We start from the raw sequence: 57,671 nt of genomic DNA, 5'->3' as shown, positions 1-57,671 counted from the left end.
CCGAAGGACGGTGGCGGCGGCGAGCCGCTGGCCGCGGACGGTGTCGGTGACCTCGCGGACGCGATCACCGAGTCCTTCGGCTCCTTCGCCAAGTTCAAGGCCCAGCTGACCAAGGCCGCGGCGACCACGCAGGGTTCGGGCTGGGGCGTGCTCGCCTACGAGCCGCTCAGCAACCGCCTCATCGTCGAGCAGGTCTACGACCACCAGGGCAACGTCGGCCAGGGCTCGACGCCGATCCTGGTCTTCGACGCCTGGGAGCACGCCTTCTACCTGCAGTACAAGAACCAGAAGGTGGACTTCATCGACGCGATGTGGGCCGTCGTCAACTGGCAGGACGTCGCCAAGCGTTACGACGCCGCGAAGCAGCGCGTGAACAGCCTGCTGCTGGCCCCCTGAGATCGTCCTGCCTCGTGATCGTCTTCTCAACCTTCGCTGAGGCAGGCGGATGGACGAAAGGCCCCCGTGAGGACATGACTCACGGGGGTCTTTCGGTGTGCGGGGTCCCGGAGGACGCTGGGGCCATGTCAGATCCCTGGAGGCGCTGCCTGAACTGCGGCGACACCCACCAGAACTTCCAGAAGCCCACGGGAGACGCACTGGACATCGTCGTCGCCCGGGTGGGCCCGGCCGACGCGGGCAAATACTGGCGGTGCGGTCGCCAGGGCTGCCTGCGGGTACAGAACTACTTCGCCCACCGGGACGGCTTCGACCTGCCGCCGTCGTTCGGCTAGCTCAGTCGAAGACCGGCCCCTGCGTACGCGTCCGCTTGATCTCGTAGAAGCCCGGCGTGGACGCGACCAGGAGCGTGCCGTCCCAGAGCCTTGCCGCCGCCTCGCCCTTGGGGGCGGGCGTCACGACGGGGCCGAAGAAGGCGACCTGCTCGCCGTCCGCGCCGGGAACGGCGATGACGGGCGTGCCGACGTCCTGGCCGACCTTGTCGATGCCCTCCTGGTGGGAGGCGCGCAGCTGGGTGTCGTACACGTCCGAGTCCGCGTAGTCCGCGAGGTCCTCGGGCAGGCCGACGTCCTTGAGCGCGGCGACGACCGCCTCGCGGGTCGGACCCTCGCCCTGGTTGTGGAAGCGGGTGCCAAGGGCGGTGTAGAGCTTGCCGGTGTACTCGTCACCGTGCTTCTGCTGGGCGGCGATGACGACGCGGACCGGGCCCCAGGCCTGCGTCGCGAGCATCTCGCGGTACTCCTCGGGCAGCTCGTCGAGCCTGTCCTCGTTCAGCACGGCGAGGCTCATGACATGCCAGCGGACCTCGACATCGCGCACCTTCTCCACCTCGAGCATCCAGCGCGAGGTCATCCAGGCCCACGGGCACAGAGGGTCGAACCAGAAGTCGACGGGGATCTTGCCAGGCTTGCCGTTCTCGGACATGTCTCTCCCTAGGGAATACGTGCGCGCTTGGCCAGGGGAACGTCAGTGATCTACCCGGGCATTCCCCGATACCGCCCGCTGAGGGCACATGCGAGGATCGTAGACATTCGTACAGGTCGTGCGATCCACGACTTCCACATGCGAGTACAAGGGAGTACCGCCCGTGCCCGGTGAGAATCTTTCCCGCGACGAGGCCCAGGAAAGGGCCGCACTGTTGTCCGTCGACGGGTACGAGGTCTTTCTCGACCTGCGCTCCGCGCTCGGCGAGAGCGACCAGGAGCCGCGCACGTTCCGCTCCGTCACCACCCTGCGCTTCCGCTGCGCCGACCCCGGCGCCACGAGCTTCGCCGACCTGATCGCCCCGAGCGTCACGGCGGTGTCCCTCAACGGCAGGGACCTGGACCCGGCCGAGGTTTTCGACGGCACGCGGATCACGCTGGACGACCTGGCCGCGGAGAACGAACTGGTGGTGGACGCCCAGTGCGCCTTCAGCCGCACCGGCGAGGGCATGCACCGCTTCGTCGACCCGGAGGACGGCGAGGTCTATCTGTACACGCAGTACGAGCCCGCGGACTCGCGCCGCGTCTTCGCCAACTTCGAGCAGCCCGACCTGAAGGCCCCCTTCCGTTTCGAGGTGCGGGCGCCCGAGGGATGGACCGCCTGGTCGAACGGCGCCGGTGAACTGGTCGACGGCGTATGGAAGTTCGCCGAGACGAAGCCGATCTCGACGTACATCACCGCGGTCGTCGCGGGTCCCTATCACTACGTGACGGACTCCTACAGCCGCACCTTCGAGGACGGCACGACGCTGGACATCCCGCTCGGCGCGCTGTGCAGGAAGGGGCTGGCGAAGCACTTCGACGCGGACGACGTCTTCCTGGTGACCAAGCAGGGGCTCGACTTCTTCCACGACAACTTCGACTACCCGTACCCCTTCGGGAAGTACGACCAGGCCTTCGTCCCCGAGTACAACCTGGGCGCGATGGAGAACCCCGGCTGTGTGACCTTCCGCGAGGAGTTCATCTTCCGCGGCAAGGTGACCCAGGCGTCGTACGAGCGCCGGGCCAACGTCATCCTGCACGAGATGGCGCACATGTGGTTCGGCGACCTCGTCACCATGCGCTGGTGGGACGACCTGTGGCTCAAGGAGTCCTTCGCCGACTTCATGGGCGCCTTCTCGATGGTCGAGGCGACCCGTTTCACCAACGGCTGGATCACCTTCGCCAACAACCGCAAGGCGTGGGCCTACCGCGCCGACCAGCTGCCCTCCACGCACCCGGTCACGGCCGACATCCGCGACCTGGAGGACGCCAAACTCAACTTCGACGGGATCACGTACGCGAAGGGCGCGAGCGTCCTGAAGCAGCTCGTCGCCTATGCCGGGCGCGACGCGTTCCTCGAAGGCGCCCGGCGCTACTTCAAGCGCCACGCGTACGGGAACACCCGGCTCGGCGACCTGCTGTCGGTCCTTGAGGAAACCTCAGGGCGCGACATGGCGTCCTGGTCGCGGTCGTGGCTGCAGACGGCGGGCGTCAACTCCCTCACGCCCCAGGTGATTTTGAACGCGGAGGGCCGGATCACCGAGCTCTCCGTGCTCCAGGAAGCCTCCGGCTCTGCTCATCAGCCGGCTCCGCCGACGGGCACCCCCGAACTGCGTCCGCACCGCGTGGCGGTGGGTCTGTACCGCCGCACGCCCGAGGGTGAGCTCACCCGGTACGCACGCGCGGAGCTGGACGTCGAAGGGCCGCGGGCGGTGGTGTCCGAGCTGGCCGGCGAGGAAGCCCCCGATCTCGTCCTGGTCAACGACGACGACCTGACGTACTGCAAGATCCGCTTCGACGAGAACTCCCTCGACACGCTGCGGGCGCACCTCGGCGACCTCACCGATCCGCTCGCCCGCGCGCTGTGCTGGTCCGCGCTGTGGAATCTCACCCGGGACGCGCTCATGCCCGCACGGGACTTCATCGGGCTCGTGCTGCGGTTCGCGGGGCGCGAGAGCGACATCGGCGTCCTTCAGATGCTGCACACCTGGGCGGAGTCCGCCCTCACCTTCTACGCGGCCCCCGAGTGGCGCGAGGAGGGCGGGCGGGCGCTCGCCGAGGGCGCGCTGCGGGAGCTGCGGATCGCGGAGCCCGGCAGCCAGAACCAGCTGACGTGGGCGAGGTTCTTCGCCGCTGTGGCCTCGTCCGCGGCCGATCTCCAGCTCTTGCAGGGCCTCCTCGAAGGGACGGCGAAGATCGACGGCCTGGACGTCGACCAGGAGCTGCGCTGGTCCTTCCTCGGTCCGCTGGCCGCTCACGGCGTCGCCGATGAGCGGGTGCTCGCCGCCGAGCTGGTCCGGGACGACACGGCTTCGGGCAAGCGACATCAGGTGCGGTGCCTGGCGGCGCGGCCCTCCGCGGCGGTGAAGGCGCAGGCGTGGGCCTCCGTGGTGGAGTCCGACTCCCTGTCGAACGCGCTGGCGGGGGCGACGATCTCGGGCTTCGCGCAGTCGTCCCAGCGGGAGCTGACCGCTCCGTACGCCCCGCTGTACTTCGCCGCCATCGAGCGGGTGTGGGCGGAGCGCTCCATCCAGATCGGCATGGACGTGGTGAGGGGGCTGTTCCCGCACCTCCAGGACGATCAGGGGACGCTGGACGCGGCGGACCTGTGGCTCGCCTCGCACGAGTCGGCCGCGCCCGCACTGCGGCGGCTCGTGCTCGAGGCCCGGGACGACCTCGCGCGCTCGCTCCAGGCACAGGCGTGCGACGCCGCGGCCTCCTAGGGCACCCGGGGTGGGCGCCGCGTCGACCGCTGCTCGGCGGCTTCGGCGTGGCGCCCACGACGGGGAGGAGGACCGTCGGCACGTACCGCGCGCAAACGGACCTTTTCGGCAGTCGAACGTCTGCACTTTAGTGCGGGGTTGTCCGGTTATGTCGACGAGCGTGTAACAGCGGTTAGGGGGCGGTTCAGCGGCGGGAATGGCCCGGTCATGAACCACAACACCCCGCTCTCCCCCCGCCCCCTCCGTCACCTCGCCGACGTCCAGCGCCGCGTGATGAGCACCGCCCAGCTCCGCGCCCACGGCGTCTGTGCCGCCGACCTCGCCGCCCACTGCCGCCCGGAAGGCCCCTGGCAGCAGCTGCTCCCGGGGGTCTGTCTGCTGCACCCGGGCCCGCCGACCAGCGAAGAGCGCCTGCACGGCGCCCTGTTGTTCGCCGGACGGCCGCCGGCCAAGGCCGCCAAGTCGGTGCCCGCACAGCCCGGCGCGGGCGATCCGCACGCCCCGTACGCCGACGCCCTGATCACCGGACTCGCGGCGCTCACTCTGCACCGCTTCTCGTCGGCTCCCCCGCTGCTCTCCCTGGACCGCATCGACGTCCTGGTCCCGCGCACCCGGCGGCTGCGCTCCACCGGCTTCGCACGCCTCGTGCGGACCCCGGCCCTGCCGACCGCCGTACAGATCGGCGGAGTTCCGGTGGCCCCGGTGCCGCGCGCGCTCGCCGACGCCGTGGCGGGCCTGGGCGAGGCGGCCGCCGTGCGCAGGCTGCTCACCGAGGCGGTGCGCGACGGTCACTGCGAACCGGCGGCCGCTGTCCGGGAGTTGAGCCAGGCGAAGCTGCTCACCCGTCCGCATGTCGTGGACGCGGTGGACTCCCTGCTCGCCGAGGGGCGGGCCCTCGCCGAGGACCGGCTCTACCGGATGGTCACCGAGCACGACCTGCCCGATCCGCTGTGGAACGTCGACCTGCGATTGCCCGGCGGACCGCATCTGGGGGGCGTGGACGCCTACTGGCCCGATCTGGCCGTCGCGCTCGAGCTGGACACACGGGTGACCCGGCAGGGGTTCCGGCAGGACGACGACGCGCTGTGGTCCGAATACGCCCGTAAGCGCGAACAGTTGGAGCGGCTCGGCATCACCGTCGTGCACCTGACGCCCAAGAAGCTGCGCGAGTCGCTGGAGCAGCAGGCGACCGTCGTGCGGACGGCCCTGATGGCGTCGAGCGACCGTGATCCCGCCGCGTATGTGGTGGTGCTGCCCAGGTAGCGAAAGGGGGCGGAGCCCGTGTCTGCGGGCCCGCCCCCTACTTTCGCGCGCGGCCGAGGGGGTTTCAGCCCTTCTTGAGGACGAGCTCCGTGTTCCGGTCGCCCGGCTCGCCGCCCAGCGCGGGCTTGGCACCCGGGGCGTTGAAGGACAGTTCGCGGTAGAGCGCGGCGAGGCCGGTCTGGGAGAGATCGGCGTAATCCGTGCGGTGCGGGGCCGACGACTCGATGAGGGTGGTGAAGAGGGAGATCGTGCCGTCGTGGTTGTCGCTCACCTCCACGACGCGGGCCAGCTGCGGGAAGTCGATGTGCGAGGCCGTGGAGACCTCCCAGAAGGAGCCGCGCGGGGTCTGGTGCGCGGTGATCCGGTTCTTGTGGCTGTGTCCGTTGACCCAGGCGAGGACGGAACTGTGGCGGGCGAGGAGGGCGACGATCTCGTCACCTCCGTGCCTGCCCTCGCGCGGGCGGTCCGGGTCAGCGCGCAGGTTCCGCATCGTCCGGCTGGTGTGGTGGCTGAAGACGATGACGTACGACCCGCCGCCGTCCTTCTCCTCGTTCGCCTTCAGCTCCCGCTCCAGCCACTCCGTCTGGGCCGTGCCGAGCGAACCTTCGTAGTGGCCGCCGGGGTCCGTCGAGTCCAGGCTGATGCCGAGTACGTCGTCGCTGATGCGGAACGAGTAGTACTGGGTGCCCGCGTCGAGGTTCTCCCGCGTGTAGCCGTGTCCGGCGGGGCCGTGGCCCTTGTACGCCGGATCGAGATGGGCCGCGACGTATTCGGCGGGGGTGAAGGGCGCGCGGCTCTCGTCCGGGGTGACCGAGCGCATCCGCCGCGCCTCGCTCTTCAGGAGCTCCTTGAACTGCGCGCCCTTGGGGTCGCGGCCCTTCTTCACGGCCTTCCACAGCGCGGCGCCGCGCGGCTCGTCGAGCGACATCAGCTTGCGTCCGCCGACGGCGAATTCGGAGAAGTACGAGTCGCCGGGCCCCCAGCAGCCGCCGGGCAGCGCGTCGTGGTTGCCGACGGTCGAGTACCAGGGAAGTCCGAGACCGGGGCTGTTGACCTCGCGGAGCGCGGCCTCCAGGAAGCCGTCGACCCGCGGGAAGCCGAGGGCCTTGTCGGAGTCGCGGAGGTCGTCGTCGGGGTGCCAGTACAGCTTCAGGCCGCTGTCCTGCACGCCTTCGTAGCGGCGCGGGTCACCGGTGTTGGGGTTGATGCGCCCGCCGCTCATGGTCTTGAGGAACCAGTCGAGCTCGGAACGTGAGTTGTTGTCGGTGTTGTCGCCCGTCGTCACCACGCAGTGCAGCGGCGATCCGGTGGCGGGCGCGCCGCGCAGCGCGTTGACCCGCTCGACGAGCGCGACCGCGCCTGCCACGGAGAGGGCCTCCTGCGGGCGCCAGGCGCTCGCGGTCTGGGCCCGCAGATACTCGTACCGCAGCGGATGCTGCACGTCGACCAGGTGCAGGTCGGTGAATTGGACGAACGCGGCGAGCGGGGTGCGCCGCCCCTCGCGGCCACCCTTGGCGGCGGCCAGATCACCGCGGACCACGCGGTCCCAGGCGGGGCCGTCGCCGAGCCGCCGGTAGCCGGAGGTGCCGCGCGGGGTGGCGACCGCACCCAGCGTGGTGCCGCCCCGGTACGGCGCCAGGGGTGCGGCGGGCGCCTGCCGGGAGAGCGCGACGGGGGCGGGTCTGCTGGGGGCGGCATGGCTGGTGCCGGGCCGCAGGGCATAGCCGATGCCCGCGGAGAGGGAGACGGCTCCGGTGGTCGCCAGGAAGGCCCGGCGGTCCACGGCGGACAGGGCGGAGTGGGCGGTGGACTGGGCGGCGGTGGCGACGATGCGTATGCGCGACATGGCGCGGTCTCCCCGATTGCGAACGCGTCGGCAGTGGTCGCGGGCAGCTCCGCACCAGGCGAAATTCCCGCTCTACTGGATCGTTGGCATCCGGGATGGCCTGCACGTTAACGAGACCGCAACGGGCAACGCCGATCACCGTACGTGGATCATCGGGCACCCTGCGCTGTCACGCACCCCTCCCCGGGGCGAGAGGAGGCGGTCACTCCATGTTCACCTTCCGGGGAAGGGAGGACGCTGCGGGCCCTCAGGAAGGCGCCGCCAGATGCCCGTCGGCGGGCCGTGACCGCCACAGGTCGAGCCCGATGTCGACGAGTCCGACCCGGTCGAGTCCGGCTACGGCGTCCAGCGCGTGCCAGGCCGCGAGATCGGTCGAACCGTCCCGCTCGTGACGCAGTTCGCCGCCGGTGATGTGCGCCTCGTAGACGATCCGCACGCCGTGGAAGTCGGCGACGGCACCGAGCTTGCGCGGATAGCGGCGGCGCAGCGAGTCGATGCCGAGCAGCGCGCGGGGCTCGATGGTGTACCCCGTCTCCTCGTCGGCCTCGCGGATCACCGTGTCGTACGGATCCTCCCCGTGGTCCATCCCGCCGCCGGGCAGCGTCCAGCGCTTGCTGCCGTCGCCCGCCACCCAGCGAGCGAGCAGCAACTGCCCGTCCTGCACGCATACGGCGTAGGCCGCCACCCGGAGCTCTTTGTGCACGGAGTGACGCTAGTCCCCCTGGGGTGGATTGGCAGGGGAGTACTCCGGAGCGGTCCAGCTCCAGGGGCTCGCGCCGAGGGTCTGAACCGCCTCGGTGAGGGTGAAGCGGAGCGTGCGGGAGCCGTCGTCACCGTGGGTGGTGCGGGCCGTGCCCGTGAGCTGGAGCGTGGTGCCGGTCGTCCAGTCGAGGAAGAGGAGGCCGGCGCGGGGATCGGTGGCGAGGTTGCCGAGGGACAGGAACATGGAGTTGCCGGGGTAGTCCCGCCAGGTGAGTTCATAGGGGGAAGGAACCTGGACGAAGCCGGGACGGCCGCCCCGGTGGCTGGCGTCGGCACCCTTTGCGTGGACGGTGGCGAGGAAGAAGGTGTCCGCCTCGGCTATGAACGCGCGCTGATCGCCGGTGAGTTTCACTCCGTGGCGGGGCGCGGACGGGCGGCCCGGCATGGTGCCCACCGGAAGCTGCCGCTTCTGGATGTACTTCGGGCAGTTCGAGAAGACCTGGTCGGCTTCGATCGCCAGGCCGCGCGGCGTCGGGCGGGCCCTGCCGTTGAGGCGCATGCGGCGGCGGGTTCGGGGGTCCAGGGCGATCGTGCCCACGGGGGTGCCCTCCCGGGCGAGGGCGCTTGCCAGGGGGTCGGCCCGGCGAAGGCCGCCCGCGACCGCTATCTGGTGCGGTCCCGTGGCCCGCACGAACCCGGGAGCGCCGGTGAGCAGCGAGGCCCAGACGGCGCCCGCCGGGTCCGCGCCGCCGATCACCAGCATGGGCTGGATCTCCAGGAAGGCGGCGGCGACGGGGCGGATGCCGTCACCTACGGACCGGCCCACGTGATCGGCCAGTTCCCGCACGCCGACGAGATCCTGAACGGCGCGGGAGCCGTGGTGGTACGGGGCATTCGGCGCGTTCGGGGACATGTCACTCCTACCGGGAGAGCGCCCGAAGGGACGCGAGGGACTGGCCCCCGAAGGGGCGCGGGGAACTGCGCGACCAGCCACGGACGACCCGCGGACGACGAACAACACTCTGCCGCGAAGCGGGCAGGCCGAGCAGCTGCGCAACCTGCCCAGCCGGGCAGCGGCTAGAAGAACCCGCAGGTCGGCGCATCCGCCACCGGAGCCCGGCCCAAGGCGCCCCCGCCGGACCCCGCGTAGATCTCAAGGCGTGTGCCATCCGGGTCGTGGAAGAAGATCCCGCCGGACGCGGCGCCTTCGCCGTGCGGGACGACCCCCTCGTAGGCGAATTCCACCCCGTGGGCGCGCAGGGCGCTCTCGTACGCGTGGACCTGCTCGATGGTGTCCACCTCGACCGCCAGGTGGTGCAGTCCCGCGTTCCCCGCGGCGTACGCGGCGTCCGCCTGCTGCCAGAGCGTGAGGGCGAGGGTCCCGTCCTGCCCCAGGAAGGCGAACCTGCGTCCCTCTTCCTTGCCTTCGCCGAGCACGCCGTAGCCGATGACGTCGCGGTAGAAGGCGAGCGAGCGCTCGATGTCCGTGACGTTCAGACCGACGTGGCCGGTGCGCAGTGTGCTGGTCGCGGTCATGACTCTCCCCTTGTCGACGGCGGCCCACCCCATGCGGGCTAACCATTGAAAGTGACGTTAGTGGTTAGCCATGGGACCGTCAACCGGTCACGTACCCTTTGATGGTTAGCCTCGAAGGGAGCCCCCCATGACCGCCCCGCCCCGCGACCCCCGTCCACTTGTCGGCGAGCCGCTCTCCCTCGACCTCCTCAACACCCGGTGGATGGCGGACGGCACACGCCAGGACCTGCTGACCGACACCGAGGGACTGACCGTCTGGCTCGCCGCCAACGGGCTCGACGACCGGTTCGGCGCGGACGAGGCGACGCTGGAGCACGTGCGGCGGGCGCGCGACGCGATCTCCACCGTCGTGGACGGCCCGGACACCGCCGCCGGAATCGCGCGCGTCAACCAGATCCTCGGACACGGACGGATCAGGGCCACCCTCTCCCCCGAAGGGCCGGGCGAAGAGCCCGAGTTCAAGGACGCGACATGGGGCGCCGCCTGGCTGGCGGCACGGGACTACCTGACGCTGCTCGCCACCGCGCCGGACCGGATCAGACCCTGCGCCCACGACGCGTGCATCCTGCACTTCTTCGACACGTCGCGGAACGGCACGCGGCGATGGTGCTCCATGGCCGCCTGCGGAAACCGGGCGAAGGCCTCGCGCCATTACGCCCGCGCCCGCGAGGCCTAGGGTCCTGAGCTCCGGGGAAAATGACCTGCTATGTCGCCGATGGCGCATGGCGGGATTGCGTCACGCCTCGATCGTAACCCGACAACTCTCCCCAAACAGCGGTCCCTTACGTAAAGCTGAGCGGTCATCCGGTTCCGGATTCCGGACCTTTTCGACCTTTACGTACAGGGATGCTGATGCACAGATCCAGTGCTAGACGCACGACCCGTCTCGCGATAGCCGTCGGCCTGACCGCCGCGCTCTCCGCCGCCGGGCCCATACCCATGGCCCTCGCGGCCGACGGGAGCCCCGGAGACCCTGGGGGCCGGACCACCCCCAAGTCCGCCGCGAAGAAGCTGGGTTCGGCCGACGCCGATCTCCTCGCCGACGCGAAGGCGGACGGCGAGAAGACCGTCACGATGATGGTCGCCACCGCGCCGGGCGCCACCGAGCAGGTCGCCGACCAGCTCGACGCCGTCAAGGGCGGTTCCGTCGGCCGGACGTACGACAAGCTCGGCTACGTACGCGCCACCGTGCCCACCGGCAAGGCCGAGGCCGCCATCGAGGCCGCCGGGAAGCTGTCGTCCGTGCACGGCATCGACCTGCGGCACGAGATCGAGCTCGACGACCCGACGCCCGCCGCCGACCGCGCCAAGGGTGCGAAGAAGGCAGCGGAGGGGACGTACGCCGGACCCGGCAAGAACACTCCGGCGAAGAACCCGTACAACCCGTCCTTCGAGACGGGCGCCGTCGACTTCGTGAAGAAGCACCCGAAGGCGGACGGCCGCGGCACCACCATCGGCATCCTGGACTCCGGCGTCGACCTGGGGCACCCGGCGCTCCAGAAGACCACCACGGGCGAGCGGAAGATCACCGACTGGGTGACCGCGACCGACCCGATCGTGGACGCCGACGGCACCTGGCGGCGGATGACCAACCCCGTCACCGGCCCCGTCTTCACCTGGGACAGCGAGACGTGGAAGGCTCCCGCGGGCACCTTCCAGGTCAACCGCTTCCGCGAGTCGGCCACCACCGGCGGCGACGCCAAGGGCGACATCAACCGTGACGGCGACACCACCGACAGCTGGGGCGTCCTGTACGACCCGGCCGCCGGCACCGTCCGGGTCGACCTGAACGACAACAACGACTTCACCGACGACGAGACGATGAAGCCGTACAAGGACGACCACCAGGTCGCCTACTTCGGCAAGGACGACCCGGCGACCGACGTCGTCGAGCGCGTCCCGTTCGTCGTCGAGATCCGCAAGGACGTGCCGACCGACCCGTACGGCGGCGACTGGGTCGGCAAGAAGGCCGACTTCGTCAACATCGGCGTCATCGAGTCCGAGCACGGCACGCACGTCGCGGGCATCACCGCGGCCAACGGCCTGTTCGGCGGCAAGATGAACGGCGCCGCCCCCGGCGCCAAGCTGGTATCCTCGCGCGCCTGCACCTGGAGCGGCGGCTGCACCAACGTCGCGCTCACCGAGGGCATGATCGACCTCGTGACGAAGCGCGGCGTCGACATCGTCAACATGTCGATCGGTGGCCTCCCGGCGCTGAACGACGGCAACAACGCGCGCGCCGCGCTCTACACGCGCCTCATCGACACCTACGGCGTGCAGCTGGTGATCTCCGCGGGCAACTCGGGCCCCGGCGCGAACACCATCGGCGACCCCAGCCTCGCGGACAAGGTCATCTCCGTCGGCGCCTCCATCTCCAAGGAGACCTGGGCCGCCAACTACGGCTCCGCCGTGGAGAAGAAGTACGCGATGATGAACTTCTCCTCGCGCGGTCCGCGTGAGGACGGCGGCTTCGCGCCGGTCATCTCGGCGCCCGGCGCGGCCATCAACACCACGCAGACCTGGCTGCCGGGCTCCCCGGTCGCCGAGGCCGGCTACCAACTGCCCGCCGGCTACTCGATGCTGCAGGGCACGTCGATGGCGTCCCCGCAGGCCGCGGGCGCCTCGGCGCTGCTGCTCTCCGCCGCGAAGCGGGAGAAGGTCGACCTCACCCCGGCGAAGCTGCGCACCGCGCTGACCTCCACCGCGGACCGCATCCGCGGCGAGCAGGCGTACGCGCAGGGCACCGGCCTGATCAACGTGGTCGACGCGTGGAACGCCATCGAGGACGACGCGAAGGCGCACACGTACACGGTGAAGGCCCCGGTCGACACCGCCCTGGAGCAGGAGCTGAAGAAGCCCGGCACCGGCATCTACGACCGTGAGGGCGGCCTGAAGACCGGCCAGAAGCGGACGTACGACGTCACGATCACCCGCACATCGGGCCCGGACCGCGGCATCCGCCACGAACTGGACCTGGTCAACAACCACGAGCGCACCTTCGAGCTGCTCGGCAAGGGCGCGGTGACGCTGCCGCTGAACAAGCCGGTCACGGTCAAGGTGCAGGCGAAGGCCAAGTCGGCCGGTCTGCACAGCGCGATCCTGACGGTCGACGACGAGCGCAGCGAGGGCATCGACCAGCAGATCATGTCGACGGTCGTCGTCTCGGCGCCGCTCGCCAAGCCCGCGTACACGTTCTCGGCGTCCGACGCGGTGCAGCGCAACAGCACCAAGTCGTACTTCGTGACGGTCCCCAAGGGCGCCAAGTCCCTCGAGGTGGCGCTCGGTGGCCTGAAGGGCAAGAGCCAGACGCGGTTCATCGCGGTGCACCCGTACGGCGTCCCGGTCGACTCGACGTCCTCGCTCGTCTGCTACGCGAACTACGACAACCCGGCCAACACCTGCCGCCCCGACCTGCGTTCGTACCCCGAGCCGCAGCCGGGCGTCTGGGAGATCGAGGTCGAGTCGCGCAGGACGTCGCCGCTCCTGGACAACCCCTACAAGCTGGACGTCTCCGCGCTGGGTGTCGCCTTCGACCCCGCCGTGCAGACGGTCCCGGAGGCGAAGGTCGGCACCCCGGCCCCCGTCTCCTGGAAGGTCACCAACAACTTCGCAGCGGTGGACGGCAAGTTGAAGGGCGGCCCGCTCGGCTCCGCGAAGGCGGCGAAGCCGTCGATCAAGCAGGGTGAGACCCAGACGACGACCGTGGTCGTGCCCGAGGGCGCGGAGCGGCTCGACGTCGCCATCGGGTCGACGGCGGACGCCGCGGCCGACCTCGACCTGTCGGTCTCGAAGGACGGTGTGGTCGTGGGTTCCGCGGCGGACGGCGACTCCGAGGAGTCCGTCAGCCTCAAGAAGCCCGCGGCGGGTACGTACGAGATCGAGGTGGCCGGCTACTCGATTCCGTCCGGCACCACCGCGTACGACTACCGGGACGTCTTCTTCTCGGGCGCGCTCGGCTCGGTGAAGGTCGACGAGTCGGCGCCGGTGCAGCTGGCGAACGGCGCGTCGGCCCAGGTGTCCGCCGAGGTCGCGGCGGACGCGCCCGCGGCCGAGGGGCGCCAGCTGTTCGGTGAGGTGTCCCTCCTGAACGGGCGGGGCACGGTCGCCGGTACCGGCAGCGTGCTCATCGAGAAGGTCACCCCGTAGCGGTCCTTCTCTCGCTGAGACGTCGGCCGGGCCGGAGACCTCCGGCCCGGCCGACGTGCGAGCCTCACCCTCCTCTCAGCACGTCATCTTCTTGCCCTTCCCCTGGCGCAGCTCGCGCTCGATCCATGCCCGGTCCCTGGCGAGGTCCTTCTTGCCCTTGGACCAGACGTCCGGTGACGCCTCCCCCTTCCGGATGCCGATCAGGGTCCGGTCGCCCGGCCGCAGGCGCGGGTCCACGTCCACGTCCATCACGAACGTGACCTGCTCGGCCCCCCGGCTCGGCTTGTGGTAGCGGGTCACGTCCAGGACGATCCGCTCCTGTACGCCGCCGGGGACCGGCTCGACGCGGTTCACCGTGCCCTCCACGATGAGCCGGGCGCAGGCCGCGTACGCGCCGGGCTTCTGGTCCATGTCGTCCGAACCGCCCGCGTCCCGTTCGTTCGGACCGCCCGCGTCCTCCTTGTGGTCCCCGCCCGACGCCGCCCCCTTCGCCGCGTCCTTGTCGGCATTTGCGCTGATCCCGCCCCCGCTCTCGATCGCGAGCCAGACGGCCCCGCCCACCAGCGACACGGCCGCCGTGGCCGCGGCGAGGCCGAGCGCCACCGTCACGCGCCGCCGCCGGACACCCGCCGGGCGTACGGCGACCACAGGGGCCGGTTCCGGCTCCGGAGCCGCCAGCGCTCGCCCGACCACCCCGATGTGTTCCCGAAGCAGCGCGACATCCGCCACAGCCGCGGCATGCTCCGCCGCGAGCTCCGGGTCCTGTCCGCGGGCCTCGGGCACGGGCTCGCCCGTGAGGGCGAGCATCAGCGCGTCGCACGTGTCGCGCTCCTCGTACTCGTCCCTGGCCACCCTCACACCACCTCGCCCTCGTGCAGCCGCGTCCGCAGGAGCCGTACCGCCGTATGCAGCCTGCTCTTGACCGTGCCCTCCGGTATGCCCAGTTCGTCCGCTATCGCCCGCACCGGCAGATCGGCGTAGAAACGCAGCACGACGACCTGCCGCTGGCTGTCGGGCAGCGCGTCGAGGCCTTGGGTCACGGCCATCGAGAGGGCCCGCGACTCCGCCCCGTCCTCGTCCGTCGCCTCCCGCCACAGCACGGCGAGCCGCTCCCCGAGGCGCTCCTGCCTCCGGCGCGCCCGGTGCCAGTCCATGGCGAGGTTGGAGGCGACGACCGCCGCCCACGCGGACACGTCACGAGGCGCCTCGCGCCCGTCCGCCGCCCGCTCCAGGAGCTTGAGCCTGACCTGCTGGACGCCGTCGGGCAGGTCCGCGTGCGGCACTCCGCCGAGCGCGAGCACCGCCCGCACCCGGTCCTCCTGGGCCGCGTCGAGCGGATCGGACCGTTCTTCATGGTCCCGCCGGTCCCGTCGCGTTTTTCCGCGCAGCAAGACACCCCTCCCGTCCCCACGTTTCCCCTAGGACGCCAGCAGCGCCCGAAACGTTCGACGCGGGCCCGCGGGAATGTGACATCCCGAACTTCGGACAATGGATTGGACAAGGCGGCCGTGGACAGACGCATGATGGAACGCACAGGCCAATGCCTATGCCCATGCACATACGGAGGAAGTCCCTGTGAAGGTCGGAATCGTCGGAGCCACCGGTCAGGTCGGCACGGTCATGCGCAAGATCCTCGTCGAGCGGGATTTCCCCGTCGACGAGCTGCGCCTGTTCGCATCGGCCCGCTCGGCCGGCTCGAAGCTCGACGGTGTCACGGTTGAGGACGCCTCCACGGCCGACTACAGCGGCCTCGACATCGTCCTGTTCTCGGCGGGCGGCGCCACCTCGAAGGCGCTGGCCGAGAAGGTCGCCTCGCAGGGGCCCGTCGTGATCGACAACTCCTCGGCCTGGCGGATGGACCCCGAGGTGCCCCTCGTCGTCTCCGAGGTCAACCCGCACGCGATCGCGAACCGCCCCAAGGGCATCATCGCCAACCCGAACTGCACGACGATGGCCGCGATGCCGGTCCTGAAGCCGCTGCACCAGGAGGCCGGCCTCACCGCGCTCGTCGTGGCGACCTACCAGGCCGTGTCGGGCTCGGGTCTCGCCGGTGTCGACGAGCTGTTCGACCAGGTCAAGAAGGTCGGCGACGACGCCCCGAAGCTCACGCACGACGGCTCGGCCACGGAGTTCCCGGCGCCGAACAAGTACGTCGCGCCGATCGCGTACAACGTCCTGCCGCTGGCCGGCTCCATCGTCGACGACGGCCTGAACGAGACCGACGAAGAGCAGAAGCTCCGCAACGAATCCCGCAAGATCCTGGAGATCCCGGCACTCAAGGTCTCCGGCACCTGCGTGCGCGTGCCGGTCTTCACCGGCCACTCCCTCCAGGTCAACGCCCGCTTCGAGCGTCCCCTGAGCGCCGAGCGCGCCACGGAGATCCTCGCGAAGGCGGAGGGCGTCGTCCTCACCGACGTCCCGACCCCGCTGGTCGCGGCGGGCAAGGACGACTCCTACGTGGGCCGAATCCGTGGCGACGAGACGGTGGAGAACGGCCTGGCCTTCTTCATCTCCGACGACAACCTCCGCAAGGGCGCCGCGCTGAACGCGGTGCAGATCGCGGAGCTGGTGGCGGCCGAGCTCAAGGGCTGACGCACTCCTCGTACGTACGCCGTAGGGGGCGGGCACCGATTTCAGTCGGTGCCCGCCCCTTTCGCGCGGGCCACGACGAGCAGCGCGAGCGCCGCGAGACCGCCCCCGAGCCACAGCACGTCCGTGGTCCCGAGGCCGTCCGCCACCAGGCCGCCGGTCAGCGCGCCCAGGGCGATCGCCGCGTTGAACACCCCGGCGAAGAGTGCCGACGCCGCCTCCCGGGCGTGGGGCGCGGCGGCCAGGACCCACTGCTGCGCGGAGACGGAGACCCCGCCGTAGGCCAGGCCCCACGCGACGAGGAGCGCCACCGAAACGGGGAGCGAGCCGCCCGCGGGTCCGAGCAGCAGGACCACGGCGGCAAGACCCGCGGAGATGGCGAGCAGCGCCCGGCGCGGGTCGCGGGCCGCGAGCGCGCCGCCCGCGAAGTTGCCGACGATGCCCGCGATCCCGTAGACGAGGAGCAGTCCGCTGATCAGCCCGGCGCCCAGGTCGGGCACCCGCTCCAGTACGGGTCGTACGTAGGTGTAAGCGGCGAAGTGCCCGGTCACCAGGGACAGCACCACGAGGAGTCCCGCCCGCAGCCGCGCGCCGCGCAGCAGCCCGGGGAACGTGCCGAGCCGTACCGCCGCCGTCGCGGGCAGTCGCGGAAGCACCGCGGCGAGCAGCCCGGCGACCGCGAGCGCGAACACCCCCATCACCGCGAACGCCCAGCGCCAGCCCGCGAGTTCGCCGAGAAACGTTCCGGCGGGCACGCCGAGCACGGACGCCACCGCGATCCCGCTGAAGATCACCGTGGTGGCCCGCCCCGCTGACTCCTCGCGCACCAGCCGTACGCCCAGCCCGGCCGCGATGGCCCACACGCCCCCGATGCAGACCCCCACGAGCAGCCGGGCGGCGAGCAGCATGCCGAAGGCGGGCGCGAGCGCGGACAGGAGGTTGGCTGCGGCGAGCAGGACCATCAGCGCGCACAGCACCGTCCGCCGGTCGGCGCGCCGCACGGCGACGGGCAGCAGCAGGGCGGCGAGCGCGGCGACCACGCCCGGCAGCGTGACGGTCAGGCCCGCGGTCCCGTCGGAAACGCCGAGCCCCGAGGAGAGCGAGGTGAGGAGGCCGACCGGCAGCATCTCCGTGGTGACGATGGAGAAGGTGGCGGCGCCGACGGTGAGGACGGAGAGCGGCAGTGAGCGTCGCGAATCGGTGCGTTCCAACGGTGTGCCCTGGGTGGTGTGCATGAGGACAAGCCTTCGTCGGGCGGCCGCGGGGAACAACGGCGAAGATCTCATCCTTCAATGAGCGAGGCTCATGGATGAGGGTCATGGACGAGGGGGCGCCGGTGCTTGAGATACGGGAGCTGGAGTGCTTCATCGCGCTCGCCGACGAGTTGCACTTCGGCCGCGCGGGCGAGCGGCTCTATGTGTCGCAGAGCCGGGTCAGTCAGCTGCTCCGGGACCTGGAGCGGCGGATCGGCACACGGCTCGTGGAGCGGTCGAGCCGACGGGTGCGGCTGACTCCGGCGGGCGAGCGGTTCCTCGCCGAACTACGCCCCGCCTACGAGAGGTTGAGCGCCACGGTGGACGCGGCGCGGGAGTCGGCGCGGGGGGTCACGGGGCGGCTGCGGATCGGCTTCCAGGGGACGGCGGACGCGCGGCTGATGCGGGCGATCGCCGACTTCCAGGAGCGGCATCCGGGTTGCGTGACGGAGATCGTGGAGGTGCCGTTCGCGGATCCGTTCGGGGCGGTGCGGCACGGGGACGTCGACGCGGCGATCGTGCTGCTGCCCGTCGAGGAGCCGGATCTGGTGCTCGGCCCGCTCTTCTCCCGCCAGCAGCAGACGGTCGCGGTGTCGGTACGCCATCCTTTCGCGGGCCGCGCGTCGCTGCGAGCCGCCGAGCTGACCGAGACCCCGCTGATCTCGGCGACGGCTCCGGCACCCGCCTACTGGCGTGCGGCGCAGGCCCCGTCGGCCGTGCCCGGGCCGGAGGTGCGCACCCTCCAGGAGGGGCTGACGCTGGTGGCGGCCGAGCGCGGGGCGATGCTGCTGTGCCGTCCCACCGCGGAGTATCACGGGCGGCGTGACGTCACGTTCGTGCCGGTGGAGGGGGTGCCGGATTCGGTGCTCGGGATGGTGTGGCGCCGGGACGCGGAGACGGAGCGGGTGCGGGCGTTCGCGCGGGCGGTGGGCGGTCCCTGGGGCCCTAGGGGCGGCGGACCTCGAAGTGGAAGCAGCCGTACTCGACGGCCCTGACGTGCACGAGGGCGACCTCCGGGTCGGCGAAGGCCTCCGCGAGGGCGGTGTCGAAACCCTGCGTCGCGGGGTCCGGGATCTCCATCAGGCGGCCACCGACGATGTGGCCCTCGGCGTTGTAGCGGCGCAGGGTACGCAGGGCTCCCGGCCGGGCGAAAGGGTACGCGTCACCGCCGGCCGCCGGTCCCTCGCAGTCCTGCGCGTGGATGAACACGGGGCCCTGCTCGTCGTAGGCACCGGGGGCGGCGCCGGTCTGCTCGGCCCAGCGGCGCAGGGGTGCGTACGAGACGAGGGCGACGCGTTCGCCGGGGGTGACGGGGCGCAGGCAGCAGCGGAGGGGGCTGCCGCCTTCCGTGTCCACGTAGGGGTGGGTGGGGCGGCCTGCGTCGTCGGTGATGCGGAGTTGTTTGAGGGCGGTGGGGGATATGGGGCGAGGGTCGTAGGTCATGGGGTAAGGGTCACGCGTGCGGGTGGGTGGGGCTGGCGGATTTCAGACGTCACATTCCCCAACCCCGCCCCTTCCCGAAACTCGCTGCGCGAGGGCGTCCTCAGACGCCGGACGGCTGAAAGATTTCCCCGGACCGGCGGGAATTCCAGCCCGTCCGGCGTTTGAGGACGAACTCGGCGGAGCCGGTGATGACGGCACCCAAGGCCAAGGGCCCCCACGCCGAGTGGGTTTTCGGGAAGGGGCGGGGTTGGGGAAAAGGAAGCCCTACCAACAGCCCCGCATCCTGCGATACCCCTCCCCCAACTCCGCCAGCTCCTCCCCCGTCAGCACATCCTCCACCCGCGAGAACCCCTCCGGCGCCCGCTCGGCCACAGCCCGCAGCACCTCGTCCACCGGCATCGCCCGATTGGCCAGGGCCACGGCATTGGCGGGGCCCCACCGCTCCGCCTCGTAGGCACGCAACCCGCTCACCCGGTCCGCCCCGGCGAGGGCCACGCACCGCGCGAGCGCCCGCGCGTCGAGCACCGCCTCCGAGCCGCCGCTCGACCCCACGGGGTACATCGGATGGGCCGCGTCACCCAGCAGGGTCACGGGACCGCGCCCCCACCACGGCAGCGGGTCACGGTCCACCATCGGGTACTCGAGGATGCGCGCCCTCGACCCGGTCGCCGCAAGGAGCGCGGGCACGTCCAGGTCCCCGATCCGCCACCCGGAGAAGTGCGGCAGGACGTCGGAGAGGCGCCCCGAGCGGTTCCAGTCCACCGGGCCGGGCGACCCGTGGTGATGGACCGGAAACCGCACCTCCGCCACCCAGTTGAGCAGCGCGCGCCCCCGCGTCTCCGCCTCCCGCGAGATCGGGTAGACGACGAACTTCGCGGTGGCGTTGCTGCCCGCGAACGCCATCGCACGGCCGCCGAGCACCGGCTCCCACTCGGTGACCCCGCGCCACATCCGGATGCCGTTCCACAGCGGCGGCCCCTCTCCGGGGTGCAGCCGGGCCCGCACCGCCGAGTACAGGCCGTCGGCGCCGACCAGGGCCCGCACCGGCACCGCGAACTCGCGTCCGCCCCGTACGTCCCGCAGGGTCACCCGCAGCGCCCCCGACCCCTCCGGCTCGGCGTACCGCACGAACGCGGTACCGGTCTGGACGGCGTTCTCGCCGAGACGGTCGCGCACCGCGTCGAGGAGGATCAGCTGCAGCGCGCCGCGGTGCAGGGAGTACTGCGGCCAGTGGTGACCGCGCGCCAGGCCCAGCGGTTCGGCCCAGATGTAGTTGCCGTGCCGGTCGAAGTGGACCGTCTCGGCGGTCGGCACGGCCGTGGCCGCCAGCTCGGCGCCGAGCCCGAGCTCCGTCAACTCCCGTACGGCGTGCGGAAGGAGGTTGATGCCGACCCCGACGGGCCGCAGCGCGTCCACCGCGTCGATGACCCGTACCCCGATGCCCGCCGCGTGCAGGCTGAGCGCGGCGGTGAGCCCGCCGATCCCCGCTCCCGCGACGAGTACGTCGATCATGCGGCGCACCCCGCACCGCGTAATCGCGCCGATCGCGATGACCGTCGAATTCCCATGGACGCTCCCCCCGGGGCGTGAGTCGACGCGCGGATGCTAGCGGCACCCCGGCCATCGAACAATGCCGCGTGGCGGTCCATGGACCATGCCCGGACACGTCCGCGGACCCACGTGGAAGGATGGCCGGAAACGCCACAAGTCGTACCTGACGTACCTGAGGAGATGACCGCGTGCCCGGCACCAATCTGACCCGCGAAGAGGCGCAGCAGCGGGCGAAGCTGCTCACCGTTGACTCGTACGAGATCGACCTCGACCTCTCCGGCGCGCAAGAGGGCGGCACCTACCGGTCGGTGACCACGGTGCGCTTCGAGTCCGCGGAGGCGGGCGCCGAGACGTTCATCGACCTGGTCGCTCCGGCGGTCCACGAGGTGGTCCTGAACGGACGCTCGCTGGACGTCGCCGCCGTCTTCCGTGACGCGCGCATCGCGCTGAAGCACCTGGAGGCGGGGCCCAACGAGCTCAAGGTGGTCGCCGACTGCGACTACACCAACACGGGTGAGGGCCTGCACCGGTTCGTCGACCCGGTCGACGAACAGGCCTACCTCTACACGCAGTTCGAGGTGCCTGACGCGCGCCGCGTCTTCGCGTCGTTCGAGCAGCCCGACCTGAAAGCGACGTTCCAGTTCACCGTGAAGGCACCGTCCGGCTGGACGGTCATCTCGAATTCGCCGACCCCGGAGCCCAGCGGTGACGTCTGGGTCTTCGAGCCGACGCCGCGCATGTCGACGTACATCACGGCGCTCATCGTCGGTCCGTATCACTCGGTCCACAGCTCGTACGAGGGTCCTGGCGGCCAGTCGGTTCCGCTCGGCATCTACTGCCGCCCCTCGCTCGCCGAGTTCCTCGACTCGGACGCGATCTTCGAGGTCACCCGGCAGGGCTTCGAGTGGTTCCAGGAGAAGTTCGACTACGCGTACCCCTTCGCCAAGTACGACCAGCTCTTCGTGCCGGAGTTCAACGCGGGCGCGATGGAGAACGCGGGCGCGGTGACCATCCGCGACCAGTACGTGTTCCGTTCGAAGGTGACGGACGCGGCGTACGAGACGCGCGCGGAGACCATCCTCCACGAGCTGGCCCACATGTGGTTCGGCGACCTGGTGACGATGGAATGGTGGAACGACCTCTGGCTGAACGAGTCGTTCGCCACGTACACCTCCATCGCCTGCCAGGCGTACGCGGAGAACTCGCGCTGGCCGCACTCCTGGACGACGTTCGCCAACTCCATGAAGACGTGGGCGTACCGCCAGGACCAGCTTCCCTCGACGCACCCGATCATGGCGGACATCCGCGACCTCGACGACGTCCTGGTCAACTTCGACGGCATCACGTACGCGAAGGGCGCGAGCGTCCTGAAGCAGCTCGTCGCGTATGTCGGGGAGGACGAGTTCTTCCGGGGCGTGCAGGCGTACTTCAAGGCGCACGCGTTCGGCAACACGCGCCTGTCCGATCTGCTCGGCGCCCTTGAGGAGACCAGCGGGCGCGACCTCAAGACCTGGTCGAAGAAGTGGCTGGAGACGGCGGGCATCAACGTCCTGCGTCCGGTGGTGGACGTGGACACGTCCGGCAGGATCACGTCGTTCGCGGTCAAGCAGGAGGCGCCGGCGCTCCCCGCGGGCGCGAAGGGCGAGCCGACCCTGCGCCCGCACCGGATCGCGATCGGCCTGTACGACCTGGACGACGAGAGCGGCAAGCTGCTGCGCACCGACCGCGTGGAGCTGGACGTGGACGGCGAACTGACGGCGGTGGACGAGCTGGTGGGCCGCGAGCGCCCGGCGGTGATCCTCCTCAACGACGACGACCTCTCGTACGCGAAGGTGCGCATGGACGCGGAGTCGCTCGCGTTCGTGACGGAGCACATCGGTGACTTCGAGGCGTCGCTGCCGCGTGCGCTGTCGTGGGCGTCGGCGTGGGACATGACGCGGGACGCGGAGCTGCCGACGCGGGATTACCTCTCGCTGGTCCTGTCCGGGATCGCCAAGGAGTCGGACATCGGGGTCGTCCAGTCCCTGCACCGTCAGGTGAAGATGGCCCTTGAGCTGTACGCGGCTCCGGCGCGGCGCGAGGAGGCGCTCGCCCGCTGGACGGAGGCGACGCTCTCGCACCTGCGCGCGGCGGAGCCGGGCAGCGACCACCAGCTGGCGTGGGCGCGGGCGTTCGCCGCGGCGGCGCGTACGGAGGAGCAGCTGACGCTGCTGGAGGAGCTGGTGTCGGGCAAGCAGGCCATCGAGGGCCTGGCGGTGGACACGGAGCTGCGCTGGGCCTTCGTGCACCGGCTCGCGGCGACGGGGCGGCTCGACGAGGCCGGGATCACGGCGGAGCTGGACCGTGACAAGACGGCCGCGGGCGAGCGGCACGCGGCCTCGGCGCGGGCGGCGCGGCCCACCGCGGAGGCGAAGGCGGAGGCGTGGGCCTCGGTCGTGGAGTCCGACAAGCTCCCGAACGCGATCCAGGAGTCCGTGATCGGCGGCTTCGTCCAGACGGACCAGCGTGAACTCCTCGCGCCGTACACGGAGAAGTTCTTCGCGGCGGTCAAGGGTGCGTGGGACTCCCGTTCGCACGAGATGGCGCAGCAGATCGCGGTGGGCCTGTACCCGTCGCTCCAGGTGTCCCAGGCCACGCTGGACGCGACGGACGCGTGGCTGGCATCGGCGGCCCCGTCGGCGGCGCTGCGCCGCTTGATCACGGAGTCCCGAGCGGGGGTGGAGCGGGCCCTGCGGGCGCAGGCGGCGGACGCGTAGCTCTCTTTGGCGGGTCGGGGGGGCGGGGGCTCCTCCCCCCTCCGGCCGGCGGGGGGGGCTCATCCCCAGCCACCCCAGGACCGTGGTGAACCCCCGGCCGGAGGGGGAGCCCCCTAACCCGCCTCCGCCCCCCGCAGGGAAACCGCCCCCCGAAGCGCCGACAAGACCCTGCTGACGCCCGCCCCGCCCGCCGCCCCGCGGCGAACCGCCGCCACCACATGGCGGCGAGGGCGGTCCGCGGACAGGGCCCGCATCACCACCCCGTCACGCCGGACCGCCGCCATCCGCGGGACGAGGGCGACCCCCATCCCCGCCTCCACCATCGCGAGGATCGACGTCCAGCCGGAGGCGGAATGCGCCTGCTCCGGCGTGAACCCCGCCCCCTCGCACGCCGCCCGCGTGATCTCGGACCAGGGACCGCTGCCCCCGAAGATCCACGGCTCCCCGGCCAGGTCGGAGAGGCGGAGCCCCTCCACCGCCGCCAGCGGATGCTCCACGGGAAGCGCCACGTCCAGCGGGTCCGCGAGCAGCGACTCCCGCGTGAAGCGCGTGTCCGCGTCCCCGGCGGCCGGCGCCGTCACCGCCAGGGAGAGCGCCACGTCCACCTCCCCCGCCGCAAGGAGGTCGTACGCCTCCGCCGCCTCCACCTCACGGACCCGCACCGAGATCCCGGGCGCCGCCGCCCGCAGCTCCCGCACCGCGGGCACGACGAGCGCCGGGACCGCGGTCGAGAACGCCCCGACCCTCACCTCCCCCGCCTCGCCCTGCGTGTACGCCGCCAACTCCGCGTCCGCGAGCTCCAGTTGAGCGAAGACGGCCTCCGCGTGGCGCAGGACGAGGTGTGCCGCGTCCGTGAGGCGGACCCGGCGGCCGTGCGCCTCGAGCAGCGGCACCCCCAGCTGCTTGGCGAGGTTGGAGAGCTGCTGGGACACCGCCGACGGCGTCATCCGCAGCGTCCGCGCCGTCGCGGTGACCGTGCCCCGCTCGCTCAACGTACGCAGGATCTGCAGCTTCTTGATGTCCCACTCGCTCATGGAGTCAACGTACCGACTGGTCACCAGAGGTGGTTCCACCGGACGCACCCCCTACTTCGTGCGCGCCGCGCCGAGCACGACCCCGCCCAGGATCAGCCCCATGCACAGCACCTGCAGCCATCCCATCGCCTCGCCGAGCACCGCGAAGGAGAGCAGGGCGACGCACACCGGCTGGAGATAGTAGATGACCCCGGCGCGGGCGGCGCCGATGATGGAGATCGCCTTGTTCCAGGCGAAGAAGGCGATCGCGGACGAGACGACGCCGACGTACAGGAGCGGGGAGACCGTCCCGACAGTCGGCTGGAAACCGCCCTGCAGCACCAAACTGACCACGAACACCGGAAGCAGCATCAGCGCGCCGAGCACGAACGTCGCGAAGAGGAACGGCAGTCCGCCGATCTCCGCGGGCTTCCGCTTGAGCAGCGCGCTGTACGACCCGAACGACACCGCCCCCGCGATCACCCAGAGGTCACCCGCCGCGAAGTCCATGGAGAGCGATCCCCCGGAGACCAGGACCAGGACGCCCGCGCAGGCGATCAGCATGCCCGTCACCCGGCGCGCCCCGAGCCTCGCGCCACCGAGGCGTTCGTACACCGCCATCAGGACCGGCGACGCCGCCATGATCATGCCCATGTTGCCCGCGGTGGTGGTGACGCCCGCCTGGTTGACCAGCGTGTTGTAGATGGTGACGCCGAGGAGCGAGGCGAGGAGCAGGAAGCGCAGGTGCTTGCGGAGCAGGGCCCGCTGCCGCCACGCCTGGCGCGCGGCGAAGGGCGTCACCGCCGCGATCGCGATGATCCACCGCCAGAACGCGTGCTGGATGGGCGGCACGCTGTCGGCGAGGGCACGCGAGGTGACGAAGCTGCCCGACCAGACGACGGTGGCGAGCGCCGCGAGGGCGAGACCGAGGCCGATGGGGCCCGCGGCCCGCTGCGCCTTGCTCTTCGCCGTCGGGCCCGACGCGGTGTGAGTGGGGGTCGTCCGGGTCGTCCGGTCCAGGACAGTCACTGATATCCCTTGTCTTCCTCCCGGTTCGCCCGGGAACGCACGAACCCCGCCGAGGTGGGCACCACCCGGCGGGGATCTTTTGGCCGATCCTTTTGCTGATCTCTTGGCTGATCGCTTGGCTGGTTGCGGGACTACACTCACACCCCCGCACCCATCAGGTCCATCGAATCTTTTCGAGACCTCTTTACAGTTCTACTGAACGGTCTCAGCGGCAGCCTCCGCACCCGCGGCCACCGCACCCCACTCCACCAGCGCCGCCCGCACCTCCCCCGCCTCCGCCTCGTCCGCCGCCCACGCCACGTACCCGTCGGGGCGGACCAGGACGGTCGTACGTCGGCCACTCGCCCAGTGCGTCACGACCGCGCGCCCCTCCCCCTCGCACCCCGCGCCCTCCGGGGCGATCAGCACGAACCTGCCCTCGCGCAGAGCCTCGTAGAGCCGACCCTCCTTGAGCGCGACGTCCGGCGCGCGGTGTCCGGTCAGGCGGTGGGCACCCTTCGGGGCCCCGTAGCGGTAGCCGATGCCGGTGATCTGGCCGATCGCCTTGTCGCGGACCGGGGGCATGACGTTGATGAAGGAGGCGAGGACGGCGCGGGCCGCGCGCGACCACGGACGCTTGGCCATCGCGAGCCGCACGATCCCGCCGCTGCTGCGCAGGACCGCCTTGCCGATGGGGTGCCGCTCGGACTGGTAGGTGTCCAGCAAACCCTCGGAGGCACGGCCCTCGACCGCCGCCACCAGCTTCCAGCTCAGGTTCACGGCGTCCTGCAGGCCGGTGTTCATGCCCTGCCCGCCCGCCGGGGTGTGGACGTGCGCGGCGTCCCCGGCGAGGAAGACGCGGCCGACCCGGTACGCGGGCGCCTGACGCTCGTCGCTGTGGAAGCGGGACATCCAGCGGGCGTCGTGCATGCCGTAGTCATGGCCGAGCGCGAGCCGGGTGATCTCCTTGACCTCTTCGAGGTCGAGGGGCTCGCTGTCGGGGACGTTGTGCGCGCGGTTCCAGCCGATGACGCGGTGATAGCCGTCGGCGAAGGGCGCGATGAAGGCGAAGGCGTCACCGGAGGCGTTCACCGTGAGGACCGACGCGGGCTTCTCGGCGAGCTTCACGTCGGCGAGCACGAGCGAGCGGATGGCGGACTTTCCGGGGAAGGGCAGGCCGATGGCCTTGCGGACCGGGCTGTGGAGTCCGTCGGCGCCGACGACGTACGCGGCCCGGACCTCGGCGAACTCCCCTCCAGGGCCGCGGACTTCGACGCTCACGCCGTCCGCGTCCTGGGTGACCCCGGTGACCTCGCACTCGTAACGGAAGTCGACACCGGCGGCGATCGCCCGCCGCTCCAGGACCCGTTCCACCTCGTACTGCGGCAGGACCAGGAGGTGGTTGAAGCGCGAGGGCAGCTTGTCCAGGCCCACGTCGAGGCGGGCGAAGAGGCGCAGGCGGTCGAGCGTCTGCCCTTTGGCCTCCAGTTCGTCGGCGAGACCGCGCGCGTCGAGCTGTTCGAGGGTGCGGGCGTGCAGCACCAGGGCGCGCGAGAGATTGCTGATCTCGTGCGGCCGCTTTTCGAGCAGCGTGACGGGGACGCCGGCGGCGGCCAGATCCCCGGCGAGCAGCAACCCGGTGGGGCCCGAGCCGACGACGATCACTGTAGGGCTCGCTGTGCCGGTCGTGTCCTGGCTTCCGTTCATGACGGCCTCCTTGTGCCAACGACTGTTGGTCAACGCTTGTTGACTAACGTAGGACCGCCCTCATGGACTGTCAACACATGTTGGCCTACGCTTGTTGGCATGAATGAAAGTGCACCCGATCCAGTGACCGAGACGGCCGGGACGACGGGGACGACGGGGAGGACGGGGACGACCGAGACCACCGGCTCAGTGCCCGAGGCGGCCCCGGCATCGCCCCGCCGCTCCGACGCCACCCGCGGCGCGATCCTCGCCGCCGCCCGTGAGCGGTTCGCCGCCGACGGCTATGAACGGGCCACCATCCGCGCCATCGCCAAGGACGCGCGGATCGACCCGTCGATGGTGATGCGCTACTACGGCAACAAGGAGGGCCTGTTCGCCGCGGCCTGCGCCATCGATCTGCGCCTGCCCGATCTCACCGCGGTGCCGCGCGATGCCGTCGGACGGGCCCTGGTGACGCACTTCCTGCACGTCTGGGAGAAGGACGAGGTCCTGACGGCGATGCTCCGCGTCGGCATCACGAACACGGCGGGCGCCGAGCGGATGCAGGGCATCTTCAAGGACCAGCTGCTGCCGGTCGCGCGCCGCGTCTGCCCCGATCCCGCCGAGGCCCCGACGCGGGCCGGCCTCTGCGCCTCACAGATCCTCGGCATGGCGCTGACCCGCTATGTGCTGCGGTTCCCGCCCGCGGTCGCGCTGTCCGGCGAGGAGATGGCGGACTGGCTCGGGCCGACGGTGCAGCGGTATCTCACGGCCGAGCGACCGTGACCTCCGAGCTCCGGACATACGTGCGGGGCACCTCATACGTGAGGGGCTCCTCGTCGACGTACGCGTGTGTACGCGCACAGCGACGAGGAGCCCCTCACGTGAAGTCCCCTACGCGGGGACTCGCTGAACGAAGTGGCGTCAGCCCTTCTTCACCGGCTTGCGGGACTTGTCACCGACCATGACGAGGCCCGCGATCACCAGGAACAGCACGATGGGCGCCACGACATAGAGGCCGAGCGTGTCGATCACGCTCAGGCCCGGACCCGGGTCGTCGCCGTCGTCGCGCGTGAGCGCGAGCGCGGGGGACGACATGAGCAGCATCATCAGCGTCGTACCGGAAGCCAGGGCGCCGGCGCGCAGGGCATTCTTCTTGTCCACGGTGCCAACGTAGCGAACAGCTAAACGGGCCGCGCGCCCGGGGGTGCCGTACGGGGTCTTTCGCGGGTACGGAACACGTCCATGAACGCGTGGACGCGTGGTGATGCGGCGAGCTCCTCCAGGGTGACGGGGCGGCCCTCGGCGTCGGCGATCGGCAGCCGCCAGTTCGGATACTGGTCCCAGGTGCCGGGGAGGTTCTGCGGGCGGCGGTCGCCGACCGCGTCGGGCAGCCATACGCCGACCATGCGGGCCGGGGTGGCGAGCAGGAAGCGGTGGACGGCGCGGATCTCCTCCTGCTCGTGTCCGCCGCCGCCGGGCAGCATGCCGAGGCAGGAGAGCAGCGCGAGCCACTCCGACACGTCCGCCGTCGCCTCGGCCTGCTCGATGACCGCGGGGCGGGTCAAGAGACCGAGCCTGTCCCGGAGTTGGACGTGCTCGCCGGTGATGCGGGCCGCGGTGGACGGCAGGTCGTGGGTGGTGGCGGTGGCCAGGCAGTCCGCTCGCCACCGCTCGGGCGGCAGCGGCCGTCCCGTGCCGGCCCAGTCCCGCTCGAACCAGAGCACGGAGGTGCCGAGCACACCGCGTCGCTGGAGGGTCTCGCGGACGCCGGCCTCGACGGTGCCGAGGTCCTCGCCGATGACGAGGGCGCCCGCGCGGTGGGCCTCCAGGGCGAGGACGGCGAGCATCGCGTCGGCGTCGTACTGGACGTACGTTCCCTCGGTGGGCGCGCGGCCCTCCGGGACCCACCAGAGCCGGAAGAGCCCCATGACGTGGTCGATGCGGACCGCGCCCGCGTGGCGGAGCAGCCCGCGCAGGAGGGCGCGGTAGGGGGCGTATCCGGACTCGGCGAGGCGGTCCGGGCGCCAGGGCGGCAGGCCCCAGTCCTGGCCGCGCGCGTTGAACGCGTCCGGCGGCGCGCCGGTCGACATGCCCGCGGCGAAGTGCCGCCGCCGCGCCCACGCGTCGGCACCGGCCGGGTGCACGCCGACCGCGAGGTCGTGCACGAGGCCGATGTCCATGCCCGCGTCCCGCGCGGAGCGCTGCGCGGCGGCGAGCTGGGCGTCGGTGAGCCAGACGAGACGGCAGTGGAAGTCCACGCGGTCCATCAACTCGCGGCGGGCGCGGGCGGCTTCGGGGGACGCCGGGTCACGCAGGGGCGCGGGCCAGGCGTGCCAGTCCGGGCCGTACCGCTCGGCGAGCGCGCACCACGTGGCGTGGTCCTCCAGGTCGTCCCCGTGCTCGGCGAGGAAGTCGTTGTAGGCGGCGCGCCGACCGGGGCCCAGCGGGACCTCGCGGATCAGCTCCAGGGCCTGCGCCTTGAGCTCCCAGACCGCGTCCCGGTCGATCAACTGACCCTGCTGGAGGACGGATTCGCGGAGCGCGGCGGCCCGCCGCGTGAGATCGGCGGCCAGGTCGCGGGCCTCGCCGTCCAGATGGGCGTACTCGGGAATGTCCTCGACACGGAGGTGGACGGGGTCGGGGAAGCGGCGCGACGAGGGGCGGTACGGGGAGGGGTCGGACGGCCCGTCCGAAGGCTTTGGAACCGCCGCGTGCAAGGGGTTGACCTGCACGAATCCCGCACCCAGGGTCCGCCCGGACCAGGCTGCGAGTTCGGCGAGGTCACCGAGGTCGCCCATGCCCCAGGAGCGGCGGGAGAGGAGGGAGTAGAGCTGGACGAGAATTCCGTACGTCTTCTCGCGCGGGGGCGGCAGGCGGTGCGGGGCGACGACCACGTGGGCGGTGGCTGTGCGGTTGTCCGGGGTCTCGGCTCGCAGCCGGTGGACGCCAAGTGGCAGGGCCGGCGCCACCCGTGGCTCTGTCTTCTCGCCGCTGCGAGGCGATGTCTCCCGCCCGTCCGTCCGCTCACCCCGCGGCGATGTCTCCCGCCCGTCCGTCCGCTCACCCCGCGGCGCGTCAGGGAGGTCGCGGGAACCCTCGTCCGACTCCGGCAACGGCGTCTCCCACTCCAGCCGCTCCCCGCGCTCCGTCCGCACGCGCACCCGCGTGCCCGGCGGCAGCCCGGCCCAGGGTGAAGGCGCCTCGGGGTCGCCCTGCCACACCACCACCGTCGGGGGCAGCAGGCGGGCGCTCAGCTCGGCCTCGCGGGCCGTGAGGGCGCGCCGCACCGCCTCGGGGGTGCTCGCGTCCACGTCCAGGGCGGCCAGGGCCGCGATCACCGCGGCGTCGGTGGCCGGAACCGTGCGGTCCGGGGACGGGGAGTAAGAAGTCGCCACGCCGTACAAGGCGACAAGGCGGGAAAGTCCGGCGGGATCGGCGGGCCCCGTGGTGGGTCCGGTCGCTCCGGATGGGGCCATCTAGACCCCCATGTAGGCCAGGCCCGACGCGGTGCCGGTTGAGGTGGGCTCGCTGGTCAGCGGGGCGGCGTCGGCGAGCGGAGGCTCGCTGGTCAGGGGTGCTGCGTCGGCCAGCGGGGGCTCGCTGGTCAGGGGCGGCTCGAGGCAGCCGCAGGAGCAGGATCCGTCGAGCCCCGAGTCGGGGCCGGAGACCTGTTTGGAGAGAGCGGAGAGGAGGAGATTCGCGGAAGCGGGCACGTAGGGCTCCATTGTCAGGGGGCAGGACGGGTCTTCGGCAGCAGCCCTACCCAGTGCGCGGGATCGCAGACATATCCGTTGTATGAACGTGCGCGTACTCACATTCGTTTCTCTATGTGGGGGTCCAGACGCAAGATCTTCCTTTTCCCCGGTTCCGATCGTGCCCAAAACCGGAGCAAGCATTTCAGCCCCGCCCCCGATCAACCACGAACCCCGCCGATGTCACAGGGAAGAAAACCCCCACAACACCCACGCCCGTTGACACCCCCACCCCACGAGTGGTGGGCTCAGTGACACCCTGAGACAACTGACGCACCACATGTGATCACCGGTTTGAAGGACGCGAGGAGAGGGCCGTGCAACTGCGGCGCAGGAAAGGCGCGGCGGCCATCGCCGTCGCCGTCATCGCGGGCGCCCTCGGCGGCGCCCCCGGCGCCGTCGCCGCCCCCGGCCTCCCCGGAAAGCCCGGCGCCCCCGCCACCTCCCCGGACGACGACCGGGAGAGCGACGGCGCCCTTCCCCCGGTCTGGCCCCGCCCCCAGACGATGACCTCGGCCGGGGCCCCGGTCACCATCACCGACAAGGTCGTGCTCGCCACCGGCGAGAACCCCGATCCGTACGCCATGGACGCCCTGCGCGACCTCCTCCGTGACGCGGGCGCCCGTGAGATCACCGAGGTCACCGACATCAAGGCGGGCGACCGGCTCCCCGGCGGCGGGAACCTCGTCATCCGCGCCGAAGGCGCCGACGCCGACCAGGCGTTGCGCGCGCTCGGCGCCCGTGCCCGCGGCGACCTCCCGTCCGGCGGCTACCGCCTCGCGGTGGGCCGGATCGGCGGCCGGGACACCATCGCCCTCGCGGGCGCCGGTGACGACGGTCTCTTCCACGGGGTGCAGACCCTGCGCCAGCTGCTCACCAAGAGCACCGGCACCACCACCGTCCCCGGAGTCCAGATCCGCGACTGGCCCGGCACCGCGGTCCGCGGCATGACGGAGGGCTTCTACGGCACCCCGTGGACCCGCGAACAGCGCCTCGCCCAGCTGGACTTCATGGGGCGCACGAAGCAGAACCGCTACCTCTACGCCCCCGGCGACGACCTCTACCGCCAGGCGCGCTGGCGCGAGCCGTACCCCGCCGACCAGCGCGCCGACTTCCGCGCTCTCGCGGAGCGGGCGAAGCGCAATCACGTGACGCTCGCCTGGGCCGTCGCCCCCGGCCAGGCGATGTGCATGTCGTCCGACAAGGACATCAAGGCCCTGAACCGCAAGATCGACGCGATGTGGGCCCTCGGGGTACGCGCGTTCCAGTTGCAGTTCCAGGACGTCAGCTACAGCGAGTGGCACTGCGCCGCGGACGCCGATGCCTTCGGTTCGGGGCCCGAGGCCGCCGCGAAGGCCCAGTCACGCGTCGCCAACGCCGTCTCCGCGCACCTGGCCGAGCGCCACCCCGGCGCGAAGCCGCTCTCGCTGATGCCCACGGAGTACTTCCAGGACGGCTCCACGAAGTACCGCGACGCCATCGCCGCCCGCCTTGACCAGCGCGTCGAGGTGGCGTGGACGGGCGTCGGCGTGGTGCCCAAGACCATCACCGGGCGTGAACTGGCGGGTGCCCGCGAGGCGTTCGGCTCGCACCCACTCGTGACGATGGACAACTACCCCGTCAACGACTTCGCGCAGGACCGTATCTTCCTCGGCCCCTACACCGGCCGGGAGCCCGCGGTCGCCACCGGCTCGGCGGCGCTGCTCGGCAACGCCATGGAGCAGCCCTCCGCGTCCCGCATCCCCCTGTTCACGGCAGCCGACTACGCGTGGAACCCCCGCGCCTACCGCCCGCACGAGTCGTGGCTCGCCGCGATCGACGACCTCTCCGGCGGTGACGCGAAGAAGCGGGGCGCCCTGCGCGCCCTCGCGGGCAATGACGCCTCGTCCGTCCTCGGCGCCGACGAGTCGGCGTATCTGCGTCCGCTGATGGACGACTTCTGGCGGGCACGCACGACGACGGACACCGCCCGCATCGAGAAGACCGCACAGGACCTGCGGGACGCCTTCACCGTCATGAAGGAGGCTCCGCGGCGCCTGGCCGGCAGCGACCTCGACGCCGAAGTGGGGCCCTGGGTCGATCAGTTGGCGCGCTATGGGGAGGCCGGCGAGACGGCGGTCGACATGCTGCGCGCGCAGTCCACCGGTGACGGCGCGGTCGCCTGGCGCGCCTCGCGCACCCTGACGGGGCTCCAGAAGGAGCTGAAGGCTTCGCAAGCCACCGTCGGCAAGGGCGTCCTCGCCCCCTTCCTGACGCGGTCGCAGAAGGCGTACAGGTCATGGGCGGGGCTCGACAGCGAGCAGGCGTCGGACCGCGCGACGGTCCGTGTCCCGAGCGCCCGCCCCCTCACGGCGGTGACGGCGCTGACCGACCCCGGCACCAAGGGCAGCATCGAGGCCCACGTCCCCGGCGAGGGCTGGCGCCGCATCGGCGCCCTGTCCGGCACGGGTTTCACCGAGGCCAAGCCCTCCACACCCAAGGACGCCGCCCCCCGTGCCGACGCCGTCCGCGTCACGGTCACCGAGGGCGCCGTCCGCCATGTCGTCCCCTGGTACGCCGACTCCCCCGCCGCCCGCTTCTCCCTGGCCCGCACCGAGGCCGACGTGGAGATCGGCGGCGGCCCGCAGCGGGTCACCGCGAAGCTGACGTCCCTGCGCCCCGGCGACGTACAGGGCAAGGTCACGGCGAAGGCACCCGACGGCGTTCAGGTGCGCACCCCGGAGAAGTCGACGCTGCCGCGCGGCACGCGGGTCGACGTCCCGGTCGACGTCACCGTCCCCGCCGGCACGCGCGCGGGGACGTACGAGATCCCGGTCACCTTCGAGGGCCAGACCCGCACCCTCTCGATCCGCGCCTATCCCCGCACGGCCGGTCCCGACCTGGCGCGCGGCGCGAAGGCCTCCTCGTCGGGCGACGAGACGAAGGACTTCCCGGCGTCCGGCGCGAACGACGGCGACCCCACGACCCGCTGGTCGTCGCCGGTCGAGGACGGCGCCTGGTGGCAGATGGAGCTCGCGGAGCCGGTCAGGCTCGGCCAGGTCGTCCTGCGCTGGCAGGACGCGTACGCGGCGGGCTACCGCGTGCAGACCTCCGCCGACGGCAGGACCTGGCGCACGGCGGCCACCGTCAAGGACGGCAAGGGCGGCCGGGAGGCGGTCCGCATGGACGCCCGCGACACCCGCTACATCCGCGTCCAGGGCGACAAACGGGCCACACGCTTCGGTTACTCGCTCTGGTCGGTGGAGGCGTACGCGGTGGCTGACGCCTCGTAAGCGGGCCGAGTGTGTCAACAAGGTGGCTGTGGAGCTTGCCAGTTGAGCGGTCGCAGGCGCGATGATGGGGCAAGGACTCGTCGGGGGGAGGATCGGCATGCGGTTAGGGGCGCACCGGCCGGACCCGCGCGCCTCGTGTGCGGTTCTGCTGTACGAGGGCCACGGCGGCCACGAGGGCGGAGCCGACCGGCCTGACCCGTACGGGAACGACCCTTACGACGACGGGTACGACCCGTATACCGGCATGCCGCACGAGCGGGGCCGGCGGGCATCCGGACGGGCGCCGTCCGGGCCTCCACCCGCCACGCGAGCCGTCCGGGACGCCCTGACCCGCTGGCGCGACAGCCTCTTCCACACCGAGCCGGGCCGTGTCGCCGTGCGTGCCAGCGACTCCTCGCAAGGCGCGTACTCGCTCCAGTCCGCCGTCGGCGACGCGCACGATCTGCTTCTCGTCCACTACGCGGGCACCCTGGACGCCGATGACCCCTACGGTCGCCCCCACGGCCGGGGAGGCCTGCCCCTCACCGGGTTGTTCCATCTCATCGAGGGGGCCCCGGCCCGGCACATCGTCGTGGTCCTGGAACCGGACCGGCCGACCGAGACCCACCTAGGGGAGGCACTCCACCATCGGTACGAGTACTTGGTACGGCACTTCCAGGGCCGTCTCACGCTGATCGTCGCCGACCCGGTCCCCCGGTCTCCTCGCCCGTTCCTGGCCGACGCGCTCGGCGGCGACGGCCCGCTCTCCGTACACGCCCTCGCCGCCCATCCGCGGGCCCAGGTACTGACGCAGGCGAAAGGCCCCGACGTACTGCTGGCCCGGTCCGGCCGGCGCGGCGGCCGGGAGCCGGTGCTCACGAACCGCGGCCGGGCACTCGGGCACCGCGGCCGGGCACTGGGGCGCCGCACCCGCTCGGCCCTGACCACAGCGGGCGAGGCCACCGCGTCCGCGCTCTCCGCGGTCGCGCCGTTCGCCCTCGTCCTGCTGGCCCTCGCGGCGATCACGGTCGGCCTCTTCGCGCTGCTGCGGGCGTTGCCCCCGATGCGGGGAACGTGGGGCGCCGCGACGCTGCTCGGCCTGTGGGCGGTGCTCGCCGTCATCGGGATCGTCGCCGCGCGGCTGCGGACGCCGCCCGCCCGCGCCCGCCCGCCCGGCAGCGCGCCCCCGGAGCCCCGCGGCCGCGCCTTCATGGACGGCATGTACGCGGCGTGGGGATTCTCCGGCCCGTTGCCGGACCCCGCCGGGCGCCCCCGGCAGCCCGTCCTCCCACGCCCCACCCGTGAGGAGAGCCGGGCCGCGGTCGAGCGCTCCCTGAACGCCCTGTACGCCCGGCTGCCCGTCCCTCAGATGCGGGCGCCGGACCCGCCCCCGTCCCCGGCATCACCCTCATCCCCTTCGCCCGACGACAACGGGACCACTCCATGACCGCCCCCGTCCCGCCCCGATCGCCGGAACCGGGCAACCCGCCGGTGCCGGAGACGTCACCGGAGCCCGCGGCACCGCCCGCGACCGGTGAGTACCGCGAGCTGCCGTCCGGCGAGCAGATGCGGATCTGGAACGAGCTGGTGTCCGACTCGGCCGAGCGGATGCTGTCGCTCGTCGAGCAGGAATTCCAGATGAAGAACAAGCTCGTCGACCAGCGGGTCCAGGACGCCGAGCACAACCGCCGCCTCGACCTGGTCAACGTGTGGTTCCGGGCGGCGGGCCTGGTGACCGGCGTGGCCTTGGGCGCGGGCGGGATCGTCGGCTACCTCTGGATCGCCAAGTACTGCGTCGACCACGGCGCGGCGGGCGCCGGCGCCGGGCTGCTCGGCGGCGGGGTCGCGGCGCTCGCGGCCGTGGTCACGGCCGTGCAGCGCCGTAACGGCCAGTGACGGAGGCCGGAGCGAGCGAGCCCGCCCCGGCCACGCATCACCACACACAAAAGCCCGGATCGATTTCTAGGCAGAAATGCCATCGATCCGGGCCATCGCGTCGTCCGCGCCGAAGGGCTGCAAGTACGGCAGCCAGCGCGGATCCCTGTGCCCGGTCCCGATGATGCGCCACGCGAGGCCCGAGGGCGGCGCGGGCTTGTGACGCAGGCGCCACCCCAGCTCCATGAGGTGACGGTCCGCCTTGGTGTGGTTGCAGCGGCGGCAGGAGGCCACCACATTCTCCCAGGCGTGCTGACCGCCACGGCTCTTCGGAATGACGTGGTCGACGCTGGTTGCGACGCCACCGCAGTACATGCACCGACCGCCGTCGCGGGCGAAGAGCGCCCGCCTGGTCAGAGGAACGGGCCCCCTGTAAGGGACCCGGACGAACCGCTTGAGGCGGACCACGCTGGGTGCGGGGACAGTGCGCGTTGCGCTGTGCATGAAGGCGCCGGATTCCTCGAGGCAGAGAGCCTTGTTCTCCAGGACGAGGACGAGCGCGCGGCGGAGCGGTACGACGCCGAGGGGCTCGTACGACGCGTTGAGGACCAGGACGTGCGGCACGGATGCCTCCTATTACGCCGGCGGCGCGTGGCTCGCGCCGGGACGATCTGTAGCCAGTCTCCCCTCATGCCTGGTCCAAGCGCCACCATGTGCCGGTAACGGGCTCGGAGTGTTTTCGACCACACATGTACGTCACTCTTGTCTTCCCCAGGTCAGCACTGTCTCTCCCTCGAACATCACAACGATCCACACACAATGCCCCGTTAGTGTGGTCTCTCTGCCCGGCGCATCTCCTGGGCAGGCCGCTATGCCTGGAGGTACCTGCCGTGTTCCTGTCCGTCCTGTCAACAGCCGGAACGGACCCGGACGACAAGCCGACGCCGAAGCCCCCGACCCTGGAAGACGCCCAGGAGCACGCGACGAACGCCGCGAGCTGGGTCGAGCAGAACTGGTCGGCGTGGCTGGGCATCGGGCTCCGCATCCTGTTGATCATCGCGGTCGCCGTGGTCCTGCGCGTGGTCGTCCGGCGCTCGATCACCAAGTTCGTGGACCGCATGAACCGAACGTCGCAGTCCGCCAGCGGCACAGCGCTCGGCGGCCTCCTCGTGAACGTGGAGCGGCGCCGCCAGCGCTCGCAGGCGATCGGTTCGGTGCTGCGCTCGGTGGCGTCGTTCCTGATCCTGGGCACGGCCGCGCTGATGGTCCTCGGCGCGTTCCAGATCAACCTCGCCCCACTGCTCGCCTCGGCGGGTGTGGCGGGCGTGGCGATCGGCTTCGGTGCCCGCAACCTGGTCACGGACTTCCTCTCCGGCGTCTTCATGATCCTGGAGGACCAGTACGGCGTGGGCGACTCGATCGACGCGGGCGTGGCGTCGGGCGAGGTCATCGAGGTCGGCCTGCGCGTGACGAAGCTCCGCGGCGACAACGGCGAGATCTGGTACGTCCGCAACGGCGAGGTCAAGCGCATCGGCAACCTCAGCCAGGGCTGGTCCACGGCGGGCGTCGACGTGACGGTCCGCCCGGACGAGGACCTCGACAAGGTGAAGGCGACCCTGGCGGAGGTCGGCGAGACCATGGCCAAGGACGAACCGTGGAACGAGCGCCTGTGGGGCTCGGTCGAGGTCCTCGGCCTGGACAGCGTGCTGCTCGACTCGATGGTCGTACGGGTTGCCGCGAAGACGATGCCGGGCAACGCCCTCGGCGTGGAGCGAGAGCTGCGCTGGCGCATCAAGCAGGCGTTCGACGAGGCGGGCATCCGCATCGTGGGCGGCCTCCCGCTCCAGGCGACGGAGGAAACGGCAGCGGACCCGTCGGCGGCCGTAGCGGCCCCGTCCGCATACGCCTCGGCAACGTCCCCACAGTCCCTGGCGGCCTCACCGATACCGCCGCCGCCGAACCTGGCGAAGTAGTTCTGGTCGCAAAGTGGGTGGGGCGCCTGGGTCTTTCCGGGCGCCCTGCTGATGTATCGGGGCGGGGGGGTTGGTGGGGCGGGGGCTTCGCTGAACCTGCGGTGGTGTTGGTGCCGGGGCCGTCCGGTTGTCCCGAGTCCGCGACAGGCGGCCATCGGCAGTGGATTGCAGGAAAATCCCACGACACGCCATGCCGTACAGGCCAGAGGTGGAACTTTCTTGCAATCCACACCTCCGGACGCCGGTATGCCCCACTTTGCGATAGTGGGCGTGCGGGATGAACACCACGGCAGCCACACCACTCACCGCCGCGACTCCCGACGCCGCCACCACCCGCGCTCACAGCCACGACGGCCACACGCGATGGACAGATGGGCAGACGGACAGATCTCCGACCGTGATCGGGCGCCCGCCCCGGCACCGCTCACTCATCCCCCGGCGGCCACCCCGAAAGATCCGGCCGGCAGACGCCTGACGAGTCCGGCGCCCTTCCCCGGACCCGCCCGGTGCACCTCACCTCCTGCGGCCACCCCGGAAGATCCGGTCGACAGTCGCTTGACGTGACCGGCACCCCTCCCCGGAGCGGCCGCGCGCCCTTCCCCCCTCGGGGCGCCCTGCGACGAACAAGTCCGCACCCGACAGTGAAGCCGGGTGAGTAGCCGGCCCTGGTCGAGAGTCCCGCCCCTTGGGCCGTCCGGTCGTCTTCCCTCGCGCGGTGGAGGGGCGGGTGTCAAGGGTGGAGCGCAGCGCAATCGGCGCAGCCGACGCGACGCAGGAGCGCCCTTGACGCCCGGCCCGGAACCGCCAACCTCGGGACCACCGGACGGCCCCGGCACCAACCAAAGCCGCCGACCAACCAAAGCCCCCGCCCCAGCAACTCCACCCCGCAGCCCAACACCACCCCCGCCCTCCCCACTCCCCCCAGCCGCACCCCCTGCAACGCCGCACCCCCGCAGGTAACGACTTGGTTGCCGCAGGGGCGTCGTCTATTGACGCCTTATTCACGCCAGCCGTACGGTCCTCACGAATTGGAAAGTTTCCTAACAGTCGCTGACGGGCGGTGTCTTCATGGCAGCAGGCAGCACTCCGGGGACCCCAGGGATTCCGGGGATCCCGGGAACCCCGGGCACGCCGAGCGTCCTGCGTGCCATGAACGATCGGGCGGTCCTCGACCTCCTGGTCGCGCACGGGCCCCTCACCCGCACCCGCATCGGTGAGCTGACCGGGCTGTCCAAGCCCACCACCTCGCAGCTCCTCGGGCGGCTGGAGGCGGCCGGGCTCGTGCACACCACCGGCAGCCTCAGCGGGCGGCCGGGGCCCAACGCCCTGCTGTACGAGATCGACCCGGGCGCCGGCCACGTAGCCGCGCTGTCCGCCGACCCCACCGGGATCACCGCGCTCGTCGCCGACATCACCGGCACCGTCCTCGGGAAGCAGCGCGTGGAGGCCGAAGCCGTCGCCGAGGACGTGCGCCACCGCACCGCCCAGCTCGTCGCCGAGGCCGTCGACGGCGCCCTGCGCCAAGCGGGACTCGGCCATGACGACCTGCGGGCCGCCGTCATCGGCACCCCCGGAGCCATCGACCCGCACACCGGACAACTGCGCTACGCCCCGCACCTGCCCGGCTGGCACTCCCGCACCCTGCGCGACGACCTCGCCGCAGTGCTCGGCACCCCGGTCGAGATCGAGAACGACGTGAACCTGGCCGCCGTCGCCGAGCAGTACGAGGGCGCCGCCCAGGACAACGACAACTACGTGCTGGCCTGGCTCGACGAAGGCGTCGGCGCCGCCATCGTGCTCGGCGGCACCCTGCTGCGCGGCGCGACCGGCGGCGCGGGCGAGATCGGCTACATGCCGCTGCCCGGCGCCCCCTTGGCGCACGGCGGCCCCGAGGCGACGCGCGGCCCGGACGGGGGCGGCGGCTTCCAGAGCCTGGTCTCCGCGCCGGTGATCCGTGAACTTGCGGGCAGCGGCGCCACGTTGGCCCAGGCGCTCGGCGACGACACGATCGTCGCCGAGGTCGCACGGCGTATCGCCACCGGCATCGCCGCCGTCGTCGCCGTCGTCGACCCCGAACTCGTCGTGCTCTCCGGCTCGGTGGCCCAGGCGGGCGGCGACAAGCTGCGCGTCAGGGTCGAGGAGGAGCTGACCGGTCTCGCGCTGCCCCGCCCGCAGATCCGCATCAGCGAACTCGACGGCGACCCGATCCTCACCGGCGCCCTGCGCTCGGCCCTCACCCAGGCCCGCGACCAGGTCTTCGACACGGCCTGAGCCCCCCCCCCACAAGCCCCACCCCACACAAGCCCCACCCTCGTAGCCCCACAAGCTCCGCCACCCCTTCCCGCTCCCGCCCCCCTTCCCCGTACTCCGTACTCCGTAAAGGAAGTCCGCCATGCCGCGATGGCGCATGCCCACCTGCGCGTCCGCGGCGCTCGCCGCAGCCGGTCTCCTGCTCTCCGGCTGCGCCAACCCGAGCGTCGGCAGCGCGAACGACGACCCGACCGAGCCGGTCACCCTGAAGTTCTGGCACGGCTGGTCGACGCCCGGCGAGGTCAAGGCCGTCGACGACAGCATCGACCGGTTCGAGAAGCTGCATCCGAACATCAAGGTGAAGGCCACCGGCAACGTTTCCGACGCGACCGTCAACCAGGCCCTGCGGGCGGGTGGCGACAAGGCGCCGGACGTGGTGTCCTCCTTCACCACCAACAACGTGGGCCAGTACTGCGACTCCGGGATGTGGGCGGACCTGGATCCGTTCATGAAGAAGTCCGGTCTCGACAAGCGCAAGACGTTCCCCAAGACGCTTCTCGACTACACCAGTTACCGCGGAAACCAGTGCGCCCTGCCGCTGCTCGCGGACGCCTTCGGCATGTACTACAACAAGGACGCCTACAAGAAGGCGGGCATCGAGCGCCCTCCGCGCACGATGTCCGAGTTCGAGAAGGTCAGCAAGAAGCTCACCGTCCGCGGCGGCAAGAACTCGTACAAGCAGGTCGGGTTCCTGCCCAACTTCCGCTTCTACCAGAACAGCCCGGACCGCCTCTTCGCGCAGTGGGGGCCCCAGTACTTCGACGCCGAGGGCCGGTCGCGCCTCGCCGATGAGCCGAAGACGTACGAGTTCTTCAAGACCGCTCGTCAACTCGCTGAAGCACAGGGCGGTTTCCGAGACCTTGAGCGGTTCCGGCTGACCTTCGGTGACGAGATGTCCAGCCAGAACGCCTTCCTCACCGGCAAGGTGGCGATGCATCTGGACGGCGAGTGGCGCGGCCTGATGCTGGACGAGGCGAAGGCGGAGTTCGACTGGGGCGTGGCGCCGCTGCCGGTCCCCGACGACCAGGCCGACACGTACGGGCGCGGCTTCATCACCGGCACCGTCGCCGGGATCGCGCACAGCAGCAAGCACCAGAACGCGGCGTGGGAGCTGGTGAGGTTCCTGACCGCGGACACCGACCAGGTCGTGAACTTCGCGAACGCCATCCACAACGTGCCCTCCACGTTCGCGGCGCTCAAGTCGCCCCGCCTGGACGCCGATCCGACCTTCCGCGCCTTCTTCGACATCCTGGAGAACAAACACAGCGAGGCCCTGCCGCCCTCCGTCAACGGCGGCGCCTACGTCGTCTCGCTGATGGACTTCGCGTACTCCGTAGAGGCCGGGCGCGTCCCCGATCTGCGCAAGGGCCTGAAGAAGCTCGACGAGCAGATCGACGCCGACACCCTCCAGTCGAAGAGCTGAAGAGCTGAGGACCCCCGCCATGGCAATGACCCTCTCCAACCCCGCGCGCCGCAGACTGCGCACGCTCGGTTTCCTCTCTCCCTGGCTGGTCGGCTTCAGCGTCTTCTTCGCCTATCCGCTGATCGCGACCGTCTACTTCTCGTTCATGCACTACAACCAGATCAAGGAGCCTTCGTTCGTCGGCCTCCGGAACTGGAAGTACGTGTTCGAGCAGATGCCCCTGTTCGGTCCCGCCCTGTGGAACACCCTCTGGCTGGTCGTGATCATGGTGGCCCTGCGGGTGGTCTTCGGGCTCTCGCTCGGGCTGCTCATCACGAAGATCAAGACGGGACCCGGGCTCTTCCGTACCGCCTTCTACCTTCCGTATCTCGCCCCGCCGGTGGCCGCCACCGTCGCCTTCGTCTTCCTGCTCAACCCGGGCACGGGCCCGGTGAACGAGATCCTCGGCGCGGTCGGGATCTCCGGGCCCAACTGGTTCAACGACCCGGACACCGCCAAACCCTCGCTCGTGCTGCTCTCCCTGTGGGGCATCGGCGACCTGATGGTCATCTTCATGGCGGCCCTGCTCGACGTGCCGAAGGAGCAGTACGAGGCCGCCGATCTGGACGGCGCCGGGACGTTCGCCAAGTTCCGCTACGTCACCTGGCCCGCGATCACACCGATCGTGATGTTCGCGGTGGTCACGGGCGTCGTGCAGACGATGCAGTACTACACGCAGGCCCTGGTCGCGGGGAAGGTCGCGTCCGGCGTCAACATCGGCCCCGGCTCGGTGATCCAGCCCGGCTATCCGGACCACTCGACCCTCACGGTCCCCCAGCTCGTCTACTCGATGGGTTTCCAGAACTTCAACACCGGTGCCGCGTGCGTGCTCTCGCTCGTGCTCTTCGCCATCGCCATGGCCGTCACGCTGCTCCTGATGCGCAAACGCTCCGGGCTGCTCGCGGCCGAGGACTGAGGACTGAGGACTTCCGATGACTTCGACCACCACGACCGTCCCCGCGCCCGCCGCGCCCGTCCCCGCCGCGTCGAAACAGCGCGGCCCGGCCGCCGCCCGCGCCCGCCGCAAGCGGATCCTGCACTGGATCGCCGTGCACAGCGTGGCGATAGCCGTCGCGCTCCTCTTCGTCCTGCCGTTCGTCTTCGTCTTCCTGACGTCGGTGATGAGCGACTCGCAGGCCATGAGCGGCGACCTGTGGCCCGACTCCTGGCACTGGTCGAACTACCAGGCCGTGTTCGAGACGCCCGGCTTCCTGGACTGGTGGCGCAACTCGCTCATGTACGCGGGGCTCGGCACCCTGTTCACGGTCTGCTCGGCGATCCCCGTGGCGTACGCGCTCGCCAAGTTCCGCTTCCGCGGGCGGCGCACCGCGATGCTGCTCGTCATCTCGACGATGATGCTCCCGCCGCAGGTCATCGTCATTCCGATGTACTTGGTGTGGGCGCAGCAGTTCCATCTGTCGGGCACCCTGTGGCCGCTGATCATTCCGATGGCGTTCGGCGACGCGTACTCGATCTTCCTGCTGAGGCAGTTCCTCCTCACCATCCCCAAGGAGTACATCGAGTCGGCCAAGGTCGACGGCTGCGGTGAGTTCCGTACGATGATCAAGATCGTCGTGCCGATGGCCAAGCCCGGCATCGCCGCCATCGCGCTCTTCCAGTTCTTCTACTGCTGGAACGACTACTTCGGGCCGCAGATCTACGCGGCCCAGAACCCCGGCGCCTGGACGCTCAGTTACGGCCTGGAATCCTTCAAGAGTGCCCACAGCGTCAACTGGAACATGACCATGGCCGCGACCCTGCTCGTCATGGCGCCGGTCATCATCATCTTCTTCTTCGCACAGAAGGCCTTCGTCGAAGGCGTCACCCTCACCGGAGTAAAGGGCTGAGAACCGATATGAAGCTCGCAGTGGTCGGCGGAGGGTCGACCTACACACCCGAACTCATCGACGGGTTCGCGCGGTTGAGGGATTCACTGCCGATCGAGGAACTCGTCCTCGTGGACCCCGCGGCGGACCGTCTCGAACTCGTCGGGGGCCTGGCGCGGCGCATCTTCGCCAAGCAGGGGCACCCCGGCCGCATCGTCACCACCTCCGACGTGGACGCGGGCGTCGCGGACGCCGACGCGGTCCTGCTCCAGCTGCGCGTCGGCGGGCAGGCGGCACGCCGGCAGGACGAGACGTGGCCGCTGGAGTGCGGCTGCGTCGGCCAGGAGACCACCGGTGCGGGCGGCCTGGCGAAGGCCCTGCGCACGGTCCCGGTCGTCCTCGACATCGCCGAGCGCGTACGGCGTACGAATCCGAACGCCTGGATCATCGACTTCACCAACCCGGTGGGCATCGTCACGCGGGCGCTGCTCCAGGCCGGGCACAAGGCCGTCGGCCTGTGCAATGTCGCGATCGGCTTCCAGCGGAAGTTCGCGAAGCTGCTGGATGTCGCGCCGGGCGAGGTGCACCTCGATCACGTGGGGCTCAACCACCTGACGTGGGAGACGGGCGTACGTCTCGGAGGCCCGGGTGGCGAGGACGTCCTGCCCAAGCTGCTCGCCGAGCACGGGGACGCGGTCGCCGCCGACCTGCGCATGCCGCGCGAGATCGTAGACCGGCTCGGTGTCGTGCCCTCGTACTACCTGCGCTACTTCTACCAGCACGACGCCGTGGTGGAGGAGCTGAGGACCAAGCCGTCGCGCGCCGCCGAAGTGGCCGCGATGGAGCGGGAGTTGCTGGCCATGTACGGCGACCCGACGCTCGACGAGAAGCCGGAGCTGCTCGCCAAGCGCGGCGGTGCCTTCTACTCGGAGGCGGCCGTGGACCTGGCGGCCTCGCTGCTCGGCAACGGGGGCAGCCCCCACCAGGTGGTGAACACCGTCAACAACGGCACGCTGCCGTTCCTGCCGGACGACGCCGTGATCGAGGTGCAGGCCACGGTCGACGGCACGGGCGCCGAGCCGCTGGCCGTGCCGAAGCTCGACCCGCTGTACGCCGGGCTCATCGCGAACGTCACCGGCTACGAGGACCTGGCCCTCCAGGCCGCGCTGCACGGGGGCCGCGACCGCGTCTTCAAGGCGCTGCTCGCCCACCCGCTGGTCGGTCAGTACGCGTACGCGGAGCAGCTCACCGACAGCCTCATCGCGCACAACCGGGAGCACCTGGCGTGGGCGTAGGCATGAGCGTGCTCGCGATCGACGCGGGCAACAGCAAGACCGACGTCGCGGTGGTCGCGGCCGACGGCACGATCGTCGGCGCGGCCCGCGGCGGCGGGTTCCAGCCGCCGCAGGTCGGCGTCGAGGCCGCGGTGGACGTCCTCCAGGAGGCGGTGGAGCGGGCCCTGGCCGAGGCGGGGACCGACTCCGTGGGGCACGTGTCCGCCTGCCTGGCCAATGCCGACCTTCCCGTGGAGGAGCGGGAGTTGGCGGCGGCGCTGCGCCGCCGCGCGTGGGGCCCTTCCGTGGACGTACGCAACGACACCTTCGCCATCCTGCGCGCCGGGCTCCTGGAGGACGCCGAGCCGCGGGGCGTCGCCGTGGTGTGCGGGGCGGGCATCAACTGCGTGGGCATGCTGCCCGACGGGCGCACGGCGCGCTTCCCCGCCATCGGCCGGATCTCCGGCGACTGGGGCGGCGGTGGCGGCCTGGCCGAGGAGGCGCTCTGGTTCGCGGCGCGGGCCGCGGACGGCCGCGGCGACGCCACCGCGCTGCGCGAGACGCTGCCCGCGCACTTCGGCCTGCCCTCCATGTACGCGCTCATCGAGGCCCTTCACCTGGGCTCCATCGCCCCCGTACGGCGGCACGAGCTGACGCCGGTGCTCTTCGCGACGGCGGCGGCCGGCGACGCGGTGGCGCGCTCGCTGGTGGACCGGATGGCCGACGAGGTGGTCGCCATGTCGACCGTGGCGCTGGACCGTCTCGGTCTGCTCGGCGAGGTGACCCCGGTGCTGCTCGGCGGCAGCATCCTCGCCGCCCGGCACCCCCAACTGGATGACCGGGTCCGGGCGTTGCTGGCCGAGCGGGCGCCCAAAGCGGTGGTCAGGGTGGTCGTCGCCCGCCCCGTGCTCGGCGCGGCGCTGCTGGGTCTCGACCAGGTGGGGGCGCCCACCGAGGTGCACGCGCGCGTGCGGCGGCACTACGAGGGCGGTCCGGGAGCCTGAAGCGGCCGAGTTCACCGGCTCGGAGTTTCTCGGCTCGGAGTGCCCCGGGCCGGAGTTCCTCGGCCCGGGAGGGAACCGATCCGCACTGGATCGCGTATTCAAGGGCAGGGGTGGTGTGCGATCTTCACATGATCCGGACATCCGGACGGGCTTCGCATGATCCGAAGAGGTCTCCGGGGGCGGTGAAGAGGTCTCCGGGCGCGGTGATCAGAACAAGATCCAGTCAAGACCTGTGCGGATGTCCGTCCCTGCGGCGATACTTGCCGCCGTGCACTTCTTCCCGCACCGCGCACGCCGGGCGGAAGTGAACGTCCGATGACCAAGGGGGAGGTCGAGGTCGAGGTGACATACCCGCCGAACGGCAGCGCCGCGCCGCCGGGACAGGCCGCGCCGACGATGCCCGCCGTCCCGCCACAGGCAGGACCGGACTCCGTGTCGTCCGCGCAGGCCGTGCCGGGCGCCGCGCCCCGCCGGCCCGCGTGGGTCGAGGGCCGGGACCGGCTGCGTGCGGCGGCGACGACGGAGCCGGGGAAGCTGCGGATCATCGGTGCCGTCCTCGCGCTCCTCGTCGTGGCGTTCGGCGCGGTCACCACCTGGCAGATGTCCGACCGTTCGGCCGCCGCGGACAGCGTCCTGAACCGCAGCCAGCCGCTGAGCGACGACGCGGCGGCGATCTACCGCTCCCTCGCCGACGCCAACACGGCCGCGTCCAGCGGCTTCCTGGCGGGCGGTCAGGAACCGGCCGAGGTACGCGACCGGTACAAGGCCGACATCGAGCGGGCCTCCGAGAAGCTGGCGAACGCCGCGTCGAACGCGGGCTCGGGCTCGTCGGCCGCCGCGTCGGTGAGCAAGCTGAACAAGCTGCTCCCGGAGTACACCGGCCTGATCGAGCGGGCCCGCGCGAGCAACCGCCAGGGCCTGCCCCTGGGCGGCGCCTATCTGCGGTACGCGAACGACAAGATGCAGACCCAGATGCTGCCGGCCGCCGAGCAGCTCTACACCGCGGAGAAGGAACGGCTGAACGCGGACTACGACGACGCGAAGCCGTACCCCTGGTTCGCCATCGCCCTCGGCCTGCTCGCGCTCGGAGCCCTGTTCTGGGCCCAGCGCCGCAACTACCACCGCACGAACCGGGTCTTCAACCACGGCCTGGTCGCCGCGACCGCCGCGGCCACGGTGGTCCTGCTCTGGCTCGTCGCCGGGCACACCCTCGCGCGCTCGGGGCTCAACGAATCGTACGACCACGGCGTGGAGTCCCTGAACGTCCTGAACGACGCCCGCATCAGCTCCCTCAAGGCGCGCAGCAACGAAAACCTCACTCTGGTCAGCCGGGGCGCGGAGACCGTCGAGGTAGGTGCGGAGAAGGAGATCAAGGACAAGTTCGACGTCGCGTACCAGACGCAGATGAAGCAGCTCGGCAGCGCCGACAGCGGTCTGCTCGGCCAGGCCGTCGACATCGCCGACGACGCGTCGGGCAAGAACCCCGTCGAGGCCGCCGCGAAGAACGTCTCGGTCTGGAAGGACCGGCACAAGACCGCACGGGACAGCGACGACGCGGGTGACTACAAGGGCGCGCTCGCCAAGGTCGTCGGCGACAAGAGCGACGAGCCCACCGGCGAGTGCTTCGACAATGTCGACGACGCGCTGGACGACGCGCTGAAGCACGAGCGCAGCGAGTTCGAGCTGGCGGCGAAGGACGGCAAGGGAGCGATGAGCGGGCTCCCGGAGGGCGCCGCCGTGCTCGCGGTGCTCGCCGCGGCGGGCGCCGTGCTCGGCGTCGGGCGCAGGCTGTCGGAGTACAGGTGAGAGGGGGCGAGCGGACGATGCGTACGCGAGGACTGGCGAGGATGCGCGGCTGGGGCGGGGCTGCCGCCATGGCGGTGGCCTGCGCGCTCACGGGCTCCCTGGTGCTCGTGCTGCCGGAGGCCGGCGGCGCGGCAGGGACCGGCAAGGGCGAAGGCCAGGTCGCGTCCCGGGGCTCCTCCGCGGCCTCTCCCGCGCGCGCCGAGGAGTGCGAGACCCCGGAGGAGAGCCTCTCGCCGGACGACAAGGACGGCCCGACGATCGACGCCATCCGGGACCGCAAGAAGCTCATCGTCGGCGTCGACCAGAACAGCTACCGCTGGGGCTACCGCGACCCGAACAAGAAGACGGGGACGCTCGAAGGCTTCGACATCGACCTCGCACACAAGATCGCCGAGGAGATCCTCGGCGACCGCGACGCCGTGCTCTTCCGCGCCGTCCCCACCAACCAGCGCGTCAAGGCGATACAGAGCGGCCAGGTCGACATGGTCGTGCGGACCATGACGATCACCTGCGACCGCGAGAAGGAAGTCTCCTTCTCCACCGCGTACTTCAAGACCGGCCAGCAGGTCCTCGCCCCCAGGTCGTCGAAGATCACCGGATTCGACGACACGCTGGACGGCAAGAAGGTCTGCTCCGCGAAGGGTTCCACGGCACTCACCAAGCTGCAGGAGCTCAAGAAGAAGGGCCTCGATGCCGACATCGGAACTACGGTGCCGAACCAACTCGACTGCCTGGTAAGGCTCCAGCTCGGTGAGGTGGACGCCGTCGTGACCGACAGCGCGCTCGCCGCGAGCCAGGCAGCACAGGACCCGACGGTCGAGCTCAAGGGCGACGCACCGCTCAACACGGAGTACTACGGCGTGGCGATGAAGAAGCCGGAGAAGGGCGAGGACGACCTGGTGCGGCGGGTCAACCAAGTACTCGAGGACTACCGCGAGAGCGGCTGGCAGAAGAGTTACGACCACTGGCTGAAGCCGGCCCTCGGCGAATCGGCGGGACCGCCCGCACCGAAGTACAGCGACTGAGCGCCGGACGTGCACAGCAACGCAGAGCGGAGAGGTGATCGATGAGCGTCGCGGGACCCCCCGGTCCTGTGATGGACCGGGACGAGGTGGACCGTGCGCTGGCGCGGCTCGACGCAGAGCACGAGGCGATCGAGACCTCGCTCCTCGCCCTTCAGGATCACGCGGGCCGTCGACTCCTCGAAGGTGCCGTTCTCACCGGCACCACACAGGAGCGCTGGCAGTCCACAGAGCAGCAGATCACCCTCCTGTGGGCGTACTTCGACGCGTACGCCGCCGCCCTGCGCGCGGCGCACGAGGTACGGGCCCGCAGACGCTGGCCCAACAGAGACGACCTGGTGGAGCTGACCGAGCTGCTGCGCGGTGAGAGCGTCACCGTCGCCGGCGGCGCCGCCCCCGCGCCGTCGGCCTCGATCACCGGACCGGCCAAGCTCACCGAACGCTTCACGCTCATCGACCTCGTCTCGCGGATGAACGACCTGTACGCGCACTCGCTGGACATGGTCGTCGCCGCCGACGCGGTCTGGTCCGCGCTGCCCGCCCGGATCGACCTCCTCGCCGCCGAGCTGAACCGCACCCGCCAGCTCGCCCACTCCGTGGGGGTACGCCCCGGCGAGCACCCGGCGGGCGACGACCTGGAGCGGATCACGGCCGAGCTGACGCTCCTTCGCGAGCAGGTGATCTCCGACCCGCTTGCCTTCTGGCAGCCCGCGCAGGGCAGTTCGGCCCCCGGCGGCGGCCGTCCGCACACCGAGCGCTACGACCGCGAGGCCCGCGCCCTGGAGGACGTACGCCGCGAGATCGACGCGGTGCTCACCGTCCGGCAGGACGCGGAGCTGCGGCTCGGCAGGCTGCGTGACGTGCTCTCGCGCGCGGACCGCACCCTGGCCGAGGCACGCTCGGCGCGCGGCGAGGTCCTCGCGAAGATCGCGGCGTCCGAGGTGCCCGCCGTCAGCGGCCCGTCGACGGCGCTCCAGGAGCAGCTGGCGATGGCGTCCGACTACCGCAGGTATGCCCAGTGGCACCGGCTCTCCCCGCTCCTTGAGTCCCTCGAGGAGAAGGCCGAGGACGAACTGCTGCGGGCCCGCGAGTCCTTGACGGCCGTCACCCAGCCCCTCGCGGTCCGCGCGGAGCTGCGCGGCCGCCTGGACGCGTACAAGGCGAAGGTCGCCCGCCTGGGCCACGCGGAGGACCCGCTCCTGATCGAGCGGTACGACGCGGCGCGCCGGATGCTGTGGAGCGCGCCCTGCGATCTGCGCGTCGCCGAACAGGCGGTGCTCCGTTTTCAGCAGGCTGCCGCCGAAGTCCTTGCATCGAGGGTCCCCCAACAGGGCGGTCCCACCGACCGGAGGGGGGAAGCATGAGCGAGCAGCAGAAGTGCCAGCGACCCGGATGCACGGGGTCGTACGAGGACGTGGGCGGCGGCGAGCTGTACTGCGACACCTGCGGCCTGGCCCCGGTCGTCTCGCCGACGGGCCTGGTGTCCTCTCCCCCGACCGGCATCACCGGCGGCGGCAAGGGCTCGGGCAGCAGCAGCTCCCGGTCGAGCTCGCGCGCCTCGTCCCGCTCGTCGCGGTCCCAGTCCTCGCGCAGATCGGTGTCGGGGCGGCTCTCCCGCTCGCTGTCCGGCAGCTCCACGTCCCGCTCGGTCTCGGTGCGCAGCTCCGGCTCGGGGGCCGGTTCGTCGGCCCGCAGCAGGCTGGGCGTGGGCCTGGTGCTCGTACCCGAGGTGCCGCGCCCCGATCCGCGCCAGGCCGTGCAGAAGAACCCTGAGGTTCCCGAGCGCAAGCGGTTCTGCTCCCGCTCCGACTGCGGGGCACCGGTGGGCCGGGCGCGAGGGGATCGGCCCGGCCGCACGGAGGGGTTCTGCACCAAGTGCGGCCATCCGTACTCGTTCGTGCCGAAGCTGAACGCCGGTGACATCGTGCACGGTCAGTACGAGGTCGTGGGCTGTCTGGCGCACGGTGGCCTCGGCTGGGTCTATCTCGCCGTCGACCGCGCGGTCTCCGACCGCTGGGTGGTCCTCAAGGGCCTGCTCGACACGGGTGACCAGGACGCGATGGCCGCCGCGATCTCCGAGCGCCGCTTCCTCGCCGAGATCGAGCACAGCAACATCGTCCGCATCTACAACTTCGTGGAGCACCTCGACCAGCGCACGGGCTCCATGGACGGCTACATCGTCATGGAGTACGTCGGCGGCAAGTCCCTGAAGGAGATCGCCAACGAACGCCGCACGGCGCAGGGCAAACGCGACCCGCTGCCGGTGGAGCAGGCCTGCGCGTTCGGCATCGAGGCGCTTGAGGCCCTCGGGCATCTGCACAGCCGCAATCTCCTGTACTGCGACTTCAAGGTGGACAACGCGATCCAGACCGAGGACCAGCTCAAGCTGATCGACATGGGCGCGGTCCGCCGCATGGACGACGAAGAGTCCGCGATCTACGGCACGGTCGGCTACCAAGGCCCCGAAGTCGCCGAGCTCGGCCCTTCGGTGGCCTCCGACCTGTACACGGTGGCGCGCACGCTGGCCGTGCTCACCTTTGACTTCCAGGGCTACACGAACGTCTTCGTGGACTCCCTGCCGGACCCCGACAACATCGAGGTCTTCCGTACGTACGAGTCGTTCTACCGCCTGTTGGTGCGTGCCACGGACCCGGACCCGGCCCGCAGGTTCGCCTCGGCGCAGGAGATGGCGGAGCAGCTCACGGGTGTCCTGAGGGAGGTCGTGGCCCTCCAGACGGGGCGGCCGCGGCCCGCGCTCTCGACGCTGTTCGGGCCCGAGGTGAAGGTCACGGACACGGAGTTGTTCGCCGAGCTGACCGGCGACGTCTCGCACTTCGGGGCGCGTGCGCTGCCCGCGGGGCGCAAGGGGCGGGCCGAACTGACGGGGGGCAACGGCCGGGGCGAGGCCAACGGCACTCCGGCGATCGCCGCGGCGCCCGTGCCGCCCGCCGCGCCGCCGACCCGGATCGTCCGGTCGCTCGACGCCCCCGCGACGGCGCTCGCGCTGCCGGTGCCGCGCGTCGATCCGGGCGACCCGAACGCCGGTTTCCTCGCCGGGCTCATGGCCTCCGCGCCCGCCGAGCTGATCACGGCGCTGCGGGCCGCGCCCACCGACTCGGTGGAGCTGCGCCTTCGCGCGCTCCGTGCCCGGCTCGCCATGGGTGAATCCACGGCCGCGGCCCAGGCTCTGACCGAGCTCGAAATACAGCATCCGGACGACTGGCGGGTGGTCTGGTACCGCGGCGTCGCCTCACTGGCCACCGGCGACCACGAGAGCGCGGCGCTGTCCTTCGACGCGGTGTACGACGCGTTCCCCGGCGAGCCCGCGCCCAAGCTGGCCCTCGGCGTCTGCGCGGAGGTCCTCGAACAGCTGGACAACGCGGCCGAGTACTACCGCCTCGTGTGGGCCACCGACCCGAGCTATGTCAGCGCGGCGTTCGGCCTGGCCCGGGTACAGCTCGCCGCGGACGACCGGCGCGCTGCCGTGCGCACCCTGGAGTCGATGCCCGAGGCCTCGATCCACTACACCGCGGCCCGCGTTGCGGCCGTGCGGGCGAGGCTGCGGCACCGTATGACGTTGGACACCGCGCCGTCCTCCGGCGGCCGGTTGCTCGACTTCCTCGACGATCTGACGGCCGCGGCGGGCCAGGTGGAGGCCCTCGCGGGCTTCGGACTTGACGCGGTGCGCCGCGAGCGGCTCTCCACCGAGGTCCTTGGCACCGCGTTGGACTGGGTACTCTCCGGTAGGCACTCTGGTCACGCCTCCGCCCCGCCGGCAGCACTGGCTGCACCGGCAGGCGGATCGCGGACCGTGCTGCTCGGCAGCGACCTGGACGAGCGCGGCCTCCGGTTCGGACTGGAGCGCTCGTACCGAACGCTTGCCCGGCTCGCACAGGGTGGCGAGGAAAGGATCGAACTGGTGGAGCGGGCCAACCGTTTCCGCCCTCGGACGTGGGTGTGAAGATGTCGCAGATGCACCAGCAGACTGCCGGGGCAGGTTCCACGTGCCCCGGCTGCGAAGAGCCGCTGGAGGCGGGTGACCTGTTCTGCGGCGCGTGCGGGTACGACCTGTCGGCGCAGCCGGCCGGGTCGGACGACCGCCCCACCGTCGCGATGAACGGCTCGTCGCCGGCGCCGCAGCCCGGCGCGTCGTCGCAGTGGCCCGTCGCCCCGGACGTGGACAGCTCCGACATGCCGGTGCCCGCGCACCTGCCCACCGATCTGCCGGTCACGGAGTCGTCGGGCGGCGAACTCTCCCCGAACGCGAACGCGAACGTGAGCCCGAACCCGGCGGAGCCACGAGGCGCGGAAGACGTGCGCACGGACGCCCCCTCACCCCGCCCCGCCGAACCGGACGAGTACCCCCTGCCCGCCCCCGGCGCCCCGCCGGAGCCCGAGCCCGCCGACCCCCGCACGGCCCTGCCCGACCCGACGCCGCCCGCGGGCACCAAGCTCTGCGTGGCGTGCCGTTCGGGCCGCGTGGACCCGGACGGCTACTGCGAGAACTGCGGGCACGCCCAGCCGCGCGAGCGCGACCACATGGAGCAGGAGCTCGACGCGGTCGCCGCGGTCAGCGACCGGGGCCTGCGCCACCACCGCAACGAGGACGCGTTCGCCATCTCGTCGGCCGCGCTGCCGGACGGATCCCCCGCCGTCGTCGCGATCGTCTGCGACGGTGTCTCGTCCGCGACCCGCCCCGACGAGGCCTCGCTCGCCGCGTCACGCGCGGCGAACGAATCGCTGCTCGCCGCCCTGCCGCGCGGCACGCACCCGCAGCAGGCCATGCACGACGCGATCCTCTCCGCGGCCGACGCGGTCAACGCCCTTGCCGCGGAGCCCACTCAGGCCAGAGAGCACTCCCCGCACCAGAACGCGCCCGCGTGCACGCTGGTCGGCTCGATCATCGCCGGTGGCCTCCTGGTCGTCGGCTGGGTCGGCGACAGCCGTGCGTACTGGGTGCCCGACGACCGCAGCGGCCCGACGGTCCGCCTCACCGAGGACGACTCGTGGGCGGCGCAGATGGTGGCCGCGGGTCTGATGAACGAGGCGGAGGCGTACGCGGATGAGCGCGCGCACGCCATCACGGGCTGGCTCGGCGCCGACGCGTACGAACTGGAGCCGCACACCGCTTCCTTCAAGCCGGACCGTGCGGGTGTAGTGGTCGTATGCACGGACGGGCTCTGGAACTACGCGGAAGCGGTGGAGGACATGGCACGGGCCGTGCCCGTCGATTCCGCCCTGCGCCCGCTGCACAGCGCCCAGGTCCTGGTCGGTCACGCGCTGGACGGCGGGGGCCACGACAACGTAACAGTGGCGATTCTGCCGTTCCGTGTCGTGCCGCAAGGGGCAGGATCGGCCTAGCGGCGGCCCCTGGCGACGGGGCCGATCATGCGCACTCGTCACCCACCGGCTTGGGGAAGCCGGTGGGAATGTTTAGGGGGAGCAGGGATCCATGGCCAATTTCTCGAAGTCGAACGTGCCGCAGTTCTCGGTCGACGTGTATCAGAACGAGTACCTCCCGGAGGGCGGCCGCGAGGTCAACGCGATCGCCACGGTCACCTCGACGGGCGGTGGCACGGTGGGGTCCGCGGTGAGCGCCCCGCACCTCTACTCGGCGGGGCAGACCCCGGACGCGGCCGTGGCGATCATGGTCGACTGTTCCGGCTCGATGGACTACCCGCCGACGAAGATGCGCGGCGCCCGTGATGCCACGGCCGCCGCGATCGACGCCGTACGTGACGGAGTCCACTTCGCGGTGATCGGCGGCACCCACGTCGCCAAGGAGGTCTATCCGGGCGGCGGCCGCCTCGCGGTCGCGGACGCGGGGACCCGGGAGCAGGCCAAGCAGGCCCTGCGCAAGCTCAGCGCGGGCGGCGGCACGGCGATCGGCACCTGGCTGCGCCTGGCCGACCGGCTCCTGGCCTCGGCCGATGTCTCGATCCGGCACGGAATCGTGCTGACCGACGGCCGCAATGAACACGAGTCACCCGAGGACCTGCAGGCTTCCCTCGACGCCTGCGCGGGCCGCTTCACCTGCGACGCCCGCGGTGTGGGCACCGACTGGGAGGTCAAGGAGGTCACCGGCATCGCCTCCGCGCTGCTCGGCACCGCCGACATCGTCGCCGACCCCTCGGGCCTGTCCGCCGACTTCACGCAGATGATGGAGGCGGCGATGGGCAAGGAGGTCGCCGACGTCAGCCTGCGGCTCTGGACGCCGCTGGGCGCGGAGATCAAGTTCGTCAAGCAAGTGGCGCCGACGGTCGAGGAGTTGACGGGCCGCCGTACGGAGGCGGGGCCGCGCGCCGGCGACTATCCCACCGGGTCCTGGGGCGACGAGTCCCGCGATTACCACATATGTGTCGAGGTGCCGAACGCCGAGCTGGGCCAGGAGATGCTCGCCGCCCGTGTCTCGCTGATCGTGCCGCAGCCGGACGGCAGCGCCCAGACGCTCTCGCAGGGCCTGGTGCGGGCCGTGTGGACGGACGACATGACCGCATCGACATCGATCAATCCGCAGGTGGCGCACTACACGGGCCAGGCGGAACTGGCCCAGGTGATCCAGCAGGGCCTCGACGCGCGCAAGTCGGGAGATATGGACGGAGCGACGGCCAAACTGGGTCGTGCCGTTCAGCTCGCCAGCGCCTCGGGCAACGAGGACACCGCGAAGCTGCTTTCGAAGGTGGTCGACGTGGTCGACGCGGTGGCAGGTACTGTTCGATTGAAGGCGCGAGTGGCCGAGGCCGACGAGATGACTCTCGAGACACGGTCGACGAAGACTGTTCGCGTGAAGAAGTAACAGCGTGAAGAAGTAGCAGCGTGACGAAGTAGCACCACTCATACTCGTCAGTAGCACAGCAGACTCATCAGTAGCCCCACAGCAGCACGTACGGCCCACTGGGCCGGAGAAGGAGAGGGGGAAGCGCCGACATGCCGACCTGCCCGAACGGACACCAGTCGGGTTCCGACGACTGGTGCGAGGTCTGCGGTCACCGCATGGCCGGTGCCGTACCGCCGCCTCCCCCGCCGCCCCCGGGCGCGCCGGGCTACGGCTATCCGCCGCCCGGCCCCGGCCAGGGCTCCGGATACGGATATCCCCAGCAGGCCCCGGGACGACCGCACCTGTCGGCCGTGCCGGACCAGGCCGCCGAGCCCGAGCTCTGCCCGCAGTGCCGCACGCCCCGCGAGGCGAACGCGCCGTTCTGCGAGGAGTGCCGCTGGAACTTCCTGACGAACACGGCGACCTCGTACACCCCGGCCGCCCCGCACCCGCCGACACCGAACCCGGCGCAGCAGTTCCAGCAGCCGCCCGGTGCGCAGCAGCCCCCCGGGCCGCCCGGCACCCAGCCCGGCCAGGACCCGTTCGGCTACCAGGGCTCGCGGCCCTCGCAGATGAACCGGCCGGCCGAGCCGATCCCGCCGTTCGGCAACGGCAACCCGTCCGGTCAGACACCTCCGCAGTACAGCGGCGAGGCGCCTCCGCAGTACGGCGGCGAGGCGCCCCCGCCGCCCTACAGCGGTGACCCGTCGGGCCGGCCCCCGCAGGCGTTCCAGCAGCAGGGTCCGCCGGCTCCCCCCGCGTTCCCGCAGGAGACGGGGACCCCGCCGCCTCCCGGTCCGGGTCCTTCGGGTCCTGGCGGCCCCTCCTTCGGTGGCGGCAGCGACGACTGGGTGCTCCCGCCGCCCTCGTCGTCCACTCCGGGCCCCGGCGCTCCCGAGCAGGGCGAATGGGGTCAGCAGCAGCCTCAGCAGACGCAGGCGCCGCAGGGCCCTCCCGGTTTCCAGGCGGTGCCGGGGCCCAGCACCGGCACGGTCTCCTGGTCGGCGACGATCGGCCCCGACCGCGAGTACTTCATGGCGATGATGCACCGCAGCGGTCCCGAGGCGTCGGGCCTGAACCTGCCCGCGTACTCGCCGGAGCAGCAGCGCCCGCTGGCCGGCAACCAGATCACCATCGGCCGCCGCCGCCACTCCACCGGCGACACCCCCGACATCGACCTGTCGGTGCCGCCGGAGGACCCGGGCGTCTCGCACCAGCACGCGGTCCTGGTCCAGCAGCCGGACGGCAGCTGGGCGGTCGTCGACCAGAACTCGACCAACGGCACCACGGTCAACAACGGCGAGGAGCCCATCCAGCCGTTCGTCCCCGTGCCGCTCCAGGACGGCGACCGGGTGCACGTGGGCGCCTGGACGACGATCACGATCCGGCACAGCTGAGCCTCTGAGTCCCATAGCCACTGAGCCCCTGAACCCCTGAGCCGAGCACCGAGGCGCAGGGACTCAGGGGCTCACGTGAGTGGCCAGACGTACGGCCCTTCGGGGTCGTCCAGCCAGGCCCACTCGTGCGGCCCGCTGACGGTGACCCCGAACCGCTCGCGCACCGGCCGGTCCTCGCGCTGCCACAGGGCGAGGGCCTCATAGGGGTCGAGACTGCCCGCGGTCAGCTCCAGCAGGAAACGGAAGAGCTCGTTCTGCAGGGCCCTGCGCGGCAGCCCCCCGAGGTGCTGCTCGTGCGGGGCCCTTCTGCTGCCGCCCCGCAGCGGCACGAAGTACGCGGGGGTGTGCAGGAAGCGGCCTTCGGCGTGCTCGGCGTCCCGTACCGTCAGCGCGATCAGGCCGGTGGCCAGCGGAGCCAGGATGCGGGCCCCGGGCCGGCACTGCGCCAGCCAGGGCCGCGGCACTGAGGCCAGAGTGCAGGTGGCGATGATCCGGTCGTACGGAGCGCGCTCGGGGCATCCCGCGCTGCCGTCGCCGGTGACGACGGCCGGGTGATATCCGGCGGCCGTCAGATGCCGCCGCGCGGACTCGGTGATCTCCGGGTCCAGATCGACCGTGGTCACGTGCTCCTCGCCGAGCCGGTGGGCGAGCAGGGCCGCGTTGTAGCCGGTGCCCGCTCCGATCTCCAGTACGTCGCAGCAGTCCCCGTCGCGCAGGTCCAGCTCGTCCAGCATCTTCGCCATCAGGGAGGGCTGGCTGCTGGAGGAGAGCAGATCTCCGTCGCGTACGCGGGTGGCGAGCGGGGCGTCCGCGTAGGCGCCTTGCAGCCAGCGTGCCCGGCGTGCGGGGTCGGGGTCCTCGCCCCAGAGGCGTTCGTAGCCGCCGCCCGAGGACGGGACGTAGTAGTACGGCACGAACAGGTGCCGCGGGACGTGCTCGAAGGCCGCGCGCAGGCCGGGGTCC

At 71.4% G+C, this 57,671-nt stretch carries 45 protein-coding genes (2 of these 45 cut by a window edge); 27 read left to right on the top strand and 18 right to left on the bottom strand.

The window, feature by feature from the left end; translation table 11 throughout:
- Together AB0I94_RS13010 and AB0I94_RS13005 are read left to right on the top strand one after the other, a co-directional pair.
- A protein-coding gene (locus AB0I94_RS13010; RefSeq protein WP_160505044.1) for a superoxide dismutase crosses the window boundary here: on the top strand, positions 1–396 show its 3' portion. It extends 255 nt beyond the left edge of the window; only the last 396 of its 651 coding nucleotides appear in the window; its start codon lies beyond the left edge, outside the window; the stop codon is at positions 394–396.
- 125 nt (positions 397–521) lie between these two features.
- The gene (locus AB0I94_RS13005) at positions 522–731 is read left to right on the top strand and encodes a hypothetical protein (RefSeq protein WP_363309561.1); all 210 of its coding nucleotides are present in this window, start codon (positions 522–524) and stop codon (positions 729–731) included.
- A 1-nt stretch (position 732) separates the two neighbouring features.
- On the opposite strand, the gene AB0I94_RS13000 is transcribed toward AB0I94_RS13005, so the two are convergent.
- A complete protein-coding gene (locus AB0I94_RS13000; RefSeq protein WP_363309560.1) occupies positions 733–1,380 on the bottom strand; it encodes a DsbA family protein in 648 nt (215 codons plus the stop codon).
- Positions 1,381–1,543: 163 nt separating this feature from the next.
- On the opposite strand from AB0I94_RS13000, the gene pepN (AB0I94_RS12995) reads away from it, so the two are divergent.
- Together pepN (AB0I94_RS12995) and AB0I94_RS12990 are read left to right on the top strand one after the other, a co-directional pair.
- On the top strand, positions 1,544–4,144 hold the full coding sequence (pepN, locus tag AB0I94_RS12995) for an aminopeptidase N (protein ID WP_363309559.1): 2,601 nt from the start codon (positions 1,544–1,546) through the stop codon (positions 4,142–4,144).
- Between the two features lie 207 nt (positions 4,145–4,351).
- Positions 4,352–5,407 carry a hypothetical protein gene (locus tag AB0I94_RS12990; RefSeq protein WP_363309558.1) on the top strand — a complete coding sequence of 352 codons (1,056 nt, stop codon included), beginning with the start codon at positions 4,352–4,354 and terminating at the stop codon, positions 5,405–5,407.
- Between the two features lie 64 nt (positions 5,408–5,471).
- On the opposite strand, the gene AB0I94_RS12985 is transcribed toward AB0I94_RS12990, so the two are convergent.
- The 4 genes from AB0I94_RS12985 to AB0I94_RS12970 form a co-directional block, all read right to left on the bottom strand.
- Positions 5,472–7,253, bottom strand: a complete 1,782-nt coding sequence (locus AB0I94_RS12985) for a TIGR03767 family metallophosphoesterase (protein ID WP_363309557.1) — start codon at positions 7,251–7,253, stop codon at positions 5,472–5,474.
- Between the two features lie 247 nt (positions 7,254–7,500).
- Positions 7,501–7,956, bottom strand: coding sequence for an NUDIX hydrolase (locus AB0I94_RS12980; RefSeq protein WP_363309556.1), 456 nt, complete (start codon positions 7,954–7,956; stop codon positions 7,501–7,503).
- 9 nt (positions 7,957–7,965) lie between these two features.
- The gene (locus AB0I94_RS12975) at positions 7,966–8,868 is read right to left on the bottom strand and encodes a pyridoxamine 5'-phosphate oxidase family protein (protein WP_363309555.1); all 903 of its coding nucleotides are present in this window, start codon (positions 8,866–8,868) and stop codon (positions 7,966–7,968) included.
- 164 nt (positions 8,869–9,032) lie between these two features.
- A complete protein-coding gene (locus AB0I94_RS12970; RefSeq protein WP_363309554.1) occupies positions 9,033–9,491 on the bottom strand; it encodes a VOC family protein in 459 nt (152 codons plus the stop codon).
- Positions 9,492–9,618: 127 nt separating this feature from the next.
- Between AB0I94_RS12970 and AB0I94_RS12965 the strand changes: the two genes are divergently transcribed.
- Positions 9,619–10,167: a CGNR zinc finger domain-containing protein gene (locus AB0I94_RS12965; protein WP_363309553.1), complete on the top strand. Its 549-nt coding sequence runs from the start codon at positions 9,619–9,621 to the stop codon at positions 10,165–10,167.
- A 176-nt stretch (positions 10,168–10,343) separates the two neighbouring features.
- Complete coding sequence (locus AB0I94_RS12960; protein ID WP_363309552.1) at positions 10,344–13,637, top strand: S8 family serine peptidase; 3,294 nt, start codon at positions 10,344–10,346, stop codon at positions 13,635–13,637.
- Between the two features lie 75 nt (positions 13,638–13,712).
- Here the strand turns inward: AB0I94_RS12960 and AB0I94_RS12955 are convergent, their stop codons facing one another.
- Both AB0I94_RS12955 and AB0I94_RS12950 read right to left on the bottom strand, forming a co-directional pair.
- Positions 13,713–14,489, bottom strand: a complete 777-nt coding sequence (locus AB0I94_RS12955; protein WP_363309551.1) for a hypothetical protein — start codon at positions 14,487–14,489, stop codon at positions 13,713–13,715.
- 2 nt (positions 14,490–14,491) lie between these two features.
- The gene (locus tag AB0I94_RS12950; protein WP_363309550.1) at positions 14,492–15,028 is read right to left on the bottom strand and encodes a sigma-70 family RNA polymerase sigma factor; all 537 of its coding nucleotides are present in this window, start codon (positions 15,026–15,028) and stop codon (positions 14,492–14,494) included.
- A gap of 184 nt (positions 15,029–15,212) precedes the next feature.
- On the opposite strand from AB0I94_RS12950, the gene AB0I94_RS12945 reads away from it, so the two are divergent.
- On the top strand, positions 15,213–16,229 hold the full coding sequence (locus AB0I94_RS12945; protein ID WP_363309549.1) for an aspartate-semialdehyde dehydrogenase: 1,017 nt from the start codon (positions 15,213–15,215) through the stop codon (positions 16,227–16,229).
- A 41-nt stretch (positions 16,230–16,270) separates the two neighbouring features.
- On the opposite strand, the gene AB0I94_RS12940 is transcribed toward AB0I94_RS12945, so the two are convergent.
- Positions 16,271–17,461, bottom strand: a complete 1,191-nt coding sequence (locus AB0I94_RS12940; RefSeq protein WP_363309548.1) for an MFS transporter — start codon at positions 17,459–17,461, stop codon at positions 16,271–16,273.
- Between the two features lie 83 nt (positions 17,462–17,544).
- On the opposite strand from AB0I94_RS12940, the gene AB0I94_RS12935 reads away from it, so the two are divergent.
- Entirely contained in the window at positions 17,545–18,474 is a 930-nt protein-coding gene (locus AB0I94_RS12935; protein ID WP_363309547.1) for a LysR family transcriptional regulator, read from the top strand.
- Here the strand turns inward: AB0I94_RS12935 and AB0I94_RS12930 are convergent.
- Together AB0I94_RS12930 and AB0I94_RS12925 are read right to left on the bottom strand one after the other, a co-directional pair.
- Entirely contained in the window at positions 18,425–18,922 is a 498-nt protein-coding gene (locus AB0I94_RS12930; protein ID WP_363309546.1) for a DUF1203 domain-containing protein, read from the bottom strand. The two genes, AB0I94_RS12935 and AB0I94_RS12930, sit on opposite strands and share 50 nt — an antisense overlap.
- A gap of 264 nt (positions 18,923–19,186) precedes the next feature.
- A complete protein-coding gene (locus AB0I94_RS12925; protein WP_363309545.1) occupies positions 19,187–20,434 on the bottom strand; it encodes a flavin-dependent oxidoreductase in 1,248 nt (415 codons plus the stop codon).
- Between the two features lie 227 nt (positions 20,435–20,661).
- On the opposite strand from AB0I94_RS12925, the gene pepN (AB0I94_RS12920) reads away from it, so the two are divergent.
- On the top strand, positions 20,662–23,229 hold the full coding sequence (pepN, locus tag AB0I94_RS12920; protein WP_363309544.1) for an aminopeptidase N: 2,568 nt from the start codon (positions 20,662–20,664) through the stop codon (positions 23,227–23,229).
- Between the two features lie 113 nt (positions 23,230–23,342).
- On the opposite strand, the gene AB0I94_RS12915 is transcribed toward pepN (AB0I94_RS12920), so the two are convergent.
- The 3 genes from AB0I94_RS12915 to AB0I94_RS12905 form a co-directional block, all read right to left on the bottom strand.
- Positions 23,343–24,263, bottom strand: a complete 921-nt coding sequence (locus tag AB0I94_RS12915; RefSeq protein ID WP_363309543.1) for a LysR family transcriptional regulator — start codon at positions 24,261–24,263, stop codon at positions 23,343–23,345.
- A gap of 51 nt (positions 24,264–24,314) precedes the next feature.
- The gene (locus AB0I94_RS12910) at positions 24,315–25,178 is read right to left on the bottom strand and encodes a DMT family transporter (protein ID WP_363309601.1); all 864 of its coding nucleotides are present in this window, start codon (positions 25,176–25,178) and stop codon (positions 24,315–24,317) included.
- 285 nt (positions 25,179–25,463) lie between these two features.
- Entirely contained in the window at positions 25,464–26,957 is a 1,494-nt protein-coding gene (locus AB0I94_RS12905) for an FAD-dependent monooxygenase (protein WP_363309542.1), read from the bottom strand.
- A gap of 189 nt (positions 26,958–27,146) precedes the next feature.
- Between AB0I94_RS12905 and AB0I94_RS12900 the strand changes: the two genes are divergently transcribed.
- Entirely contained in the window at positions 27,147–27,722 is a 576-nt protein-coding gene (locus AB0I94_RS12900; protein ID WP_363309600.1) for a TetR family transcriptional regulator, read from the top strand.
- 138 nt (positions 27,723–27,860) lie between these two features.
- Here the strand turns inward: AB0I94_RS12900 and AB0I94_RS12895 are convergent, their stop codons facing one another.
- The 3 genes from AB0I94_RS12895 to AB0I94_RS12885 are packed head-to-tail and all read right to left on the bottom strand — an operon-like array spanning position 27,861 to position 30,652.
- On the bottom strand, positions 27,861–28,100 hold the full coding sequence (locus AB0I94_RS12895; RefSeq protein WP_363309541.1) for a hypothetical protein: 240 nt from the start codon (positions 28,098–28,100) through the stop codon (positions 27,861–27,863).
- A gap of 20 nt (positions 28,101–28,120) precedes the next feature.
- Entirely contained in the window at positions 28,121–30,415 is a 2,295-nt protein-coding gene (gene malQ, locus AB0I94_RS12890) for a 4-alpha-glucanotransferase (RefSeq protein WP_363309540.1), read from the bottom strand.
- A complete protein-coding gene (locus tag AB0I94_RS12885) occupies positions 30,416–30,652 on the bottom strand; it encodes a hypothetical protein (RefSeq protein WP_160505071.1) in 237 nt (78 codons plus the stop codon). It lies immediately after the preceding gene.
- 356 nt (positions 30,653–31,008) lie between these two features.
- On the opposite strand from AB0I94_RS12885, the gene AB0I94_RS12880 reads away from it, so the two are divergent.
- From AB0I94_RS12880 to AB0I94_RS12870, 3 genes are all read left to right on the top strand, one after another.
- Positions 31,009–33,963 carry a beta-N-acetylglucosaminidase domain-containing protein gene (locus AB0I94_RS12880; RefSeq protein ID WP_363309539.1) on the top strand — a complete coding sequence of 985 codons (2,955 nt, stop codon included), beginning with the start codon at positions 31,009–31,011 and terminating at the stop codon, positions 33,961–33,963.
- 97 nt (positions 33,964–34,060) lie between these two features.
- Positions 34,061–35,389: a hypothetical protein gene (locus tag AB0I94_RS12875; protein ID WP_363309538.1), complete on the top strand. Its 1,329-nt coding sequence runs from the start codon at positions 34,061–34,063 to the stop codon at positions 35,387–35,389.
- The gene (locus AB0I94_RS12870; protein ID WP_363309537.1) at positions 35,386–35,838 is read left to right on the top strand and encodes a hypothetical protein; all 453 of its coding nucleotides are present in this window, start codon (positions 35,386–35,388) and stop codon (positions 35,836–35,838) included. Before AB0I94_RS12875 ends, AB0I94_RS12870 begins: the two co-directional genes overlap by 4 nt.
- Positions 35,839–35,904: 66 nt before the next feature.
- Here the strand turns inward: AB0I94_RS12870 and AB0I94_RS12865 are convergent, their stop codons facing one another.
- Entirely contained in the window at positions 35,905–36,441 is a 537-nt protein-coding gene (locus AB0I94_RS12865) for an HNH endonuclease (protein WP_160505074.1), read from the bottom strand.
- A 272-nt stretch (positions 36,442–36,713) separates the two neighbouring features.
- Here AB0I94_RS12865 and AB0I94_RS12860 point away from each other — a divergent pair, with 272 nt between their 5' ends.
- From AB0I94_RS12860 to AB0I94_RS12795, 14 genes are all read left to right on the top strand, one after another.
- Positions 36,714–37,790, top strand: coding sequence for a mechanosensitive ion channel family protein (locus tag AB0I94_RS12860; RefSeq protein WP_363309599.1), 1,077 nt, complete (start codon positions 36,714–36,716; stop codon positions 37,788–37,790).
- Between the two features lie 1,068 nt (positions 37,791–38,858).
- Positions 38,859–40,061, top strand: a complete 1,203-nt coding sequence (locus AB0I94_RS12855; protein ID WP_363309536.1) for an ROK family transcriptional regulator — start codon at positions 38,859–38,861, stop codon at positions 40,059–40,061.
- A gap of 121 nt (positions 40,062–40,182) precedes the next feature.
- The gene (locus AB0I94_RS12850) at positions 40,183–41,523 is read left to right on the top strand and encodes an ABC transporter substrate-binding protein (protein WP_363309535.1); all 1,341 of its coding nucleotides are present in this window, start codon (positions 40,183–40,185) and stop codon (positions 41,521–41,523) included.
- A gap of 19 nt (positions 41,524–41,542) precedes the next feature.
- On the top strand, positions 41,543–42,478 hold the full coding sequence (locus AB0I94_RS12845) for a sugar ABC transporter permease (RefSeq protein WP_363309534.1): 936 nt from the start codon (positions 41,543–41,545) through the stop codon (positions 42,476–42,478).
- Positions 42,479–42,494: 16 nt separating this feature from the next.
- Positions 42,495–43,409 (top strand): carbohydrate ABC transporter permease, encoded by a 915-nt coding sequence (locus AB0I94_RS12840; protein ID WP_363309533.1) that lies wholly within the window; start codon positions 42,495–42,497, stop codon positions 43,407–43,409.
- Positions 43,410–43,417: 8 nt separating this feature from the next.
- Positions 43,418–44,683 carry a 6-phospho-beta-glucosidase gene (locus AB0I94_RS12835; protein ID WP_363309532.1) on the top strand — a complete coding sequence of 422 codons (1,266 nt, stop codon included), beginning with the start codon at positions 43,418–43,420 and terminating at the stop codon, positions 44,681–44,683.
- 2 nt (positions 44,684–44,685) lie between these two features.
- Positions 44,686–45,666, top strand: a complete 981-nt coding sequence (locus tag AB0I94_RS12830) for a BadF/BadG/BcrA/BcrD ATPase family protein (RefSeq protein WP_363309530.1) — start codon at positions 44,686–44,688, stop codon at positions 45,664–45,666.
- Positions 45,667–45,981: 315 nt separating this feature from the next.
- Entirely contained in the window at positions 45,982–47,472 is a 1,491-nt protein-coding gene (locus AB0I94_RS12825) for a hypothetical protein (RefSeq protein ID WP_363309529.1), read from the top strand.
- 17 nt (positions 47,473–47,489) lie between these two features.
- Entirely contained in the window at positions 47,490–48,497 is a 1,008-nt protein-coding gene (locus AB0I94_RS12820) for a glutamate ABC transporter substrate-binding protein (protein ID WP_363309527.1), read from the top strand.
- Between the two features lie 41 nt (positions 48,498–48,538).
- On the top strand, positions 48,539–49,858 hold the full coding sequence (locus AB0I94_RS12815; protein WP_363309526.1) for a hypothetical protein: 1,320 nt from the start codon (positions 48,539–48,541) through the stop codon (positions 49,856–49,858).
- The gene (locus AB0I94_RS12810) at positions 49,855–52,455 is read left to right on the top strand and encodes a tetratricopeptide repeat protein (RefSeq protein ID WP_363309525.1); all 2,601 of its coding nucleotides are present in this window, start codon (positions 49,855–49,857) and stop codon (positions 52,453–52,455) included. Before AB0I94_RS12815 ends, AB0I94_RS12810 begins: the two co-directional genes overlap by 4 nt.
- 2 nt (positions 52,456–52,457) lie before the next feature.
- The gene (locus AB0I94_RS12805) at positions 52,458–53,855 is read left to right on the top strand and encodes a PP2C family serine/threonine-protein phosphatase (RefSeq protein ID WP_363309524.1); all 1,398 of its coding nucleotides are present in this window, start codon (positions 52,458–52,460) and stop codon (positions 53,853–53,855) included.
- 91 nt (positions 53,856–53,946) lie between these two features.
- Complete coding sequence (locus AB0I94_RS12800; RefSeq protein ID WP_363309523.1) at positions 53,947–55,290, top strand: VWA domain-containing protein; 1,344 nt, start codon at positions 53,947–53,949, stop codon at positions 55,288–55,290.
- Between the two features lie 131 nt (positions 55,291–55,421).
- The gene (locus tag AB0I94_RS12795; RefSeq protein ID WP_363309522.1) at positions 55,422–56,708 is read left to right on the top strand and encodes an FHA domain-containing protein; all 1,287 of its coding nucleotides are present in this window, start codon (positions 55,422–55,424) and stop codon (positions 56,706–56,708) included.
- Positions 56,709–56,779: 71 nt separating this feature from the next.
- Here AB0I94_RS12795 and AB0I94_RS12790 read toward each other — a convergent pair whose 3' ends face one another.
- On the bottom strand, positions 56,780–57,671 hold the 3' portion of the coding sequence (locus AB0I94_RS12790) for a methyltransferase domain-containing protein (protein ID WP_363309521.1). The gene runs 86 nt beyond the window's last position; only the last 892 of its 978 coding nucleotides appear in the window; its start codon lies beyond the right edge, outside the window; it ends in the stop codon at positions 56,780–56,782.

Source organism: Streptomyces sp. NPDC050147, assembly GCF_040660195.1.
Classification (GTDB): Bacteria; Actinomycetota; Actinomycetes; order Streptomycetales; family Streptomycetaceae; genus Streptomyces.
Note: the sequence above shows the minus strand (reverse complement) of the source record. Positions and strands in the feature narration are given on the sequence as shown.

Bases quoted from the DNA above. Each gene is read 5' to 3' on its own strand.
- AB0I94_RS12905 (WP_363309542.1), bottom strand. From the start codon at position 26,957: ATGAACGGAAGCCAGGACACGACCGGCACAGCGAGCCCTACAGTGATC.
- AB0I94_RS12830 (WP_363309530.1), top strand. From the start codon at position 44,686: ATGAGCGTGCTCGCGATCGACGCGGGCAACAGCAAGACCGACGTCGCG.
- AB0I94_RS12965 (WP_363309553.1), top strand. From the start codon at position 9,619: ATGACCGCCCCGCCCCGCGACCCCCGTCCACTTGTCGGCGAGCCGCTC.
- AB0I94_RS13005 (WP_363309561.1), top strand. From the start codon at position 522: ATGTCAGATCCCTGGAGGCGCTGCCTGAACTGCGGCGACACCCACCAG.
- AB0I94_RS12915 (WP_363309543.1), bottom strand. From the start codon at position 24,263: ATGAGCGAGTGGGACATCAAGAAGCTGCAGATCCTGCGTACGTTGAGC.
- AB0I94_RS12985 (WP_363309557.1), bottom strand. From the start codon at position 7,253: ATGTCGCGCATACGCATCGTCGCCACCGCCGCCCAGTCCACCGCCCAC.
- AB0I94_RS12925 (WP_363309545.1), bottom strand. From the start codon at position 20,434: ATGATCGACGTACTCGTCGCGGGAGCGGGGATCGGCGGGCTCACCGCC.
- AB0I94_RS12930 (WP_363309546.1), bottom strand. From the start codon at position 18,922: ATGACCTACGACCCTCGCCCCATATCCCCCACCGCCCTCAAACAACTC.
- AB0I94_RS12820 (WP_363309527.1), top strand. From the start codon at position 47,490: ATGCGTACGCGAGGACTGGCGAGGATGCGCGGCTGGGGCGGGGCTGCC.
- AB0I94_RS12970 (WP_363309554.1), bottom strand. From the start codon at position 9,491: ATGACCGCGACCAGCACACTGCGCACCGGCCACGTCGGTCTGAACGTC.
- AB0I94_RS12845 (WP_363309534.1), top strand. From the start codon at position 41,543: ATGGCAATGACCCTCTCCAACCCCGCGCGCCGCAGACTGCGCACGCTC.
- AB0I94_RS12840 (WP_363309533.1), top strand. From the start codon at position 42,495: ATGACTTCGACCACCACGACCGTCCCCGCGCCCGCCGCGCCCGTCCCC.
- AB0I94_RS12795 (WP_363309522.1), top strand. From the start codon at position 55,422: ATGCCGACCTGCCCGAACGGACACCAGTCGGGTTCCGACGACTGGTGC.
- AB0I94_RS12960 (WP_363309552.1), top strand. From the start codon at position 10,344: ATGCACAGATCCAGTGCTAGACGCACGACCCGTCTCGCGATAGCCGTC.
- AB0I94_RS12815 (WP_363309526.1), top strand. From the start codon at position 48,539: ATGAGCGTCGCGGGACCCCCCGGTCCTGTGATGGACCGGGACGAGGTG.
- AB0I94_RS12800 (WP_363309523.1), top strand. From the start codon at position 53,947: ATGGCCAATTTCTCGAAGTCGAACGTGCCGCAGTTCTCGGTCGACGTG.
- AB0I94_RS12940 (WP_363309548.1), bottom strand. From the start codon at position 17,461: ATGCACACCACCCAGGGCACACCGTTGGAACGCACCGATTCGCGACGC.
- AB0I94_RS12825 (WP_363309529.1), top strand. From the start codon at position 45,982: ATGACCAAGGGGGAGGTCGAGGTCGAGGTGACATACCCGCCGAACGGC.
- AB0I94_RS12855 (WP_363309536.1), top strand. From the start codon at position 38,859: ATGGCAGCAGGCAGCACTCCGGGGACCCCAGGGATTCCGGGGATCCCG.
- AB0I94_RS12935 (WP_363309547.1), top strand. From the start codon at position 17,545: ATGGACGAGGGGGCGCCGGTGCTTGAGATACGGGAGCTGGAGTGCTTC.
- malQ (WP_363309540.1), bottom strand. From the start codon at position 30,415: ATGGCCCCATCCGGAGCGACCGGACCCACCACGGGGCCCGCCGATCCC.
- AB0I94_RS12875 (WP_363309538.1), top strand. From the start codon at position 34,061: ATGCGGTTAGGGGCGCACCGGCCGGACCCGCGCGCCTCGTGTGCGGTT.
- AB0I94_RS12870 (WP_363309537.1), top strand. From the start codon at position 35,386: ATGACCGCCCCCGTCCCGCCCCGATCGCCGGAACCGGGCAACCCGCCG.
- AB0I94_RS13000 (WP_363309560.1), bottom strand. From the start codon at position 1,380: ATGTCCGAGAACGGCAAGCCTGGCAAGATCCCCGTCGACTTCTGGTTC.
- AB0I94_RS12990 (WP_363309558.1), top strand. From the start codon at position 4,352: ATGAACCACAACACCCCGCTCTCCCCCCGCCCCCTCCGTCACCTCGCC.
- AB0I94_RS12975 (WP_363309555.1), bottom strand. From the start codon at position 8,868: ATGTCCCCGAACGCGCCGAATGCCCCGTACCACCACGGCTCCCGCGCC.
- AB0I94_RS12850 (WP_363309535.1), top strand. From the start codon at position 40,183: ATGCCGCGATGGCGCATGCCCACCTGCGCGTCCGCGGCGCTCGCCGCA.
- AB0I94_RS12835 (WP_363309532.1), top strand. From the start codon at position 43,418: ATGAAGCTCGCAGTGGTCGGCGGAGGGTCGACCTACACACCCGAACTC.
- AB0I94_RS12805 (WP_363309524.1), top strand. From the start codon at position 52,458: ATGTCGCAGATGCACCAGCAGACTGCCGGGGCAGGTTCCACGTGCCCC.
- AB0I94_RS12810 (WP_363309525.1), top strand. From the start codon at position 49,855: ATGAGCGAGCAGCAGAAGTGCCAGCGACCCGGATGCACGGGGTCGTAC.